52 protein-coding genes, 1 tRNA gene and 1 pseudogene (1 of these 54 running past the window's edge) are annotated in these 56051 nt (G+C 66.4%); 20 read left to right on the plus strand and 34 right to left on the minus strand.

The genetic code is table 11. The features are described 5' to 3' along the window. Positions 1–141: 141 nt before the first annotated feature. The 4 genes from HWX62_RS29230 to HWX62_RS29245 all read right to left on the minus strand — a co-directional run bounded on the left by HWX62_RS29230 (position 142) and on the right by HWX62_RS29245 (position 3466). Positions 142–765 (minus strand): HAD-IA family hydrolase, encoded by a 624-nt coding sequence (locus HWX62_RS29230; protein WP_175931967.1) that lies wholly within the window; start codon positions 763–765, stop codon positions 142–144. Further along, positions 762–1313, minus strand: coding sequence for a cysteine hydrolase family protein (locus tag HWX62_RS29235; protein WP_175931968.1), 552 nt, complete (start codon positions 1311–1313; stop codon positions 762–764). Before HWX62_RS29235 ends, HWX62_RS29230 begins: the two co-directional genes overlap by 4 nt. Before the next feature lie 65 nt (positions 1314–1378). Continuing rightward, on the minus strand, positions 1379–3193 hold the full coding sequence (locus tag HWX62_RS29240) for an aminopeptidase P family protein (RefSeq protein ID WP_175931969.1): 1815 nt from the start codon (positions 3191–3193) through the stop codon (positions 1379–1381). An 18-nt stretch (positions 3194–3211) separates the two neighbouring features. Then, positions 3212–3466 (minus strand): hypothetical protein, encoded by a 255-nt coding sequence (locus HWX62_RS29245; protein WP_175931970.1) that lies wholly within the window; start codon positions 3464–3466, stop codon positions 3212–3214. Positions 3467–3637: 171 nt separating this feature from the next. On the opposite strand from HWX62_RS29245, the gene HWX62_RS29250 reads away from it, so the two are divergent. The 7 genes from HWX62_RS29250 to HWX62_RS29280 all read left to right on the plus strand — a co-directional run bounded on the left by HWX62_RS29250 (position 3638) and on the right by HWX62_RS29280 (position 9746). After that, the gene (locus HWX62_RS29250; protein WP_175931971.1) at positions 3638–4402 is read left to right on the plus strand and encodes a response regulator transcription factor; all 765 of its coding nucleotides are present in this window, start codon (positions 3638–3640) and stop codon (positions 4400–4402) included. Positions 4403–4428: 26 nt separating this feature from the next. After that, positions 4429–5727 (plus strand): glutamyl-tRNA reductase, encoded by a 1299-nt coding sequence (gene hemA / locus HWX62_RS29255; protein WP_175931972.1) that lies wholly within the window; start codon positions 4429–4431, stop codon positions 5725–5727. Between the two features lie 92 nt (positions 5728–5819). Then, complete coding sequence (prfA, locus tag HWX62_RS29260) at positions 5820–6902, plus strand: peptide chain release factor 1 (RefSeq protein WP_059577095.1); 1083 nt, start codon at positions 5820–5822, stop codon at positions 6900–6902. A gap of 7 nt (positions 6903–6909) precedes the next feature. Beyond that, complete coding sequence (gene prmC, locus HWX62_RS29265) at positions 6910–7752, plus strand: peptide chain release factor N(5)-glutamine methyltransferase (protein WP_175931973.1); 843 nt, start codon at positions 6910–6912, stop codon at positions 7750–7752. Between the two features lie 67 nt (positions 7753–7819). Further along, a complete protein-coding gene (grxD, locus tag HWX62_RS29270; RefSeq protein ID WP_060965513.1) occupies positions 7820–8131 on the plus strand; it encodes a Grx4 family monothiol glutaredoxin in 312 nt (103 codons plus the stop codon). 24 nt (positions 8132–8155) lie between these two features. Next, on the plus strand, positions 8156–8752 hold the full coding sequence (locus HWX62_RS29275; RefSeq protein ID WP_034183704.1) for a UbiX family flavin prenyltransferase: 597 nt from the start codon (positions 8156–8158) through the stop codon (positions 8750–8752). 202 nt (positions 8753–8954) lie between these two features. Beyond that, positions 8955–9746, plus strand: coding sequence for a class III extradiol ring-cleavage dioxygenase (locus HWX62_RS29280; protein ID WP_175931974.1), 792 nt, complete (start codon positions 8955–8957; stop codon positions 9744–9746). Between the two features lie 111 nt (positions 9747–9857). Here the strand turns inward: HWX62_RS29280 and HWX62_RS29285 are convergent, their stop codons facing one another. Then, a complete protein-coding gene (locus HWX62_RS29285) occupies positions 9858–11456 on the minus strand; it encodes an APC family permease (RefSeq protein ID WP_175931975.1) in 1599 nt (532 codons plus the stop codon). Positions 11457–11875: 419 nt separating this feature from the next. Here HWX62_RS29285 and HWX62_RS29290 point away from each other — a divergent pair, with 419 nt between their 5' ends. Continuing rightward, positions 11876–12079: a cold-shock protein gene (locus HWX62_RS29290; RefSeq protein WP_006477070.1), complete on the plus strand. Its 204-nt coding sequence runs from the start codon at positions 11876–11878 to the stop codon at positions 12077–12079. Positions 12080–12179: 100 nt separating this feature from the next. Here the strand turns inward: HWX62_RS29290 and HWX62_RS29295 are convergent, their stop codons facing one another. From HWX62_RS29295 to HWX62_RS29305, 3 genes are all read right to left on the minus strand, one after another. Next, the gene (locus tag HWX62_RS29295; protein WP_175931976.1) at positions 12180–13430 is read right to left on the minus strand and encodes an Hsp70 family protein; all 1251 of its coding nucleotides are present in this window, start codon (positions 13428–13430) and stop codon (positions 12180–12182) included. A 187-nt stretch (positions 13431–13617) separates the two neighbouring features. Next, positions 13618–14223 (minus strand): nitroreductase family protein, encoded by a 606-nt coding sequence (locus HWX62_RS29300; protein ID WP_175931977.1) that lies wholly within the window; start codon positions 14221–14223, stop codon positions 13618–13620. Between the two features lie 157 nt (positions 14224–14380). After that, a complete protein-coding gene (locus HWX62_RS29305) occupies positions 14381–15664 on the minus strand; it encodes an MFS transporter (protein ID WP_175931978.1) in 1284 nt (427 codons plus the stop codon). 215 nt (positions 15665–15879) lie between these two features. Between HWX62_RS29305 and HWX62_RS29310 the strand changes: the two genes are divergently transcribed. Together HWX62_RS29310 and HWX62_RS29315 are read left to right on the plus strand one after the other, a co-directional pair. Next, positions 15880–16500 (plus strand): TetR/AcrR family transcriptional regulator, encoded by a 621-nt coding sequence (locus HWX62_RS29310; RefSeq protein WP_175931979.1) that lies wholly within the window; start codon positions 15880–15882, stop codon positions 16498–16500. 76 nt (positions 16501–16576) lie between these two features. Then, on the plus strand, positions 16577–17149 hold the full coding sequence (locus tag HWX62_RS29315) for a DUF1415 domain-containing protein (protein ID WP_175931980.1): 573 nt from the start codon (positions 16577–16579) through the stop codon (positions 17147–17149). Positions 17150–17238: 89 nt separating this feature from the next. Here the strand turns inward: HWX62_RS29315 and HWX62_RS29320 are convergent, their stop codons facing one another. From HWX62_RS29320 to HWX62_RS29335, 4 genes are all read right to left on the minus strand, one after another. Beyond that, positions 17239–18117: an SAM-dependent methyltransferase gene (locus HWX62_RS29320; protein ID WP_175931981.1), complete on the minus strand. Its 879-nt coding sequence runs from the start codon at positions 18115–18117 to the stop codon at positions 17239–17241. Positions 18118–18206: 89 nt separating this feature from the next. Then, a complete protein-coding gene (locus HWX62_RS29325; protein ID WP_175931982.1) occupies positions 18207–19340 on the minus strand; it encodes a class I SAM-dependent methyltransferase in 1134 nt (377 codons plus the stop codon). A 137-nt stretch (positions 19341–19477) separates the two neighbouring features. After that, positions 19478–19810 carry a YegP family protein gene (locus HWX62_RS29330; RefSeq protein WP_175931983.1) on the minus strand — a complete coding sequence of 111 codons (333 nt, stop codon included), beginning with the start codon at positions 19808–19810 and terminating at the stop codon, positions 19478–19480. 154 nt (positions 19811–19964) lie between these two features. Then, positions 19965–20459: an LEA type 2 family protein gene (locus HWX62_RS29335; RefSeq protein WP_175931984.1), complete on the minus strand. Its 495-nt coding sequence runs from the start codon at positions 20457–20459 to the stop codon at positions 19965–19967. A 642-nt stretch (positions 20460–21101) separates the two neighbouring features. Between HWX62_RS29335 and HWX62_RS29340 the strand changes: the two genes are divergently transcribed. After that, the gene (locus HWX62_RS29340; protein ID WP_175931985.1) at positions 21102–23270 is read left to right on the plus strand and encodes a M1 family metallopeptidase; all 2169 of its coding nucleotides are present in this window, start codon (positions 21102–21104) and stop codon (positions 23268–23270) included. Positions 23271–23377: 107 nt separating this feature from the next. Here HWX62_RS29340 and HWX62_RS29345 read toward each other — a convergent pair whose 3' ends face one another. Together HWX62_RS29345 and HWX62_RS29350 are read right to left on the minus strand one after the other, a co-directional pair. Further along, complete coding sequence (locus HWX62_RS29345) at positions 23378–24406, minus strand: transporter (protein WP_175931986.1); 1029 nt, start codon at positions 24404–24406, stop codon at positions 23378–23380. A gap of 211 nt (positions 24407–24617) precedes the next feature. After that, the gene (locus tag HWX62_RS29350) at positions 24618–25601 is read right to left on the minus strand and encodes a phage tail protein (RefSeq protein ID WP_175931987.1); all 984 of its coding nucleotides are present in this window, start codon (positions 25599–25601) and stop codon (positions 24618–24620) included. Positions 25602–25722: 121 nt separating this feature from the next. On the opposite strand from HWX62_RS29350, the gene HWX62_RS29355 reads away from it, so the two are divergent. The 4 genes from HWX62_RS29355 to HWX62_RS29370 all read left to right on the plus strand — a co-directional run bounded on the left by HWX62_RS29355 (position 25723) and on the right by HWX62_RS29370 (position 32755). Then, positions 25723–26568: a M15 family metallopeptidase gene (locus tag HWX62_RS29355; protein WP_175931988.1), complete on the plus strand. Its 846-nt coding sequence runs from the start codon at positions 25723–25725 to the stop codon at positions 26566–26568. A gap of 301 nt (positions 26569–26869) precedes the next feature. Then, positions 26870–30814, plus strand: a complete 3945-nt coding sequence (tssM, locus tag HWX62_RS29360; RefSeq protein WP_175985304.1) for a type VI secretion system membrane subunit TssM — start codon at positions 26870–26872, stop codon at positions 30812–30814. Beyond that, positions 30811–31800 carry a type VI secretion system-associated protein TagF gene (tagF, locus tag HWX62_RS29365; protein WP_175931990.1) on the plus strand — a complete coding sequence of 330 codons (990 nt, stop codon included), beginning with the start codon at positions 30811–30813 and terminating at the stop codon, positions 31798–31800. Before tssM ends, tagF begins: the two co-directional genes overlap by 4 nt. A 4-nt stretch (positions 31801–31804) precedes the next feature. Beyond that, complete coding sequence (locus HWX62_RS29370; protein WP_175931991.1) at positions 31805–32755, plus strand: OmpA family protein; 951 nt, start codon at positions 31805–31807, stop codon at positions 32753–32755. Positions 32756–32839: 84 nt separating this feature from the next. Here the strand turns inward: HWX62_RS29370 and tssA are convergent, their stop codons facing one another. The 9 genes and pseudogenes from tssA to HWX62_RS29415 all read right to left on the minus strand — a co-directional run bounded on the left by tssA (position 32840) and on the right by HWX62_RS29415 (position 43510). Further along, on the minus strand, positions 32840–33961 hold the full coding sequence (tssA, locus tag HWX62_RS29375) for a type VI secretion system protein TssA (protein WP_175931992.1): 1122 nt from the start codon (positions 33959–33961) through the stop codon (positions 32840–32842). A 42-nt stretch (positions 33962–34003) separates the two neighbouring features. Next, positions 34004–36673, minus strand: a complete 2670-nt coding sequence (gene tssH, locus HWX62_RS29380) for a type VI secretion system ATPase TssH (RefSeq protein WP_175931993.1) — start codon at positions 36671–36673, stop codon at positions 34004–34006. Positions 36674–36712: 39 nt separating this feature from the next. Next, positions 36713–37813, minus strand: coding sequence for a type VI secretion system baseplate subunit TssG (gene tssG / locus HWX62_RS29385; RefSeq protein WP_175931994.1), 1101 nt, complete (start codon positions 37811–37813; stop codon positions 36713–36715). Next, complete coding sequence (tssF, locus tag HWX62_RS29390) at positions 37777–39612, minus strand: type VI secretion system baseplate subunit TssF (protein ID WP_175931995.1); 1836 nt, start codon at positions 39610–39612, stop codon at positions 37777–37779. Before tssF ends, tssG begins: the two co-directional genes overlap by 37 nt. A 76-nt stretch (positions 39613–39688) precedes the next feature. Beyond that, a complete protein-coding gene (gene tssE, locus HWX62_RS29395) occupies positions 39689–40174 on the minus strand; it encodes a type VI secretion system baseplate subunit TssE (RefSeq protein ID WP_175931996.1) in 486 nt (161 codons plus the stop codon). Positions 40175–40236: 62 nt separating this feature from the next. Then, the gene (locus HWX62_RS29400; RefSeq protein ID WP_059449787.1) at positions 40237–40740 is read right to left on the minus strand and encodes a type VI secretion system tube protein Hcp; all 504 of its coding nucleotides are present in this window, start codon (positions 40738–40740) and stop codon (positions 40237–40239) included. 70 nt (positions 40741–40810) lie between these two features. Next, a pseudogene (gene tssC, locus HWX62_RS29405) lies at positions 40811–42300 on the minus strand (type VI secretion system contractile sheath large subunit). A gap of 15 nt (positions 42301–42315) precedes the next feature. Continuing rightward, the gene (tssB, locus tag HWX62_RS29410; RefSeq protein ID WP_027783377.1) at positions 42316–42831 is read right to left on the minus strand and encodes a type VI secretion system contractile sheath small subunit; all 516 of its coding nucleotides are present in this window, start codon (positions 42829–42831) and stop codon (positions 42316–42318) included. 46 nt (positions 42832–42877) lie between these two features. Continuing rightward, the gene (locus HWX62_RS29415; protein WP_175931997.1) at positions 42878–43510 is read right to left on the minus strand and encodes a tetratricopeptide repeat protein; all 633 of its coding nucleotides are present in this window, start codon (positions 43508–43510) and stop codon (positions 42878–42880) included. Positions 43511–43882: 372 nt separating this feature from the next. Between HWX62_RS29415 and tssJ the strand changes: the two genes are divergently transcribed. From tssJ to icmH, 3 genes are all read left to right on the plus strand, one after another. Beyond that, a complete protein-coding gene (tssJ, locus tag HWX62_RS29420; protein WP_175931998.1) occupies positions 43883–44494 on the plus strand; it encodes a type VI secretion system lipoprotein TssJ in 612 nt (203 codons plus the stop codon). Positions 44495–44596: 102 nt separating this feature from the next. Then, a complete protein-coding gene (gene tssK / locus HWX62_RS29425) occupies positions 44597–45943 on the plus strand; it encodes a type VI secretion system baseplate subunit TssK (protein ID WP_175931999.1) in 1347 nt (448 codons plus the stop codon). After that, the gene (gene icmH, locus HWX62_RS29430; RefSeq protein WP_175932000.1) at positions 45940–46722 is read left to right on the plus strand and encodes a type IVB secretion system protein IcmH/DotU; all 783 of its coding nucleotides are present in this window, start codon (positions 45940–45942) and stop codon (positions 46720–46722) included. The genes tssK and icmH overlap by 4 nt, the downstream gene beginning before the upstream one ends. A gap of 115 nt (positions 46723–46837) precedes the next feature. Here icmH and HWX62_RS29435 read toward each other — a convergent pair whose 3' ends face one another. Both HWX62_RS29435 and HWX62_RS29440 read right to left on the minus strand, forming a co-directional pair. After that, positions 46838–47173, minus strand: coding sequence for a hypothetical protein (locus HWX62_RS29435; RefSeq protein ID WP_175932001.1), 336 nt, complete (start codon positions 47171–47173; stop codon positions 46838–46840). Between the two features lie 81 nt (positions 47174–47254). Then, positions 47255–47572 (minus strand): hypothetical protein, encoded by a 318-nt coding sequence (locus HWX62_RS29440; protein WP_175932002.1) that lies wholly within the window; start codon positions 47570–47572, stop codon positions 47255–47257. 281 nt (positions 47573–47853) lie between these two features. Between HWX62_RS29440 and HWX62_RS29445 the strand changes: the two genes are divergently transcribed. Then, entirely contained in the window at positions 47854–48654 is an 801-nt protein-coding gene (locus tag HWX62_RS29445; RefSeq protein ID WP_175932003.1) for a transporter substrate-binding domain-containing protein, read from the plus strand. A gap of 59 nt (positions 48655–48713) precedes the next feature. On the opposite strand, the gene HWX62_RS29450 is transcribed toward HWX62_RS29445, so the two are convergent. The 8 genes from HWX62_RS29450 to HWX62_RS29485 all read right to left on the minus strand — a co-directional run bounded on the left by HWX62_RS29450 (position 48714) and on the right by HWX62_RS29485 (position 54443). Further along, positions 48714–48917: a hypothetical protein gene (locus HWX62_RS29450; RefSeq protein WP_175932061.1), complete on the minus strand. Its 204-nt coding sequence runs from the start codon at positions 48915–48917 to the stop codon at positions 48714–48716. A 385-nt stretch (positions 48918–49302) separates the two neighbouring features. Further along, positions 49303–49378: transfer RNA gene (locus HWX62_RS29455), tRNA-Thr, on the minus strand. An 18-nt stretch (positions 49379–49396) separates the two neighbouring features. Beyond that, positions 49397–49918 (minus strand): ClpXP protease specificity-enhancing factor, encoded by a 522-nt coding sequence (locus HWX62_RS29460; RefSeq protein ID WP_175932004.1) that lies wholly within the window; start codon positions 49916–49918, stop codon positions 49397–49399. 71 nt (positions 49919–49989) lie between these two features. Beyond that, positions 49990–50601: a glutathione S-transferase N-terminal domain-containing protein gene (locus HWX62_RS29465; protein WP_006400565.1), complete on the minus strand. Its 612-nt coding sequence runs from the start codon at positions 50599–50601 to the stop codon at positions 49990–49992. Between the two features lie 94 nt (positions 50602–50695). Further along, entirely contained in the window at positions 50696–51454 is a 759-nt protein-coding gene (locus tag HWX62_RS29470; RefSeq protein WP_060009428.1) for a cytochrome c1, read from the minus strand. Positions 51455–51475: 21 nt separating this feature from the next. Then, positions 51476–52858: a cytochrome bc complex cytochrome b subunit gene (locus HWX62_RS29475; RefSeq protein WP_175932005.1), complete on the minus strand. Its 1383-nt coding sequence runs from the start codon at positions 52856–52858 to the stop codon at positions 51476–51478. Then, positions 52858–53478 (minus strand): ubiquinol-cytochrome c reductase iron-sulfur subunit, encoded by a 621-nt coding sequence (gene petA / locus HWX62_RS29480; RefSeq protein ID WP_006491868.1) that lies wholly within the window; start codon positions 53476–53478, stop codon positions 52858–52860. The genes HWX62_RS29475 and petA overlap by 1 nt, the downstream gene beginning before the upstream one ends. 218 nt (positions 53479–53696) lie before the next feature. Beyond that, entirely contained in the window at positions 53697–54443 is a 747-nt protein-coding gene (locus tag HWX62_RS29485) for a Nif3-like dinuclear metal center hexameric protein (protein WP_175932006.1), read from the minus strand. Between the two features lie 21 nt (positions 54444–54464). Between HWX62_RS29485 and HWX62_RS29490 the strand changes: the two genes are divergently transcribed. Beyond that, positions 54465–55670, plus strand: a complete 1206-nt coding sequence (locus HWX62_RS29490) for a Do family serine endopeptidase (RefSeq protein ID WP_175932007.1) — start codon at positions 54465–54467, stop codon at positions 55668–55670. Positions 55671–55827: 157 nt separating this feature from the next. On the opposite strand, the gene tatC is transcribed toward HWX62_RS29490, so the two are convergent. Further along, positions 55828–56051, minus strand: the end of a protein-coding gene (gene tatC, locus HWX62_RS29495; protein WP_175932008.1) for a twin-arginine translocase subunit TatC. It continues 565 nt past the right edge of the window; only the last 224 of its 789 coding nucleotides appear in the window; its start codon lies off the right edge, out of view; it ends in the stop codon at positions 55828–55830.

Raw genomic sequence — 56051 nt, forward strand, 5'->3', positions numbered from 1 at the left:
GTCATCAAGCATGGCGACGCAGGTTAACAGCCCCCATCATCGTTTACAACACCCAAAACAAAAATGCCGTTCAGTTCTTAACTGAACGGCATTAGGGCCGATGGCCCGCTTTTTTCATCCGCCTGGCGCTCGCCCCGCCGCTTACGCGAGCGCGCCCAGCTCGCGCAGCCGCGCCTCGGTCGCCGCCGCGCTCGTATGATGAATGCCGTGCCAGCCGAGCGCCGTCGCAGCCGCGGCGTTGTTCGCGTTGTCGTCGATGAACACGAGCTCGTGCGGCGCGATGCCGGGCAGGTGCGGATCGATCCGCGCATGCATCTCGCGATAGATCGCCGGATCGGGTTTGACGAGCTTCACGCGGCCCGACACGACGATGTCCTTGAACCGGCGCAGCACCGGGAAGTTGTCCCACGCGTACGGAAACGTCTGGGCGGACCAGTTCGTCAGCCCGAACAGCGGCATTCCCTGTGCGTCCAGCCGGTCGACGAGCGCCGCGCCTTCTTCGAGCACGCCGCCGATCATCTCGTGCCAGCGCGCGTAGAACGCGCGGATCAGCGCTTCGTGCTCCGGAAACTTCGCGACGAGTTCGGCCGTGCCTTCCTCGATCGTCTGCCCGCCGTCCTGGCGGACCACCCAGTCCATCGCGCACACGTGCGTGAGGAACCAGCGGCGCTCGGCGGCGTCGGGAATCAGTTCGCGGTAAAGGTACTCGGGGCTCCAGTCGATCAGCACGCCGCCGAAATCGAACACCACGGCCTTGATCGTCATGCGAACTCCGTCGCGAGCACGTCCGCGAGCGGACGCGGCGTCACCGCGTTGCCCGACAGCGAATTGTTGTTCCAGATGAAGTGATGGTGCGCGACGATCTGCGCCGCCGACAGGTGGGCGCGCTCGTTCGTCGTGTGCAGGTCGGACACGACGGTCGTCCGGTAGCCGAGCAGCGCAGCACGGCGCGCGGCGGAATCGACGCAGAACTCGGTCGCATAGCCGCAGATCAGTACCGAACGGATGCCATGGCGCTCGAGCTGCGCCGCGAGCGGCGTGTCGTGAAACGCGTCGCTCGCCTCTTTGCGCACGCGCCAGTCGTCGCGACCGACGACCAGCCCCGCATGCAGTTCCCAGCCCGGCGTGCCGGGCACGATGTCGTCGCTCGCGTCGCCGTCGTGCTGCACGAAGCACACCGGCGCGTTCGCCGCGCGCGCCGCCGCCGTCAGCCGGTTGATGCCCGACACGACCTCGTCGAGCCGGTACGCGGGCTGAGCCCGCTCCACCAGCCCGCGCTGCATGTCGACCACGATCACCGCAGTGTCCGCCATTGCTTGCCCTCGCTGTTTTGTTCGGCCGTCGCTGGATCGCGATCCGGCCGTTACCGCGCGTTGCGTCAGATCGGCTGCGTGCGCGCGTCGAGCCACGCCTTCGCGTCGCCGCTCAGGTGTCGGCCGACGCGCTCGCGCACCGTCGCGTGATACGTGTTCAGCCACGCGCGCTCTTCGTCGTGCAGCATCTCGATCAGTACGCAGCGCGTGTCGATCGGGCACAGCGTCAGCGTCTCGAACGCGAGGAAATCGCCGAATTCCGTCTGTCCGGCCGCACGGTTCACGACCAGGTTCTCGATCCGGACGCCCCACTGGCCCGGGCGGTACACACCCGGCTCGATCGACGTGATCATCCCCTCTTCCATCGCCGTGTACGGCTCGGCCGGCGCGTAGTGCGAGATCACCTGCGGGCCTTCGTGCACGTTCAGGAAGTAGCCGACGCCGTGCCCGGTGCCGTGGCCGTAGTCGAGCCCGGCCGCCCACATCGGCGCGCGCGCGATCGCGTCGAGCATCGGCGAGCGGATGCCGCGCGGGAAGCGGGCGCGCGACAGCGCCATCATCGACTTCAGCACGATCGTGAAATCGCGCCGCTGCAGGTCGCTGACGGTGCCGACCGGCACGACGCGCGTGATGTCGGTCGTGCCCGTCATGTACTGGCCGCCCGAATCGATCAGCAGCAGGCCGTCGCCGGCGATCGTCGCGTGCGACTCGCGCGTCGCGTGATAGTGCGGCATCGCGCCGTTCGCGTTGAAGCCGGCGATCGTCGCGAAGCTCGCCGACACGTAGCCGGGGCGCCGGGCGCGCGCGGCCGTGAGCTTTTCCTCGATCGTCAGCTCGGTGATCGTCTCGCGATTGACGGCCTGTTCGAACCACGCGAAGAATTCGGCGAGCGCGGCGCCGTCGTGTTCCATCGTCACGCGCACGTGCTCGATCTCGGCGGCCGTCTTGCGCGACTTCGCGAACGTCGACGGATTCACGGCCTCGACGAGCTTCACGCCGGCCGGCACGGCCTCGAGCGTGCCGAACGTCACGCGGCGCGGGTCGATCAGCAGCGTCGCGCCGTCAGGCAGCGCCGCGAGCGATGCACGCGCGGCGTCGTACGCGCGGACGTCGACGCCATCCTGCGCGAGCGACGCGGCCAGCGCCGGCGGCACCTTGCCGTCGGCGACGAACAGCGTCGCGCGATCGGCGCCGATCATTGCGTGCGCAACGAACACCGGATTGAAGTTGACGTCCGCGCCGCGCAGGTTGAACAGCCATGCGAGATCGTCGAGCGTCGACACGAAATGCCACTGCGCGCCCTGCGCATGCATCGCGCGGCGCACCTCGGCGAGCTTGCTCGCGCGCGTCGTGTCGGCCTGCGGCGCCGCGTGCTCGAACACCGCGTCGCCGGGCAACCCCGGCCGCTCCGGCCAGATCGCGTCGAGCAGGTCGACGTCGGTACGCAGTGCGATGCCGCGCGCGCTCAGCGCGGCCGTCAGCCCGCGCGCGGCCGCGACGCCGAGCACCGCGCCGTCGACCCCGACCGTCGCGCCCGCCGCCACGTTCTGCGCGAGCCAGTCGACGTGCGGTGCGCTCTGCTGCCCGCCCGTCATCTTCATCAATTGCACGCCCGTGCCCGCCAGTTCGGCGTCGGCCTGCACCCAGTAGCGGCTGTCGACCCACAACCCCGCGAACTCCGCGGTCACGACCAGCGTGCCGACCGAGCCCGTGAAGCCGGACAGCCAGCGGCGCGCCTGCCAGCGTTCGGGCAGGTATTCGGACAGATGGGGATCGGCGGACGGCACGAGATAGGCGGCCAGGTTCTCGCGCGCCATGGCGTCGCGCAGCAGCGCGAGACGGGCCGGCACCGGCGAGACTTCGGGGAGACGGGCATTCATGATTTCACCTGAGAGCATTCAGCGACGGGCCGACAGCGCGACCGTCACGGCTACGGCGAGGAACGCGACGCCGGTGCAGACCGGCCATTCGAGCGTCTCGCCATCGTAAAACAGTCCCGAGAGATTGCCGACCATGCGGGCGGCGGCCGCGCCCACGATGCCGACGAGCACCGCGATCCACCACGCCGGCCGGCCCGTGCGCCGCATCGGGTGCAGCCAGCGGCCGAACCACCCGACGGCCGCTCCCAGGACAAGGATTCCAAACCAGTTCATTCGACGCCTTCTATAAATTCAGATTCGTCCCATAGGCGTGAACGTTGCCAGCGGCTAGCATCGATTCATCCATCGAACCCGAGACCAGCCGGGCGCCGCGAACATTCGAGTGTAGGGGCCGACTCGACGTTATGGCAAGCGCACACCGGCTGCCGTATTGAAGAAATTCTCATGCGAATCGCTCTGATCGATCCGGAGTCGCGTCATGCCGCACTCCTGAACCACCTGCTCTTCGCGGGCGGTCATGTATGCCACGCGTTTCCATCCAGCGCCGCATTCTTCGAGTGGCTCGCCGCCGACAATACCTGCGACATGCTGGTCATCGGCCACTGGGCGGGCGACCAGCCGGCGCAGGAAGTCATTCCGCGTGCGCAGGCGGTCCTGCCCGGGTTGCCGGCCATTGCCGTGATGCAGTCGGCGCGCGAGAGCGAAATCGTGTCGTGCCTGCACGCGGGCGCCGACGATTGCGTCGTGCGCCCCGTGAGCGGGCCCGAGCTGCTCGCGCGCGTCACCGCGCTGAGCCGGCGCGCCGGCGTGCGCCGGGCGCCCACCCGCTCGCGCGAAATGTATGGCGAATACGCATTCGACGCCACGCATTGCCTCGTGCGTTTCGGCGACGCAATCGTTTCACTCACGCCGAAGGAGTTCCGTTTCGCGCAGTTGCTGTTCACGAACGTGTCGCGGCCCGTATCGCGCGCCCATATCCTCGAAACGGTATGGGGCCGCCGCCGCGACATGAAGTCGCGCACGCTCGACACGCACGCGTCTCGGCTGCGCAGCAAATTGCATCTGCTTCCGGAGCGCGGCTACCGGCTGTTGCCGCTCTACGGCTTCGGCTATCAGCTCGACCGCGTTCCGATCGAGCCCCCAAATTCGCGCCCCCGCCACGCCGATGCCCGGTATGCAGCGAGTGAGGAAATCGCCGAAACGCTATAATATGGGGCTAAACGATAGCCCTCGATATGCAACTCCTCACGATCGGAATCAACCACCACACTGCGCCTGTCGCCCTGCGCGAACGCGTGGCGTTTCCGCTCGAGCAAATCAAGCCGGCTCTCGTCACGTTCAAGAACGTGTTTCTCGGCCCTCAGGCGCCCAATACGCCCGAGGCGGCGATCCTCTCCACCTGCAACCGTACCGAGCTGTATTGCGCGACAGACGATCGCGCGGCCCGTGAAGGCGCGCTCCGCTGGCTGTCGGAATATCACCGGATTCCGGTCGACGAACTGGCGCCGCACGTCTATGCGCTGCCGCAGTCGGAGGCGGTCCGGCACGCGTTTCGCGTCGCCTCCGGCCTCGATTCGATGGTGCTCGGCGAAACCCAGATTCTGGGCCAGATGAAGGACGCGGTTCGCACCGCGACGGAAGCCGGCGCGCTCGGCACCTATCTGAACCAGCTGTTCCAGCGCACGTTCGCGGTGGCGAAGGAAGTGCGCGGCACGACCGAAATCGGCACGCAGTCGGTGTCGATGGCCGCGGCCGCGGTTCGCCTCGCGCAGCGGATCTTCGAAAAGGTGTCCGATCAGCGCGTGCTGTTCATCGGCGCGGGCGAAATGATCGAGCTGTGCGCGACCCACTTCGCCGCGCAGGGCCCGCGCGAACTCGTCGTCGCGAACCGCACGGCCGAACGCGGCCAGCGGCTCGCCGAACGCTTCAACGGCCGCGCGATGCCGCTGGCCGACCTGCCCGCGCGCATGCACGAATTCGACATCATCGTGTCGTGCACCGCATCGACGCTGCCGATCATCGGCCTCGGCGCGGTCGAGCGCGCGGTGAAGGCGCGCCGCCACCGGCCGATCTTCATGGTCGACCTCGCGGTGCCGCGCGACATCGAGCCCGAAGTCGGCAAGCTGAAGGACGTGTTCCTGTACACCGTCGACGATCTCGGCGCGATCGTGCGCGAAGGCAACGCGTCGCGCCAGGCCGCGGTCGCCCAGGCCGAAGCGATCATCGAGACGCGCGTGCAGAATTTCATGCAATGGCTCGACACGCGCAGCGTCGTGCCGGTGATCCGTCACATGCATACGCAGGCCGACGCGCTGCGCCGGGCCGAAGTCGAAAAGGCACAGAAGCTGCTCGCGCGCGGTGAAGATCCGGCCGCCGTGCTCGAAGCCCTGTCGCAGGCGCTGACCAACAAGCTGATCCACGGCCCGACGAGCGCGCTCAACCGCGTCAACGGCGCCGATCGCGATTCGCTGATCGACCTGATGCGCGGCTTCTACCAGCACGCGCCGCGCTCGAACGACCAGTCCGGCCACTAGCGCCGCTCGGTCGCCCTGCCGCCGGCCGGTCGTCGTGCTGCCGCCGGCCTATCCTTTCCGAATACCCTTGCCCGGGAGCGCCGCTCCACACCATGAAGACGAGCATGCAACGCAAGCTCGACCAGCTTTCCACACGGCTGGCCGAACTGAACGACCTGCTGAGCCGCGAAAACGTCACGGCCGACCTCGACCAGTACCGCAAGCTGACGCGCGAACATGCGGAACTCGGCCCGGTCGTCGAGCAATACGCGCTATGGCGCCAGTCGCGCAGCGACGAAACGGCCGCGCAGGAGCTGCTCGCCGACCCGTCGATGCGCGATTTCGCGGAAGACGAAATCCGCAGCGCGCGCGAGGGCATGGCGCGCCTCGAGACCGAGCTGCAGAAGATGCTGCTGCCGAAGGACCCGAACGACGACCGCAACATCTTCCTCGAAATCCGCGCGGGTACGGGCGGCGACGAATCGGCGCTGTTCGCGGGCGACCTGCTGCGCATGTACCTGCGCTTCGCGGAGCGCCAGCGCTGGCAGGTCGAGATGATGTCGGAAAGCCCGTCGGATCTCGGCGGCTACAAGGAAGTGATCGTGCGGATCGCGGGCCAGGGCGCGTATTCGCGCCTGAAATTCGAATCGGGCGGGCATCGCGTGCAGCGCGTGCCGGCCACCGAGACGCAGGGGCGCATCCATACGTCCGCGTGCACGGTCGCGGTCATGCCCGAAGCCGACGAGATCGGCGAGGTCGAGATCAATCCGGCCGACCTGCGCATCGACACGTTCCGCGCGTCCGGCGCGGGCGGCCAGCACATCAACAAGACCGATTCGGCGGTGCGCGTCACGCACATCCCGACCGGGATCGTCGTCGAGTGCCAGGACGACCGCTCGCAGCACAAGAACAAGGATCGCGCGCTGAAGGTGCTCGCCGCGCGCATCAAGGACAAGCAGTACCACGAGCAGCATGCGAAGGAAGCCGCGACGCGCAAGAGCCTGATCGGCTCCGGCGACCGCTCGGAGCGAATCCGCACGTACAACTTCCCGCAGGGCCGCATGACCGACCACCGGATCAACCTGACGCTGTACCGGCTCGAGGCGATCATGGACGGCGATCTCGACGAACTGATCGGCGCGCTCGTCACCGAGCACCAGGCCGAGCTGCTCGCGTCGCTCGGCGACGCCGACTGAGGCCGCGATGCCCGACACCACCGCCGACGCCCTGCTGCGCGCCTCGCCGCTCGACCCGGTCGATGCGCGCGTGCTGCTCGCGCACGCGCTCGGCTGGACCCGCACGCAACTGATCACGCGCGGCGACGCGCCGCTCGACGCCGCCGCGGTCGAACGCTACCGCGCGCTCGAAGCGCGTCGCGTCGCCGGCGAGCCGGTCGCGCAGCTGGTCGGCATGCGCGAGTTCTTCGGCCGCCCGTTCGACGTGACGCCCGACGTGCTGATCCCGCGCCCCGAAACCGAGTTGCTCGTCGAAGCGGCGCTCGATGCGATCGACGGGCTGCCGCATGCGGCCGTGCTCGACCTCGGCACCGGCAGCGGCGCGATCGCGGTGTCGATCGCGGCCGAGCGTCCCGATACGCGCGTGTGGGCGCTCGACCGCTCGCCGGCCGCGCTCGCGGTCGCACAACGCAACGCGGACAAGCTGCTCGACGCGCACCGCCCCGGCGGCCCGCTGCACTGGCTGCAGAGCGACTGGTACGCGGCGCTCGATCCGGCGCTCGCGTTCGATACGATCGTCAGCAACCCGCCGTACATCGCGCAGCACGATCCGCACCTCGCGCAAGGCGACCTGCGTTTCGAGCCGCGCGGCGCGCTCACCGACGACGCCGACGGCCTCAGCGCGATCCGCACGATCGTCGCGGGCGCCGGCGCCCGTCTGAAACCGGGCGGCACGCTGTGGATCGAGCACGGCTACGACCAGGCCGAAGCCGTGCGCGCGATCCTGGTGTCGCACGGCTTCGTCGCGGTCGAATCGCTCGCCGATCTCGCCGCCATCGAGCGCACGACCGGCGGCCGCCTGCCGGCCTGACGCCCGGCCCGCCCGGTTGAAATCCGCTATCATTTCGATCTAACGCCCCGCAAACGCAAGGTCAGTCATGGACACCCAACAACGTATCAAGCAAATCGTCGACGAAAACCAGGTCGTGCTCTTCATGAAGGGCAACGCGCAATTTCCGATGTGCGGCTTCTCGGGCCGCGCCGTGCAGGTGCTGAAGGCCTGCGGCGTCGACCAGTTCAAGACGGTCAACGTGCTCGAGGACGATGAAATCCGCCAGGGCATCAAGACATTCTCGAACTGGCCGACCATCCCGCAGCTCTACGTGAAGGGCGAATTCATCGGCGGCTCGGACATCATGATGGAGATGTACCAGTCGGGCGAACTGCAGCAACTGTTCGCCGCCGCGTAATACGCGGCGCCCGTCCCCTTTTCGATGGCATCTCCCAGCGCGCCGCCACGCCGGCTGATCGTCGCGATCACCGGCGCCACCGGCGCGATCTACGGTGTGCGGCTGCTCGACCTGCTGCGCGCCGCCGGCGGCGTCGAAACGCACCTGCTGATTTCGAACGCCGGCTGGCTCAACATCCAGCATGAACTGAAGCTGCCGAAGGCCGATGTCGAAAGCCGTGCGGACGTCGTGCATTCGGTGCGCGACGTCGGCGCGACGATCGCGTCGGGCTCGTTCGCGACCGACGGCATGGTGATCGCGCCCTGCTCGATGAAGACGCTCGCAAGCGTCGCGCACGGGCTGTCGGACAACCTGATCACGCGCGCGGCCGACGTCACGCTGAAGGAACGCCGCCGTCTCGTGCTGATGGTGCGCGAAACGCCGTTCAACCTCGCGCATCTGCGCAACATGACCGCCGTCACCGAAATGGGCGGCATCGTCTTTCCGCCGCTGCCGGCGTTCTATGCGATGCCGAAGACGATCGAGGAACTCGTCGACCAGACCGTCACGCGCGTCCTGGACCTGTTCGCGCTCAGCGCGCCGCTCACGACGCCGTGGGCCGGCATCCGGCACGCGCAGTAGTCCGCGTCGCTTCTGCGCGCATCTTCGCCGGTTCACGCAGCAACTTCGCCTATTTTCTGCCTTTAGATGCGAAGCTGCATCCGAAAGCCTGTCGTCGCCCGGATTATCAACATACAGGCGTCAATCAAATTCCGGTTCGCCGATTTATCAATGCACGGTACGCGCCTATAGTCACAGGCAAACCCTTTCGCAGGTCACCACCATGAACCGCTTGCCTTCGCTGTACCTGTCCCACGGCGCCCCGACGCTGCCGATCGACCCGACGCTGCCGTCCGGCGCGTTCACCCACCTCGGCGCCGAATTGCCGCGCCCGCGCGCGGTGCTGATGCTGTCCGCGCACTGGGGCACGCAACGGCCGGTCGCGAGCGTCGCCGCGCATCCGGACACGATCCACGACTTCTACGGTTTCCCGCAGGCGCTGTACGACATCCGCTATCCGGCGCCGGGCGCACCCGACGTCGCCGAGCGCGCGGCCGCGCTGCTGAACGCGGCCGGCATCGCGACCGCGACGACCGAACACGGCCTCGATCACGGCGCGTGGGTACCGATGCTGCTGATGTTCCCGGAAGCCGACGTGCCGGTCGCGCAGTTGTCGATCCAGCCGCGCGCGGACGCCGCGCATCACTTCGCGCTCGGCCGCGCGCTGCGGCCGTTGCGCGACGAAGGCGTGATGGTGATCGGCTCGGGCCAGATCACGCACAACCTGCGCGCCGCCGATTTCGGCGCGGCGCCCGAGGATGCGGACCCGCGCGTCGCGGAATTCACCGACTGGTTCGAGGCGAAGCTTGCCGCGCGCGACGTCGACGCGCTGCTCGACTACCGCCGGCAGGCGCCGCACGCGGCGCTGATGCATCCGACCGACGAGCACCTGCTGCCGGTCTTCGCGGCGCTCGGCGCGGCGGACGACGACTACCGGCTCGGCATCCAGTCGCTCGGCACCTACCAGCGCGTGCTCGCGATGACGAACTACGTGTTCACGAGCGCCGACGCCTGAACCCGGACGGCGGCGCAACCGCCGGGCCAGCAAAAAGCCCGCCCGAGCATCGCTCGGGCGGGCTTTTTTCACCGCATCCTGCCGCCGCCGAATCCGGCGGCAGGCCAGGCGTCAGGCACCGATCCCTTCGAGGATCTCGTCGTGCGACTCGCGCTCGTCGAGATACTGGGTCCGGTAACCGGTATTCACGCCCCAGAAGTAGAACACCAGCGAGATCGCCGCGACGACCAGCATGTCCCAGCCGTACGGCAGGTAGCCGTAACCGCCGAATTCCTTGCTGCCGATCAGCGACAGCACGGCCATCGTCGGCAGGTACGCGACCAGCCACCATGCGGCCTTCAGGTCGGCGCCCCAGCCGGTCCAGCCCGACTTCGCCTGGAAGTAGAAATACACCGGCAGCGCGACGATCATCAGCAGGATGATTTCGCCCGTCAGCGGCCACTTCGCCCAGTACAGGATCAACGACGCGCACACGAACGCGAACGGTGCGATCAGTTTCATCAGCGGAATCGACAGCGGGCGCTCGATGTCGGTCGCCGAGCGGCGCAGCGCCATCAGGCTGATCGGGCCGGTCAGGTACGAGATCACCGTCGCCACCGAGATCACCGCCGCGAGCGAGCTCCAGCCGCGGAAGAAGAACAGGAACACGAACGACACGAGCAGGTTGAACCACATCGCCTGGCGCGGTACACCGTAGATCGGATGCACGTTGCCGAACATCTTCGGCATCGTGTTGTTGCGCTCCATCGCGTAGATCATGCGGGTGGTCGTGGCCATGTAGGTCGTGCCGGTGCCGCTCGGGCTGATGAACGCGTCGACGTACAGCAGGATCGCGAGCCAGTTCAGGTTCAGCGCGATCGCGAGTTCCGCGAACGGCGACGAGAAGTTGAAGTGCGCCCAGCCCTTCGCGACGTCGGCCGGGTTCACCGAGCCGATGTAGGCCATCTGCAACAGCACGTAGATCACGAGTGCGAGCAGGATCGACGTGATCACCGCGAACGGCACGCTGCGCGACGGGTTACGCGCTTCGCCCGCGAGGTTCACCGGGCTCTGGAAGCCGTTGAACGCGAACACGATGCCGCTCGTCGCAACCGCGGTCAGCACGGCCGACCAGCCGTACGGCGCGAAGCTCGCGTTGGACGCGGTGCCGAGGTTCTCCGAATGGAAGCTCGTCAGCATCAGGCCGAGGATCGTGAGGCCGGGGATCAGGAACTTGAAGATCGTGATCGCGGTGTTCGCGCGCGCGAAAGCCTTGACGCCCCAGTAGTTCAGCATGAAATAGATGACGACCAGCACGGCCGACAGCAGCAGGCCGGGTGTCGTCAGCTCACCGTTCACGAACAGCGCGTGCGCCCACGGATACGGCCACGTGCTCATGTACTGGATCGACGCTTCGGCCTCGATCGGAATCACGGATACGATCGCGATCCAGTTGGCCCATGCGCTGATGAAGCCCACCAGCGAACCGTGCGAGTAGCGTGCGTAACGCACCATGCCGCCCGATTCGGGGAACATCGCGCCCAGTTCCGCATACGTCAGCGCAATCGCCAGAATCACGACAGCGCCGATGATCCATGCGCAGATCGCCGCCGGACCGGCGATCTTCGCGGCCTTCCAGGCACCGAACAGCCAGCCCGAGCCGATAATCGAACCCAGCCCCGTCAGCATCAATGCAAACGGGCCGATGTTCCGTTGAATAGAACTCTTCACATCCTCTCCTGTGTCTCAAAAAGCATGGTCGGCCTGCGGTCCGGGATCGGCTCGGACAGCACCGCGCACGCATTCTTGGGGGGACGGTTACCCGATCGGGGCAACCCGTCCGCGCGGCGCGTAGTTTAACGGTTGCACCTCGAACGTGGCGCCAAAATCGATCGGCCCCTACAAAAAATTCGCATCGCTTGCAAGCTTTGTAAACCTGATCTCCGCAATAACCCTGATAGCATGGGAATACGGTTGACCGTCGGACCGATTAGCCGTATAAAGGACTTCGCAGGATTTCAAGCGGCGAGTGAATTGGTTCTTTCGTAGTTCGCCCATCAACGGTACTCCGGTTGGTCCTATTACCCCCTTCCTTGATTTTCCGCACCCATGGGCTTCGGCCCCGTTTTATCTTTTTAGGAACAAGTAACATGGCAACCGGTACCGTCAAGTGGTTCAATGACGCAAAGGGCTTCGGCTTCATCACCCCGGAAGGCGGCGGCGACGATCTGTTCGCGCACTTCTCGGAAATCCGCGTCGAAGGCTTCAAGACGCTGCAAGAAAACCAGAAGGTTGAATTCGAAGTGAAGACGGGCCCGAAGGGTCTGCAAGCTGCGAACATCCGTCCGGTCTAAGCTTGGCGCGATCATTCGTGTAAAAAAGCCCCGCTTCGGCGGGGCTTTTTGTTTTGGGCGCCGGTCGCCGCCCGGCCTCGCCCTTCGAGCCGCCCGCCGTTCAGCCGAACAGTCGCTGCGCGTGAATGCCGAGCCCCGTCGCGACACTCGCGAGACGGTCGCCGAACACCGGCTGCGCATCCGGGAATGCGGCGGCGAGCGCGCCCGACAGGAATGCGAGCCCCGTCGACCCCCCGGTGAAATACAGCGCACCGACATCGCGCGGCGCCACGCCCGCGAGCCGCACCGTTTCGCGCGCGGCGTCGACGATGCGCGCGGTATCGTCGCGGCTCGCGTCGACGAGGCGATCCGCGTCGAACGCGATCTGCAGGTCTTCCTCCACGTCGTTCAGGTCAATCACAGTCTCCCCGCCCGCCGCGACGCCGATCTTCGCCTCTTCCGCGCGCGCCATCAGCGCATGCCCGAGCCGCTGCTCGACCACGCGCGTGAGCCGGTCGTACTGTCGCACGTCCTGGTACAGGTGCTTCATCAGCTTCAGCTCGCCGATCCGCTTCGGCGTGTAGACGGTGTTGATCAGGTGCCAGGTCGCGAGATCGAAGTAGATCTTGTTCGGCAGCTCGCGCCCTTCCGGGTCGAGCGAACGGTAGCCGAATGCCGGCAGGATCGCGGCCAGCTCGACACGCCGGTCGTAGTCGGTACCGGCGACGTGCACGCCGTGGTGCGCCAGCACGTCGTCCTTGCGCTCGAGGCGCGTCATCCGGTCCGGGCCGACGCGCACGAGCGAGAAGTCGGACGTGCCGCCGCCGATGTCGGCGACGAGCACGAGGCGCTCGGCCTGCTGACGCGACTCGTAGTCGAATGCGGCGGCGATCGGTTCGTACTGGAAGTGAACGTCCGCGAAGCCGACCGATTGCGCCGCCGCCGCGAGCTGAGCTTGGGCGAGGCGGTCGGCGCGCGGATCGTCGTCGACGAAGAACACCGGCCGGCCGAGCACCGCGCGGCCGATCGGCGCACCCGCGCACGCTTCGGCCTTGCGCTTCAGGTGCGTCAGGAAGCGCGCGATGATTTCGGTGTACGCGATCGCGCTGCCGTCGCCGAGATCGGTCGTCGTTTCCGCGAGCGGCGAGCCGAGGATGCTCTTCATCGAGCGCATCAGGCGGCCGTCGAAGCCGTCGATATAGGAGGTCAGCGCCGCCCGGCCGTATTCGACCGTCTCTTCGTCGTTGTTGAAAAAGATCGCGGTGGGCAGCGTCAGGTGGTCGCCCTCGACGGGCGCGAGGCGCATGCCGTCGCCGTCGGGCAGCGCCACGGCGGAATTGGACGTGCCGAAATCGATCGCGCAGTAAGTCATGGGAAATTGCCGCAGCAGGCCGGCGCGAAAACGGAAAGGACGGGCTTTTTAACATGAAGCCCGCGGGATCACAACCGGGGCCGGCCAGCGGTGCCGCGCAACGGGCGCCGGTGGCGACGGCGCGCGGCGTGGCGCGCCGGAAACCTGCGCGGACAGGATGCGCGACGCAGCCTGCCCGCCTGCGGCGTCAGGCTGCCGCGTCGAAGCTCTTTTTCCACGCGCCGGCGTAGACGACTTCGCCGATCGCGTGGCGCGTGCGCGGCGCCTTCTCGCGATCGCGCAGCACGGGATCGAGCTTGTCGACGTTGCCGTAATGGCCGAGCGAGATGATCGCCGGGATCGCGACGTCCGCCGGAATCGCGAATGCGTCGCGGAAGGCCTTCGCGTCGAACCCGCTCATCTGGTGCGCGGCGAGGCCCAGTGCGTGCGCCTGCAGCACCAGCGACATCGCGGCGGCGCCGGCGTCGTAGAGCGCGGTCGGCGCCGGCTCGCCCTTCGGCGTGAGCGTGTGCGCGGTCACCGCGATCAGCACCGGCGCGGGCGCATTCCAGCCCTGGTTGAACGGCACCAGCGTCGCGAATGCGCGCTTGAACGCGTCTTCGTCCCGGGTGCGATCGAATACGATGAAACGCCACGGTTGCGCGTTGTACGCGGACGGCGCCCAGCGTGCCGCTTCGAGCACCGCGTGGAGATCGCCGGCGCTGACGGGTTCGTCCGAATACGCGCGCGGGCTCCAGCGGCCCGCGATCAGATCGTGAATCGAAACAGTGGTGGGAGCAGGTTTGACGGACATGCGGTTCCTCGCTGACATCGATGAAGGGGCGCGAACGCCCGGCGAAACGCAAGCATACCCGCTTGAGCGATTGCGCGCCCGGTCCTGCCGCGCTATGCAAATCGCCGTACGTCCAATGGCCGGCCGCGGCCCGCGCAGCCGGCCGGAGCCGCCGCGATCAGGCTGCCTGCGCGGCCGCGCGCGACGGGCCGCGGTTGATCCGCAGCACGATCAGCGCCCCGACGATGCACAGCCCGCCGGAAATCATCGACGCGATCGTATAGGTGCCGAGGCTCGCGCGCAGCAGCCCGGCACCGAGCGCCGCGAATGCCGCGCCGAGCTGGTGGCCGGCGACGATCCAGCCGAACACGACCGGCGCCGCGGCCTTGCCGAACACGTCGGTCGCAAGCCGCACGGTGGGCGGCACGGTCGCGATCCAGTCGAGCCCGTAGAACATCGCGAACAGCGGCAGCCCGAAGAAATCGATCCCGAACGCATGCGGCAGGTAGATCAGCGACAGCCCGCGCAGCCCGTAGTACCAGAACAGCAGCACGCGGTTGTCGTAACGGTCGGACAACCATCCCGACAGCGTCGTGCCGAACAGGTCGAACACGCCCATCGCCGCGAGCAGCGACGCGCCCTGCACTTCGGTCATCCCGTAATCGCTGCACATCGCGATCAGGTGCGTGCCGACGTAGCCGTTGGTACTCGCGCCGCAAATGAAGAAGCTGAAGAACAGCAGCCAGAAGTCGCGCGAGCGGCTCGCCATCAGCAGCGTGCGGAACGCGACCGCGAGCGGGTTCTCCTTCGTCGCGTCGGGCGCGGGCGGCGCATCGGCCGGTTCGCCGTACGGGCGCAGTTGCACGTCGGCCGGCCGCTCGGGCAGCAGGAACGCGACGAGCGGAATCACGATCGCGGCCGCCAGCGCGACGACCAGCACGACCGGCCGCCAGCCGTGGCGCTGCGCGATCGCCGCGAGCATCGGCAGGAACACGAGCTGGCCGGTGGCGGTGCTCGCGGTCAGGATCCCCATCACGAGGCCGCGCCGCGCATGGAACCAGCGCGTGACGAAGGTCGCGGACAGCGTCAGCGCGACGACGCCCGTCGAGCAGCCGACCATCAGCCCCCAGATCACCACCATCTGCCAGCTCTGCGTCATCATCGACGATAGCGCGACGCCCGCGCCCATCGTCGCGAGTGCGGTGAGGATCGTCGGGCGCAGCCCGAAGCGCTGCATCGCGGCGGCTGCGAACGGCCCCGTGAGGCCGTACAGCGCGATGTTCACCGAAATCGCCAGCGAAATCGCCGCGCGGCTCCAGCCGAGCTCGCGTTCGAGCGGCACCATCAGCACGCTCGGCGTCGCGCGCGTGCCGGCCGCCGCCAGCAGGATCAGGAATACCACCGCCGCCGCGAGCCATCCGTAATGGAAGCGCCCGCCGATTCGTGTCACCGCCCAGTTCATCTTCGCGTTCTCCAGTTGGCGGCTCCGGTGCCATCGCACCTTCCGCCCCGACCAGGCCACCTCCGCCGCGCATTTCAACGTCGGCTGACCCGGGCCGACGCTTGGCATTCGTCTGTCGATCCGGACGATTGTTACCGACCGGTCACAACTGTGTTGCGATCGTAGTGACCAGTCGGTAACATGTCAAGCAAGTCATTACGTAGTCGAGGGTCATCATGTCGGGCATCGAGGTCGCCAAACCGCTCGCGCGACGCACGCGCCGGCCGATCGACGGCGCCACCGCGCAGGAGCATCTGCTGCGTGCCGCCGAGGAGCTGTTCTACAAGGAAGGCGTGCGAACGGTCGGCGTCGAGGCGGTGGTGGAGCGCGCAGGCGTCAACAAGATGAGCCTGTACCGCCAGTTCTCGTCGAAGGACGAGCTGATCCTCGCGTATCTGGAACGGATGGACGCGTGCTTTTTCGAGCGGTTCGACGCGAGCGTCGCGAAGCATCCGGGCCAGCCGAAGGCGCAGTTGATCCAGTATTTCGTCGACCTCGCCGAGCGCGCGACGCAGAAGGACTATCGCGGCTGCCCGTTCGTCAACGTGGCCGCCGAATTCCCGGACGCATCGCACCCGGCGCGCGAACGCGTCGCGCAGAACAAGGAACAACTGATGAAACGGCTCGTCGCGCTGTGCGAAGGCGCCGGCGCGCGACAGCCGAAGGCGCTCGCCGATGCGCTCGCGCTGGTGGTCGAAGGCATCTACGCGGCGAGCCAGACCTACCGGCACGGCGAAACGCCGATCGGCATCGCGCCCGCGCTCGTCACGCAGTTGATCGAAGCGGCCTGCGCGTGACGGGCCGCGCGCGTTCGCTGCGCACGCGCCCGCTACAATGCGGCCCTCGCCGCCCTTCCGCCCGACTGGTATCACGATGACCGACACCCGCCCCGACTCGCACGACGACATTCTCGCCGCCACGCGGCACTGGCTCGCGCGCGCGGTGATCGGGCTCAACCTGTGCCCGTTCGCGAAAAGCGTCTACGTGAAGGAACAGGTGCGCTACGCGATCAGCGAAGCGACGACACTCGAGGACGCGCTCGCCGACCTCGAAACCGAACTGCGCGCGCTCGACGCGGCGGACCCGCAGCAGGTCGACACGACGCTCGTGATCTATCCGCACGCGTTCGCCGATTTCGTCGACTACAACGACGCGCTGTTCTTCGCCGAGCGGCTCGTGCAGCAATTGCGACTCGACGGCGTGCTGCAGATCGCGAGCTTCCATCCGCAATACCGGTTCGACGGCACCGAACCGGACGACATCGAAAACTACACGAACCGCGCGCCCTATCCGATCCTGCACCTGCTGCGCGAGGACAGCATCGCGCGCGCGGTCGACGCGTTCCCGGACGCGTCCGCGATCTACGAAAAGAATCAGGAAACGCTGCGCCGCCTCGGCCACGAAGGCTGGCGCGAATGGATGCGCCGGCCAGGCGACGACGTCTGACGCATCGGGTAGCATCCGGGTGGCGCGCGGCAGGCGCGTCGCCCGTTCGGCCGCGTGCCGCGCCGGGTGCAGCCGGTTCCTCGCTCCGCTCAGTCCGCCGCCGGCTCGACAGCCGCCGCGGGCGCCGGTACGAAGAAGCGCTCGTTCAGCTCGGCAAGCCCGAACATCGCGAGGATCTCGTTCAACCGCTCGCCGGGCTTGCGACGCGGCAGGTTCTTGTACTGCGCGATGATCAGCTCGTTCTTCATCGAATGCTCCCAGCCCACAAGCTCGGTCACGCTGACCTGATAGCCGTGCGCTTCGAGCTGCAGGCAGCGCAGCACGTTGGTGATCTGGCTGCCGAATTCGCGCGTATGCAGCGGATGGCGCCACACCTCGGTCAGCGCGTTCGCGAGCGACTTGCCCTTGTTCCTGCGCAGCACGCCCGCGACTTCCGCCTGGCAGCACGGCACCAGCACGATGTGCTGCGCGCGCTTCGCGAGCGCGAAGCGGATCGCGTCGTCGGTCGCCGTGTCGCACGCGTGCAGCGCGGTGACGACGTCGACCGTATCGGGCAGTCGCGGCGACGTGATCGAATCGGCGACCGACAGGTTCAGGAACGACATCCCGCCGAAGCCGAGCCGCGCGGCGAGCTCGGTCGAGCGCGTGACGAGCTCCTCGCGCGTCTCGATGCCGTACACGTGCGACGCGAACGCCGGCGTGCCGTGCCCCGGCTGCTGCTTGAAGAACAGGTCGTACAGGATGAAGCCGAGATACGACTTGCCGGCGCCGTGATCGACGAGCGTCACGTGGCTTTTGTCGGCCTGCACGCCGGCGAGCAGCGGCTCGATGAACTGGAACAGGTGATAGACCTGCTTCAGCTTGCGGCGGCTGTCCTGGTTCAGCTTCCCGTCGCGGGTGAGGATGTGCAGTTCCTTCAGCAGCTCGACGGACTGCTCCGGGCGGATTTCGTGGGTCTTGTTCGACATCGTGAAGCGGCGCCGGGCCACGGTCGGTCGACCACGGCCCGGCGGCGGAAATTCGTGAGGAATGGCGACAGTTTACCGAAAATGCGCGGTCAGGCCCGGGCGCCGATCCGCCACAGCGACGTGACCTCGGCGCGACGCGCCGCATGCAGCGGATCGTCGGCGTCCGTCGACTTCGGGTGCGCGGGCCGGATGTCGTCGCGGCCGAGCACGACGAGGCCGGCTTCGTCGATCCATTGCAGCAAGGTGTCGCGCGGCCGCAGGCCGAGATGCTCGGCGAAATCGGACAGGATCAGCCAGCCTTCGCCGCCGGGCTCCAGATGCGCGGCCAGCCCCGCGAGGAAACCGCGCAGCATGCGGCTTTCCGGGTCGTAGACCGCGTATTCGATCGGCGCGCTCGGCCGGGCCGGCACCCACGGCGGGTTGCAGACCACGAGCGGCGCACGGCCGGCCGGAAACAGGTCGGCCTCGACGATATCGACGTGGCCCGCGTAGCCGAGCCGCGCGACGTTCTCGCGCGCGCAGGCGAGCGCACGCGGATCCTGGTCGGTCGCGACGATGCGCTCGACGCCGCGCGAGGCGAGCACCGCCGCCAGCACGCCGGTGCCCGTGCCGATATCGAACGCGAGCGACGTCGCCGGCAGCGGCGCGCGCGCGACGAGCTCGACGTATTCGCCGCGCACCGGCGAGAACACGCCGTAGTGCGGATGGATCGGCGCGCCGCCGAGCGCCGGGATCGGCACGCCCTTCTTGCGCCATTCGTGCGCACCGACGAGGCCGAGCAGCTCGCGCAGCGACACGACCGACGGCGCGCCGCCGGGGCCGTACGCTTCCTCGCAGGCCGCGCGCACGTCGGGCGCGCGGCGCAGCGGAATCGTGTAATCGGCGTCGAGCGGGATCAGCAGCATGCCGAGCGTGCGGGCGCGCTGCGATTGCGCGAGACGATGCAGGTTGAATGCTTCGACGCCGGCCGCGGCTTTCGCCTTCTTCGGCTTGCGTTCGACACGGCGCGCCATCGCCTGCACGAGCTGGCGCGCATTCTGGAAGTCGCCCTGCCAGACGAGCGCGGTGCCCTCGCATGCGAGGCGGTAGGCCGCGTCGGCGGTGAAGCGGTCGTCGGCGGGTACCGCGCGCTTCGGCGGTTGCACACCGGCTTCGGAGCGCCAGCGCACGGCATGATCGACGCCGTCGGCGTCGGTCCAGTGGAAAACGGGGGAATCGGTCACGCGAACTCGGTTACGGTTGGCTTCAGCGGCGGCGAGAATTCGCCGCGCGGACCACACCATACCGCGCTTTGCCCGCCCCGGCAAAAACAGGCGCCGCGACGCCCGCCCGCGAGCGTTCGTCGCGGCGCACCCGTCAATCAGGCGAGATCGACGGTTTCCGCACCGGGGGCATCGCGCTTGACGGCCGCGATGCCGTCCTCGCGTGCCTGCGCGCTGCTGTACGTTTCGCTCGTGCCGATGACCTGGTGGTTGGCGGCCCGCAGATTGAACATCGGCTGGCCGTTGTGGGCGAGCTTGCGCTCGTAACGCGCGTCGAGCGGCGCATTCTCCTGCACGGACGCGATCCCGTTTTTCGCGCCGCCTTTCTGCTCGTACCGTTCGCTCGCGAGAATGATCTCGCCGTTCGCCGACTTCAGGTGGAAATAGTACTCACCGTTCGTGGCTTTCTTGATCTCGAATTTTGCCGCCATGGAGTTCCCCTAAAAGTATGTCCGACCCTCGGACATCGGCCAGTGTAAGGGGTTGCACCGACAAAAATCGACATTTTGCGAAGATAAGCATTAAAGACTGTCAAATGGCGAGTCTTCGACACATTTGACCGATGTTGAATTCCGGGCGGACGACCTACCCGCCCCACCCCGGCATGGTCGGCAGACGCAGCGTGCACGCATCGTTGAAGTGCACGGTGCCGAGCACACTGCCGGCAAGCCGGCCGCGCAGCGCATACGGCAACTCGCCGTTCGCGGCCGCGCCCGGCAGGTTCCACGCCTGCCGCGCGGCGGCAAAGGCCGACACCGAAACGGGCACGTCGAGCACGGCCTCGCCGAACCGCGGCACGGTGCCCGCCCGATCGCTGACACCGCTCGCGAACGGCGTGCCGTTCAGGTCGAGCGCGACCGAGATGCCGTCGTAGTCGATCGGCGCATCGTTCGGATTCTGCACACGCAACTTCAGGCTGAACCGCATCTCGAGGCCCTGCCCGACCAGCGGGTCGAGCCCGGCGACCGACACGCGCACCGGCTCGCGCGTGAGCCCCGCGCAACCGCCCAGCAGGAACACGGCCGCGAACAGCAGCAGCACGGCGCACAGCGGCGCGATTCGGAACGGGACGCGTGACATGGGAAGACCTCCTCGTGGCGATCGGTGAACGGGTCGTCGATGCATTGTACCGACCGTGCCGCCGCTCGCCGGGTTTCGTAGTTTGGGCCGCCACGCGAGATCGTTAATAGATTAAAACTACGAAATTACCAGCGAAACGGAAAGCGCATTAACGACTTTCAGCATTCAATGAAGCGTCTGGAATTCAATAGATGCTCTTTCTAATTTTTTCGTTTCCTTTACCCAAAACCATCAAGTATATTTACGCATCCTTGGAGCAAGCCGACAAACCTTGAAGCCGCATGACGGCGAATTTACGGGATGGCGACACGCTGTCCTTCCGTCCTGCGGACTGGCCCGGCCAGCCCCGTAGGTCGTCGGTTCAAAGGGATTGCGCGCCCGCGCCGGGCGTGCGGCCCCGTGTCGTGCGCGCGAAATCAATTCAGTACAACACGCGCCCGGCCATTTTGAACCGGCCAGTTAACCGACATCCGGAAATTCAGAGGGGGCAGTAAACCATGATTACCTTCACGTAGTCGGCCGACATCTTTTCGAATAATCCGTCATTGGCATTTTTTCGCTGTTGATTAAACGGCGAGGGGATTGCTTTTGCCGGCGTTTTCGCAGCACTGAACGATTCTTTCAACAATCGAGGTTTCAGTCATGTCGATCCATATTCGCAAGATGCGTTATCTGCCGCTCGTCGCCGCACTCGCGCTCGCCGGGTGCGGCGGCGACGACGGCGGTGCAGGCTCCGCTTCCGCGCTCAGCTCCGCCGGCGCGCCGCATGCGGGCTCGTCGCCCGCCGTCACCGCGCCGCCGAGCGCCTCCAACGTCGACAAGAGCGTCTCGCCCGTCGAACTGCCGGACACCGTGGTGCCCGTGAACTACCGGCTGTGGTTCCGCCCCAACGACGCGCTGAACGCGTTCGACGGCCGCGCCGACGTCGAGATCAAGGTGCTCAAGCCGGTCAACAACATCGTGATCGCCGGTCACCGGATCAAGTTCACCAACGGCCGCATCACGCTGCAGCCGGGCAACATCCAGCTGATCGCGACGCCGCAGGACAAGGGCGACTTCTATCAGCTGCGCCCCGTCGCCGGCACGATCGCGCCGGGCAACTATTCGCTCCACATGGAGTGGTCGGGCATCATCAACTTCAAGTCGTACGACGATCCGGTCAACCACACGGGCGGCAGTTGCGGCGACGATCCGTATCCGGGCTGCTCGGCCGCGGAGGGCGTGTTCCGCGTCGACCTGAAGGGCACCGACGGCAAGACGAGCGGCGCGATCCTGACGCAGGGCGAAACCAACCTGGCGCGCCAGTGGTTCCCCGGCTGGGACGAGCCGGCGTTCCGCCCGACCTATGAAGTGACGGCCGAAGTGCCGCAAAGCTGGCGCGTCGTGTCGAACGCGGCCGAGAAGCCGTCGACCAACGTCGGCGGCGGCTACAAGCTCGTGCAGTTCGAGAAGACCCCGCCGATGCCGTCGTACCTGCTGTTCTTCGGCGGCGGCATGTTCGACACCTACGAGGACGACTTCACGAGCCCGCTGCCGGGCGGCAAGGGCGGCCTGCACCTGCGCGTGTTCACGCCGCCGGGCATGAGCGAGTGGGCGAAGCCGGCGATGGACCGCACCAAGCAGGCGCTCGACTTCTACTACCGCTACACGGGCATCGCGCTGCCGCTGACGAAGTTCGACACGGTCGCCGCGAACGACGCGTTCAAGGAGCAGAAGGACCTGAACTTCGGCGGGATGGAGAACTGGGGTTCGATCCTCGAGTTCGCCGACGATATCCTGCCGCAGCCGGGCCAGCCGATGTCGCGCTACGGCAACGAAGTGCTGACGCATGAAGTGGCGCACCAGTGGTTCGGCGATCTCGTCACGACGGACTGGTGGGACAACGTGTGGCTCAACGAATCGTTCGCGACGTTCTTCGAGACGAAGACGACGATCCAGTTCTTCCCCGACGAGTTCAGCTGGCTCGACCAGGTGAAGAACAAGTATCGCGTGATCAATCGCGACATCGGCCCGAACGCGTTCCCGGTCGCGCCGAACTTCAACGGCTGGGCGTCGAACGACTTCGTGCTGAGCGCCAGCGCGTTCACGTACGACAAGGGCGGTCACGTGCTGAAGACGCTCGAGAACTATCTCGGCGAGCAGACGCTGCGCCGCGGCCTGCAGCAGTACCTGGTCGACTACTCGTTCGGCAACGGGACGCCGAAGCGTCTGTGGGATGCGCTGTCGAAGGAAAGCGGCCAGGCGATCGGCCCGATCGGCGACAGCTACGTGCGCCAGACCGGCGTGCCGCTGATCTCGCTCGACACGCAGTGCGACCTGACGAAGAACCAGACGGTCGTCACGCTGAAACAGCAGCCGTTCCCGAACAAGAACGCGTATCCGGGCCTGCAATGGACGGTGCCGATCACGCTCGCGTACGGCCAGGGTCTCGCGAAACGCACGACGCTCGCGCTGAAGGATACGCAGGCGCAAACGCGGATCGACGGCTGCACGGGCGTGGTCGCCGACCCGAGCGGTCTCGACTACTACGTCGTGAACTACAGCGACGCGGCCTGGAGCGGGCTGCTCACGCAGGTCAACAGCTCGACCGATCCGGTGCTGCTGGCGAACCTGAAGAGCGAAGCGGCGCTGCTCGTCGCGAACAACCTCGCGCCGGCTTCGCGCTCGACGTCGATCGGTTCGGTCGCTTCGCCGGCCGCGATGAAGCTGCGCCAGACGCCGACCTTCGGCGGCATCGAGCCGGTGACGAAGGAACGCCCGGCACGGCAATACCAGGGCATCTTCAAGCCGCGCAAGGTAGTGACGCAGTAACGGTGCGTATCCGGCCGGTGCCGCGCAACGCGTGGCGCCGGCCGGCGTACCGGTTTCTCCGACCTGTTGACGGGCCTCGCATGCGAGGCCCTTTTTTTCGTGCCGCGCTAGCGATCGTCGCGGCGGCGGAACGCCCACCACGCGGCCAGCGCGGTGAAGCCCGCGACGAGCAGCACCATCAGCCAGAAGCCGTGCTTGTTCTCCGCGAACGGCACGCCGCCGACGTTCATCCCGAAGAAGCCGGCGACGATGTTGATCGGCAGCGCGATCACCGTGACGAGCGTCAGCGTGAAGAGCGTCCGGTTGTTCTGCTCGTCGAGGCGCGAGCCGATTTCTTCCTGCAGCAGCTTGATACGCTCGTTGAGTCCCGCCAGATCGGCGAGCACCAGCGAGAACTCCTCGGTCGACTCGCGCAGCTCCTGCACGTCTTCCGTGTGCAGCCACGCGGGCGGCTTCGCGAGCAGCCGGAAGATCGAGCCGGGCTCCGGCGCGAGCATCCGCTGCAGGCGGGTCAGCGTGCGGCGCATCGTGCCGAGTTCGACGCGGTTCGACGTGAGCCGCTGCGACAGGAAGCGATCCTCGATGCGGTCGACGTCGACGCTCGTGCGCCGCATGATCTGGATCAGCAGGTCGGCCTGGTCGCGCAGCAGGTGCACCAGCAGTTCCGCGGGCGAGCGGAACCGCTCGCCGTCGCGCACGCACGCGCGCAGCGTGTCGACCGAGCGCAGCGGCTTGAGCCGCGCGGTCACCATGATGCGCCGCTCGACGTGGACGAACAGCGTCGCGATCTCCGACGGCGTGAGCTCGAGGTTGAACATCACGTCGTTGACGATCGCGCGCAACGCGCCGTCCTCCTGCTCGATGCGCGTCGAGCGCGAGCCTTCGTGCAGGAATTCGAAGAAACTGTCGGGCAGCCCGAGATGCGTGCGCATCCAGCGCTCGCTCGCGCCGTGCGCGAGATTGAAATGCAGCCAGACGAAATCGTCCGATGCGGCCGCGCCATGTTCGCGGCACGTGCGCAGCCACGCGGCGGCCGCATCGGCGTCGAGCATCGCGCCGGCGCCGCCCGGAACGAAGCGGAATCCGCACACCATGCCGGACGTATCGGCGCCGTAAGTCTGTACGATCAGGTCCATCGTGTCGAAGGGGTGCGGCGCGCGGCGAGCCGCACATCGCGGGTCGCGGGCCCGCGCCGGGAAATGAAAGGAGACGTATGCCCGACGGGCATGACGCGCGCGTGACAGTGTCACACGGCATCATACCGGCCGCTTTTCCGTGCCCCGAAAACAACGCGCCGCCCCGTGGGCGGCGCTGACGGGCAAGCCATCGTGGCGTGCGCGGGACGCGTTACTGCCGCGTCTCCGACTGCACGGCGCTCGGGCATGCGGGGTCCTTGCCCCAGTGGCCGTCGCACACGCGCCAGCGGCACAGCTGATCCTGGAAGAACCCGCGCTCCGAACACTCCTTCACGCGTGACGCCAGCGAGCCGCCGGTCGTCGCCGCCGCCTTGGTCGGCACGGCCTGCGCCTTCTGCGCGGCGAGCTTCTTGTCGGCCGGCTTCGTGCGCGCGACGAGTGCGGCAAGCAGATCGGCATCCGGATCGTCCTTCGCGCCCGCCTTCGCGGTTCGGGTCGGCGTCGCTTCGCGGCGCTTCTTCGCCTGCGCGAGCTCGGCCTGCTGTTCCTTGCGATGCTTGCGAGCGTCGGCCTTCGTCTCGGCTTTCGTGTCGGTCTTGCCGTGCGCCGCCACCTTCGTGCTCTTCGACGCGTCGGCCTTCGCCGTCTTGGCCGTCGCCGCCGCGGCGGCCGCGGTAGCGGCTGCGCCGGCCGTGGCCGCGCCCGATGCGTCCTCGGCGCCGTTGGCGAGCGCGCGCGACAGGCGGCTGGTGTCCGCCGCGGAAGCCGATGCGGCCGACGTGGATGCGGATGCAACGGTCTGGGACGCCGAATCGTCGTTGACGATCGTGGCCGGTTGCGCGGCCGACGCGGCGGATGCGCCGTTCTGCGCGACCTGTGCGGCGGCGGCGCTGGCCGGTGCGGCCTTGTCCGGCGCAGCCGCCGCGGGTGCCGTTGCGGCCACGACCGCGGCGGGCCGTTCGCCCGACGACTGCTGCATGCGCCACGCGCCCCAGCCGCCGACGGCCACGACCAGCGCCACGACGGCGGCAATCGGCGCCTTCAGCGAACGGCGCGGCGGCTCGGCGGGCGGCGTGACACGCCCTTCCAGATCCGCGAGAATGCGCGACTGCCGAGGTCCTCCCTCGCCTGCCGGTTTAGTATCGGACAGCAGGCTGGGCGGAGTTTTCGAATTTGAATTTTCCGGCGCACTCATTCAGCGTCTCATTGAATCCTGGTTTAATTCACCGCGATAATATAGCCCGGCCTCTCGAAGCAGCCTGATTCTAAGAGCAAGCATTGCAAAACACAATCAATTCCAATTTCCGGGGATTTCGTTGATTGCCGTCGCACTCGTCGCCTATTTCGCCCTTGCCGTCGCCGTTGCGGCACTGTTGCTTTTACCGGGTGTCCGCGCGACCGTTTTCGAATCCGTGGCCCAGTTTCACGGCCGTCTCACGCGCCGTGCGAACGATCGCGCCGCGCGCGCGCGGAGTCAGATTGTTAAATCGGCAAGCGTGACGCGCGGTGCATTAAGCGACGTGCAAAATTTACTGGTTCGGCGGCGCTTGATGATTATGGTGTCGGCAGGTATTCTTGCGACGCCGCCATTGGTGGCCATTGCGTTACGCGGTCGGCAATTATTTCAGTACGACGACACCGCGCGCGTGCCCGACGAGAAGATCGCCGCGCTGCTGCAGGGCGAACAACTCGTGCCGCCGCCGCCGTTGCCGCCGGAAGTCTTTGCCACGAAGGAAGTCGAACAGGTCCGCCCGGCGCTGAAGGATGCAAGCCGCGACTGGAACCTGCTGGACCCGGATTTCCGGACGCGTTTGCTGCTGGTCTACAAGATCATGCACGAACAATATGGTTATGAAATGGCGCTGCTGGAAGGCTACCGGAGCCCGGAACGACAGAACCGGCTCGCGCAGATGGGCACGAACGTGACCAATGCGGCGGCCTTCCAGAGTTATCACCAGTTCGGGCTGGCGGCCGATAACGCATTCCTGCGCGACGGCAAGCTGGTCATTTCCGAGAAAGATCCATGGGCGATGCGTGGCTATCAGTTGTACGGCCAGGTCGCCGAACAAGTCGGCCTGACCTGGGGCGGCCGATGGAAAATGATGGATCTCGGGCACGTGGAATACCATAAACCCGGTTTTAAACTGGGACGCGGCAGCTAGTCAGGGCTGCCGGACAAGAAATAATGAGGGCGGCATGGGGCTTTTTAATCACCCGGCAGGAAACGATTTGGGCGACGCAAACAATCGGGCATTCCGGTGCGCGATTTTTTCCGGCCGCCGCTTCCGTTTTAAATCTCACAGCGTCCTTTCGTTAATGCGCGCGCCTTCTCCGATGCCGCGAGCGCATTGATGCCAGCCTCCTTCACCCCGTTTGACAGCATGGCGACACATCGCGGCGCCACCCTTGCCGCTCGACGCGTCTGCGTCGCCTCACCGAATCGCACCGGAACCTGAACGTCCTATGCAACGCATCCTCAACGTGCTGACTCATCCGCGTACGCTCTCGATCGTCGGGATCGTCGCGCTAGCGGCCATTCTGTTCATCGTCGCCGACATGCTGCAGTTGCCGCTCCTGTGGGCGGCGATCGCGTTCGCGGCGGTCCTCGCGCTGTGGCTCGTCGTCGCGCTGTGGCGGCGCTGGCGCGTGAAGCGCGCGAACCAGCAGCTCGGCCAGGTGCTCGAAGAGCAGGCGGAAACCGGCAAGATCGCGGCGCCGGCCGCCGCCGCGCTCGCGTCGGACGCGAAGACGGCCGACCTCGACGTGCTGCGCACGCGCCTGTCGGATGCGGTGAAGACGATCAAGACGTCGAAGATCGGCCAGGTGTCGGGCGGCTCCGCGCTGTACGAGCTGCCGTGGTACATCGTGATCGGCAACCCGGCCGCGGGCAAGAGCAGCGCCGTGCTCAATTCCGGCCTGCAGTTCCCGTTCGCGGACAAGAACAGCGCCGTGATCCACGGCATCGGCGGCACGCGCAACTGCGACTGGTTCTTCACGACCGAAGGGATCCTGCTCGACACGGCCGGCCGCTATTCGGTGCACGAGGAAGACCGCAGCGAGTGGCTCGGCTTCCTCGGGCTGCTCAAGCGCTACCGCCCGAAGGCGCCGATCAACGGGATCATCGTCACGGCCAGCATCGCGGAGCTCACCGGCAACCGCCCCGAATTCGCGATCAACCTCGCGAAGAACCTTCGTCAGCGCGTTCAGGAGCTGACGGAAAAGCTCGAAGTGTTCGCGCCCGTCTACGTGATGTTCACGAAGGCCGACCTGATCACCGGCTTCACCGAATTCTTCAGCAGCAGCGACAAGCACGAGTACGACCGCGTGTGGGGCGCCACCCTGCCCTACGAGCCGGACGAGAAGCGCGACGTCGTCGCGCTGTTCGACACGCACTTCGAGGAACTCTACGAAGGGCTCAAGGAAATCAGCGTCGCGCAGCTGTCGCTGTCGCGCGGCAACCAGCTGTCGCCGGGCCAGTTGAGCTTCCCGCTCGAATTCTCGACGATCAAGCCGTCGCTGCGCGCGTTCCTCGCGACGCTGTTCGAGAACAACCCGTTCCAGTACAAGCCGATCTTCCGCGGCTTCTACTTCACCAGCGCGCTGCAGGAAGGCGAGACCAACAGCGCGGCCGCGCAGCGCATCGCGCACCGCTTCGGCCTCGACGGCAGCGCGCTGCCGAAACCGCACAGCGCGTTCTCGAAGAACGGCTTCTTCCTGCGCGACCTGTTCTCGAAGGTGATCTTCGCGGATCGCCAGACGGTGCGCCAGTTCGCGAGCCCGACCAAGACGCGGCTGCGCTACGCGACCTTCTTCGGCTTCGTCGCGGCGCTCGCGCTCGCGCTGAGCGGCTGGACGTGGTCGACGATCGGCAACCAGCAGCTCGTCGCGAACGTGCAGGCCGACCTCGACAACGTCACGCGCCTGCAGCAGGGCCGCAACGACCTGCAGTCGCGCCTGCAGGCGATGGACATCCTCGAGGACCGGATCGAGCAGCTCGAGCAGTTCCGCCGCGACAAGCCGCTGTCGGTGTCGCTCGGCCTGTACCAGGGCGACCGGCTCGAGCAGCACCTGCTGACCGAGTACTACAACGGCGTGCGCCAGATCCTGCTGGCGCCCGTGTCGCAGAACCTCGCATCGTTCATGAAGGACGTGAACGCGCACCCCGAGCAGCTCGTGCCGATGACGCGCCCGCCCGAATCGGGCGCCGTGCAGGGCGGCACGATTCCGGTCTCGACCAATGCGGCAGGCGCCGCGCCGCAGGCCGGCGCCGCGCTGGCCGCATCGGGCGCCGCGCCGGCCGCCGCCCCGCAACAGCCCGCCGCGCCGCAAGGCGGCCTGTACAGCGACGCGTCGCCGACCAACGTGCAGGATGCGTACAACGCGCTCAAGACGTACCTGATGCTGTCCGACAAGCGTCACGTCGAACAGGCGCACCTGACCGACCAGCTCGCCCGCTTCTGGCGCGGCTGGCTCGAGACGAATCGCGGCAACATGCCGCGCGACGAGATGATCCGGAGCGCCGAGCGCATGATCTCGTTCTACCTGTCGCGCGTGAATGACAACGACTGGCCGATGATCGACGCGAACCTCGCGCTCGTCGACCAGACCCGCGAGAACCTGCGTCGCGTGGTGCGCGGCATGCCGGCCCGCCAGCGCGTCTACGAGGAAATCAAGGCGCGCGCGTCGACCCGCTTTGCGCCGATGACCGTCGCGCGCATCGTCGGCGACGGCAACCAGGGGCTCGTGGCAGGCAGCTACGCGATTCCGGGCACGTTCACGCGCGAAGCGTGGTTCGACTACGTGCAGCCGGCGATCCGCGACGCGGCGACCAAGGAGCTGCAGGCGAAGGACTGGGTGCTCAACACGTCGACGCAGGACGACCTGACGCTCGAGGGCAGCCCCGAGCAGATCCAGAAGACGCTCGTCGGCATGTACAAGACCGAGTACGCGCAGCACTGGCAGAAGTTCATGCAGGGCATCGCGGTACAGGGCTTCACCAGCTTCGGCCAGGCCGTCGACGGGATGAACCGCCTCGGCGATCCGCAGGATTCGCCGATCCGCAAGATCCTCGAGACCGCGTACGACCAGACGTCGTGGGACAACCCGTCGCTCGCGAACGTGACGATCAAGAAGGCGCAGACGGGCGTCGTGAACTGGGTCAAGCAACTGTTCTCGCGCTCGCAGGCCGGCCAGGTGGCGGCAGCCAACATCGACATCAACGGCAATCCGGCCGAGGTGCCGATGGGGCCGATCGGCCAGGAGTTCGTCGGACTCGCGCGGATCGTCGCGACGCATGACGGCACGTCGATGCTGAAGAGCTACATGGAGTCGCTGTCGAAGGTCCGCACGCGCTTCAACGTGATCAAGAACCAGGGCGATCCGGGGCCGGGCGCGCGTCAGCTGATGCAGCAGACGCTCGACGGCAGCGGTTCGGAACTCGCCGATTCGCTGAAGCTCGTCGACGAGCAGATGCTGACGGGCCTGACCGATTCGCAACGCAAGTCGCTGCGCCCGCTGCTGGTGCGGCCGCTGATGCAGGCGTTCGCGGTCGTGATCCAGCCGGCCAGCGCCGAAGTCAACAAGGTGTGGAACGCGCAGGTCTACCAGCCGTTCCAGAACTCGCTCGCGACGAAGTATCCGTTCGCGGCGAACGCGAAGGTCGAGGCAGGCGCCGGCGAGATCGCGCAGGTGTTCGGTCCGGACGGCTCGATCGCGAAATTCGTCGGCACGACGCTCGGGCCGCTCGCGGTGCGCCGCGGCGACACGCTCGCCGCCCGCACGTGGGGCGACATGGGCATCGGGCTCACGCCGGACTTCACGAACGGCTTCGCCCGCTGGGTCGCGCCGCTCGCGGGCGGCGCCGCCGGCAGCGCGGCCGCGTCGTCCGAGCCGCAGACCGTGTTCCAGATCCTGCCGCAGCCGAGCACGGGCACGACGGAATACACGATCGCGATCGACGGCCAGCAGCTGCGCTACCGCAACACGCCGCCGCAGTGGACCAACTTCGTGTGGCCGAACCCGCAGGGCTCGCCGGGCGCGACGCTGTCCGCGACGACCTTCGACGGCCGCACGGTGCAGCTCGTCAACGAGCCGGGCCGCTACGGTCTCGAGAAGCTGATCAACTCGGCGCAGCGCAAGCGCCGTCCGGACGGCACGTTCGACCTGACCTGGGCACAGGGCAGCGTGAACGTGTCGGTGACGATGCGCATCATCAGCACGTCGCAACCGTCGGCCGGGGGCGGCGACCAGCCGCAGCAGCAAAGCCTGCGCGGCCTGCAGCTGCCGTCGTCGGTCGCCGACGCGAGCGCGGGCGCCGCGCAGAACGCGACGCAAGCCGGCACCGGCACGCCGGGCGCCGCGCCGGCCGTCGCGGCCGCCAACGCAACGAATGCACAGAGGGCGCAATGACGCAAACCGTACAGGCGCAAATCGCCTACTTCGGCAAGATTCCGTCGCGCGGCGACTTCGTGAAGAGCGCGCACAATCCGCAGCTGCTGCAGACGCTCGATCGCTGGATCGCGCAGGCGCTGGAGCTGCTCGCGGAAGATCCGCGCTGGAAGATCGTCTACGAGGACGCGAAGCCGATGCATTTCGCGTTCCTCGGCTCGCGCAGCAAGCTCGCGATCGCGGGCCACATGGTCGCGAGCCACGACGTGTCGATGCGCCGCTTCCCGTTCCTCGGCGCCACTGCGCTCGAGGTCGACCGGCCGCTCGCGTTCCTCGCGCGCAGCCCGCTCGCGTTCGCGCGGCTGTGGTCGCGCGTCGCCGCGCAGATCCCGCCGCTGCTCGGCAAGGACGAGCCGCCGGGCGCGCTGCAGGCGCTGGGCGACACGCAGGTGCCGATCGACATCGGCGGCCCCGGCACGTCGCATGACGGCACCTTCAACGATTTCGTCGAACACCAGTCGCTGTACGGCCTGCAGGAGATGCTGCTCGAAAGCGGTCATCCGGTGCGGCTGCGCGGCGCGATGCTCGCGCTCGGCTCGCTGCTGCGCCCGGTGATGCAGAGCGGCTCGTCGCACATCGAACGCGGCCTCACGCTGCCGCTGCCGGTCGATCCGTTCTACCGCAGCCTCGTCGCCGCGTTCTGGCTCGAGCTGATCGCGCCGTTCGTCGCGCAGGCCGACTTCGAGCTCGCGATCTTCATCGGCACGATCGCCGAACGCGAACGGCTGATCATCGGCTTCAACGGCGCGTCGGCGAAGACGCTGCTGAGCGTCGTCGACCCGCAGACCTACGCCGCCCACAACATCGACATCGACGATCCCGAGTGGATCGACGCCCATGCGCAAAACGATCCGCAGATCAGCAAGCTCGTCAGCTACCTCGACCAACCGCAACTCTCGCTGCGCGTCGCCATCGACGCGTTCCGCGAAGCGTTCATCGGAGGCTGACGGCATGCATCGCACGATTCAGGTCCGGCGCGCGCGCCTGTCGGCCGCCGTCTCGCCCGCCCTCGCCGCGCTGTTCGCCGCCGGCCTCGTCGCGAGCGGCGCGGCCTTCGCGCAGAACACGGGCGCGACCGTCACGCCGGTCGGCAACGGCACGGTCGCGACGACCGCGCTGCCGCAGGCGAATCCGAGCGCCGGCGGCGCATCCGGCACGGTGGTGCACGGCACGGCCGGCACGATCGCCCCGCCGCCCGCGAACGCCACGCCCGGCCAGGTGGTGGTCGGCGGCAAGGTGCCCGACGAGGCGACCAAGGCCGCCGTGCTGCAGAAGCTGCGCGACACCTACGGCGCGACGAACGTCGTCGACCAGATCGAGGTGGGCGACGTCGCGACGCCGCCGAACTGGAGCGCGAACGTGCAGAAGCTGCTCGGCGCGCAGCTCAAGCAGATCAGCAAGGGCCAGTTGAAGATCAACGGCACGCAGATCGAGATGAAGGGCGAGGTGCACAACGAGGCGCAGCGCCAGCAGCTCGCGAGCGACATGGCGAACACGCTGAACCCGACGTATACGATCAAGAACGGGCTGCGCGTGTCGGCCTCCGAACAGGGCGTGCTCGACCAGACGCTCGCGAACCGGACGATCGAGTTCGAGACCGGCAGCGCGACGCTGACGCCGCAGGGCAAGCTGATCCTCGACCAGATGGCGGCCGCGCTCGCGAAGATGCCGAACCGCACGGTCGACATCATCGGCCACACCGACAACTCGGGGAACCGCACGTCGAACATCGCGCTGAGCCAGGCGCGCGCGGATGCGGTGAAGGGCTACCTGATCACGAAGAGCATTCCGCCGCAGCAGATGACGACGACGGGCGTCGGGCCGGATCAGCCGATCGCGCCGAACGATACGGCGGATGGCAGGGCGAGGAATCGGCGGATCGAGTTCCGCGTCGGGCAGTAACGGGACGTCGGCCGGCCGCCTCGCCATGGCGAAGCGGCACGGCACACGACGGGCGGCGGCAGCGATGCGCCGCCCGTCTTGCGTTTACGACTGCTCGTCGGGCCGCACGCCCAGCAGTTCGCGAATGTGCGACAGCGAGCCGTCGTCCTTCACGACGCTCTCGAGCCACTTGTGCAGCGGCATGTCGGCCCATTCGGCGGCCTTGTCGGCGAGATACGCGACCGGGCTGTGCGGCTCGGTCTGACGGAAATAGCGCGCCACCGCACGCAACTGGTCGACGGCCTGCGCACGGTTCTGGATGCCGGCGATCATCTGCGTCACCGGAGGACGCGAAGCGGTCTGCTGCTGCACGTGAGTCTCCTCGGTCTGGATCGGCTGGCCGAACACCGGCTCGATGCGTTCGGGCTGGGCCTGCGGCGCCGCCTGCGTGTGCGGCGCGCTGCCCGTATACCCTTGTTCGCGCGCGAAGCGCTCGGCGAGCCGGTAGACGGTCTCGAACGCGTCGCGCGTCTGCCGGAAACTCGGCGCCGCATCGCCCGCGCGCTCGACGAGCCGCTCCTCGAACGCATCGAGCGCGAATTCGAACGCCTTCAGGTTCGCCAGCAGCGCCGTGTAGAACGCGATCGACGTCACGCGCCGCGACGCATCGATCTGCTCGATCGACGGCTTGCCGCGTGCGATCTCGTCCGCGTGCTCGGGGTCGCGCTTGATCGACTGCGCGACGTGCTGCGCGACTTCCCAGTCGAGCGTGCTGAACGCGTTCGATGCGCCGTCCGTCAGCGGCACCGCGCGCAGCAGCTCGGCCGTGCGGCCGGCAAGCCACGCGACGTTGCCGAGCCGGTGCTCGATGTCGTCGTCCTCGGGCAGCGGATGGAAGGTGTCCCAGAAGTCGCGGCACAGGCCCTCGAGCAACGCATAGCCTTCGGTGAGGCCCGTGATGCCGTCCTCGAGCGCGAGCGCCTCGGTCAGCCACACGGCGAGCCGCAGGTCCTTCGTGCGCGTGCGCAGCAGCTCGCCCGCATGGTCGACCACGAAGCCCCAGTCGGCCTCCTTGATCTCGGTCACCCATTCGCCCTGGTCGAGCGTCGGGTCGTCGTAGCGCCGCGCGTCCTGGATCGCGTCGAATTCGTTCGAGAACAGCAGGTCGTCGCCGCTGGGCGACGCGTCGCTGATCGGCGTCAGCAGCTCGGGGAGATTGATCGGCATGGTTCGGTCAGTTCGTCATTGCTGGGCTTCGCGCGGCCGCGCTCATTCGACGGTGTACGCGAATTCGCCGGCCTCGTCCGCACGCACCGCGATGCGCGCGATGGACGCGCCGTCGGCGATCCGGCCGAGCACGTGGCCCGCGATCTCCGGCAGCAGCGTGCCGTTCAGGATGTGGTCGACGTTGCGGGCGCCCGAGTCGACCTCGGTGCAGCGCGCGAGCACCGCATCGACGAGCGACTCGTCCCATTCGAACGCGGCCTTGTGGTTCGCGTCGATCCGGCGGCGGATGCGTTCGAGCTTCAGCTCGATGATCTCGGCCAGCACGTCGTCGGAAATCGGATAGTACGGCACGACCTTCATCCGGCCGAGGAACGCCGGCTTGAAGGTCTTGTACAGCTGCGGACGCAGCGTCTCGGCCAGCGCGTCCGGATCGGGCAGTTCCTCGGCCGGCTTGTTCAGGCAGGCCTGCATCACCGCGGCCGAACCGACGTTCGACGTCAGGATGATCAGCGTATTGCGGAAGTCGATCTCGCGCCCTTCGGCGTCGTCCATCGTGCCCTTGTCGAACACCTGGAAGAACATCTCGAGCACGTCCGGGTGCGCCTTCTCGACCTCGTCGAGCAGCACGACGGAATACGGGTTGCGGCGCACGGCCTCGGTCAGCACGCCGCCTTCGCCGTAGCCCACGTAGCCGGGCGGCGAGCCCTTCAGGCCCGACACGCTGTGCGCTTCCTGGTACTCGCTCATGTTGATCGTGACCATCTTGCGCTCGCCGCCGTACAGGATGTCGGCCAGCGCGAGCGCCGTCTCGGTCTTGCCGACGCCCGACGGCCCGACGAACATGAACACGCCGCGCGGCTTGTTCGGATCCTCGAGGTTCGCGGTGGCCGTGCGCACGCGCTGCGCGATCGCCTCCAGCGCATGGTCCTGGCCGATCACGCGCGCGGCGAGCAGCGGCTGCAGGTTCAGCACGGTGTCGATCTCGTCCTTCACCATCCGGCCGAGCGGAATGCCCGTCCACGCGGCGACGATCTCGGCGACGACGTGGCCGTCCACCTGCAGCGGCACCATCGGCTCGCCACCCTGCAGCGCGTGCAGCGCCGCGACGCGCTCCGCGAGCTTGTCGCGGGTGGCCTGCACGTCGACCGGCTGGCCGTCTTCGGACGGGCCGCGAGCCTTGTCGAGCGTGTCGCGCAACGCGGCGATCTCGGCGACGATCGTGCGCTCGGCTTCGTAGCGCTCTTCGTCCTTCGCCAGTTGTTCGAGCGCCGTGCCGCGCGCGCCGCGCAGCTCGCCGAGCCGCTCGTCGTGCGCCGCGCCGCCTGCCGCCTCGCGCTCCAGCGATGCGATTTCCGCGTCGATCCGCTCGATGCGCTTCTTCGTATCGTCGATCGCCGCCGGCGTCGCGCTGTGCGCGAGCGCGACCTTCGCGCAGGCGGTGTCGAGCACGCTGATCGCCTTGTCCGGCAACTGGCGGCCGCTGATGTAGCGATGCGACAGGCGCACGGCCTCGGTGATCGCATCGTCGAGGATCCGCACGTTGAAATGCTTCTCCATCAGGCCCGACATCCCGCGCAGCATCGCGGCCGCGAGCGGCTCGCTCGGCTCCTCGACCTTCACGACCTGGAAGCGCCGCGCGAGCGCCGCATCCTTCTCGAAGTACTTCTTGTATTCGCTCCACGTCGTCGCGGCGATCGTGCGCAGCTCGCCGCGCGCGAGCGCCGGCTTCAGCAGGTTCGCCGCGTCGTTCTGGCCGGCCTGGCCGCCCGCGCCGATGATCGTGTGCGCCTCGTCGATGAACAGGATGATCGGATGCGCGCTCTTCTTCACCTCGTCGATCACGCTCTTCAGACGGTTCTCGAACTCGCCCTTCACGCTCGCGCCGGCCTGCAGCAGCCCCATGTCGAGCACGTGCAGCGCGACGCCGCGCAACGGCGGCGGCACGTCGTCGGCCGCGATACGCAGCGCGAGACCCTCGACGACCGCCGTTTTGCCGACGCCGGCCTCGCCGGTCATGATCGGGTTGTTCTGGCGGCGGCGCATCAGGATGTCGATCGCCTGGCGGATCTCCGCTTCGCGGCCGATCACCGGATCGATCTTGCCGTCGCGCGCGCGCTGCGTGAGGTTGGTCGTGTACGTGTCGAGCGCGGGCGTCTTCGACGGGCCCGCCGCGGGCGCGCTGCCGTCGCCGGCCGGCGCGACGTCGCTGCCGTCGTCGTCCGGCTGGCGCGGCTCGGCTTCGCTCGAGCCGGCCATGATGTCGTCGAACTTGTGCTTCAGGTCCGTCACGTTCATTTCCGCGAAGCGCGACGACATCCGCTGCGCGAACTGCGCGAGATCCGGCGCGGTCAGCAGCGCGAGCAACAGGTGCCCGGAACGGATGCGGCCGAGCTGCGAATCGAGCGACGCGATCAGCCACGCCTGCTCGAACAGCGCGATCAGATGCACGGAGAACACCGGTGTGCGCGTGTTGCCGGTCTTCAGGCGCGTGAGCTCGCGTTCGAGATCGGCGTGCAGCGCATGCGGATCGACACGGCTTGCGCGCAATGCGAGCGGCAGGTCGCCCGTCGCTTCGTCGAGCAACGCGAGGAACAGGTGTTCGAGATCGACCTCGTAGTGGCCGCGCGCCAGACATGCGCTCGCCGCACGCTCGGTCGCATGGCGGCACAGCGGGTTCAGTTTCGTGATCAGGGTCTTCAGAGGCGTGCTCATGGCGTCGATCTCAGGTTCGATTGCGTGTTGTTGTTAGGGTCAGTGAATCACGTGCAGTTCGTAGCGGGCGTCCGAGCGGTCCTCGTCCGCGTCGCGCGTGCAGAGGAACGCGTCCCAGCCGAGCCGCGAGCCCGCGCCGAGCACGCTCGCGCCGACCTCGGTGCGCTTCAGCACGAGCTTCACCTCGTACTCGAGCGTGACACCGGCGAGCAGCGTCAGCATCCGCTCGAGCGCGACGGCCTGTGCGCCGCCGGGCAGGAACGCCTCGTAGTCGCGCTTGGACAGCGGGCCGACGACGATCCGCGCGCGCATGTCGCGCTGCCACACGCGTTCGCCGACGAGCGCCGTCGCGCCGAGCACCGCGTTGACCTCGCCGAGCACGCTCAGCTGATCGGGCGGCACGTCGTACCACTTGCCGACGAACTGGTCGATCTTCACCGGCACGCGGAAGTAATCGGACAGCGTGCGCTGCAGGTAGGCTGCCGACATCGGCCGGTGCCGCGCGGCGAGCGCGTAGCCGGCCACGGCCTCGTCGAGCACGCCGCCCGCGCCGGCCGCGAGGCTGTCGCGCACCTCGTCGCTCGGCACGCCCGCGATCGCGAGCAACAGCGGCAGGTAGCGCTCGTCGCGGTCGAGTTCGTAGTGGAACGGCAGCCGGTACTTCTTCCACGCCGCATAGAACAGCGCGGTCGCGCGGTTCGAGAACACGTCGAAGAACGCGCGCGCCGCGTGGTCGCGCCGCAGGTGTTCGCGCGCGACGATCTGCTCGGTGTAGTGCAGCGGCAGCGCACCCTGGCCGCCCAGCAGCCCGAAGAACGCGGGCGTCAGCTCGACGCGGCCGAGCTCGCCGGCGGCCAGCGCGGCGGCGCGCTGCTCGCCCGAGTGCAGCGGCGCGCCGTCGTCGTCGAACGAGCGCGCGCCTTCGATCTCGCTCGGCGGGAAGCCCAGCGACAGCGTGTTGCGGAATTCGATGCGCTGCGCGACCACGTCGCCCTGCCGCCACGCGCCGGGCGCATCCGACGCCTGCCGCGCGAACAGCCCTTCGAGCACGCGCACCGCCTGGAAGAACTCGAAGCGGTGCGGCTCGTCGAGCAGCGCGTCGACTACGCCAGGATCGATTCGCCGGTTCGGGGCTTGCATCGAATGATCTCCTCGCCGGTGCGCTTCGACACGACGACCAATTGAACGAAACTGTTGAGGTGGACGTACAGCCCGAAGAAGCTGTCGAGCACGCGCACGAACGACGCGAGGCTCGCGCCGACGAAGTGTTCCTCGTCGATCGTCAGCCGGATCTCGATGCCGCGCACGAAGGTCGCGAACGGTTTGCCGGGCAGCCACTGCACGGCGCCGCGCTGCTCGACGCCGGCGAGCCCGTCGATCTGGCGCATCGACACGGCCGTGCGCCGCAGGTCGTACAGCGTCAGCATTTCCTTCAGCGGCGCGAGGCCGTGCGCGACGAGCGACACGTGGTTGAGCGCGAGGTGCGACACGAGCCGCCAGTGCGCGGCGCGGCCGCGCTCGAAGCGCACGCTCTGCGTCGGGCGGCGCAGCAGCGAGATCCCGCTCGTCTGCGCGCCGCCTTCCTGGAACAGGTCGCCGCCTTCGAGGCCGAATGCGAGCATCGCCGGCAGGTCGCGGTTCGTGCAGGTGAGGTCGAGGCTCAGCGTGTCGGTCTGCGGCGACGTCGGCTCGAAGTCGATGTCGACGATCGAAATCTCGGTTTCGTAGCCGGGGCTCTTCTGCGCGACCCAGTCGTTGCGGCGCGCGAACCAGTAGTGACCGATGCGCGCCGCTTCGCCGTGATGCAGCGAATAGAACGGGCGGAACTCGATCACCGATTCCTCATGCGCCTGCTGGCGGACGAGCTTCACCGAGTCGATCGAATACACCTCGTACGCGAACGCGCGCCGCGCCTCGGCGATCACCGGATACGACACCGCGCGGTGCGTGATGCGGATCGGCTCGCCGTGCTGGCGGAACAGGTTGACGATCGGCGTGCAGAACAGCCGGAAATGGCTCGCCGTCAGCAGTTCGAGCAGGCGCGCGACGTGCGAATCGCTGCGCACGTCCTGCAGCACGAGATGCAGCGTCGCGCGCTGGCAGCGGCCCGACGCGCGCGCGATCGCCGCGAGGTCGAAATCGACGAAATCGAACTTGTCGGGAAACGCGAAGTATTCGGTGAGCAGGCGGTACGCGGGGTGCGATTTCGCCGGATAGTCGATCAGCGCGTCGTCCTCGGCGAAGCCGGCCTGCGCGATCGGCAGCTTGCGCAGCGCGGTCCAGCGGCCGTTGCGTTCGGGCTCGACGTACGCGCCGAGCACGTTGACGAACAGGCAGTCGGTCAGCGCGGCGACGAACGACTGCTCGCCGTGCAGGTGCGCGCGCAGCGTCGGCAGCTTCAGCGCGCCGAGATCGAGCTGCGCGGCGAGCGATTCGAACGTGATCGAGATCACGCCCGTCGCGTTCGACGGCAGCACCGTCGCGCTCGGCGCGAGCGCGACCGGCGTATAGCGCGCTTCCGAGATGCGGATCGGCGCGAGCGTCACGTCGTAGGCGGTGCGGAACCGGCATTGCACGCCGCGGATCGGGCGGCTCTTCAGCTCGGTGCCGCGATCGATCACGACGGGCTCCGTCTGCTGGCCGGGCGACGCCGGCGTGAACTGCGCGATCGAGCACGACGGGAACGGCCGCAGGTAGTGCGGATACAGCACTTCCAGCAGCGCTTCGGTGAATTCGGGGTAGTCGTCGTCGAGCTTCTTGTTGATGCGCGCGCCGAGCAGCGCGAACGATTCGATCATCCGCTCGACGTGCGGATCCTCGCAATGCTCGCCGGACAGCGCGAGGCGCGCGGCGATCTTCGGATAGCGTTCGGCGAAATCTCGCGAATAGCGCCGCAAAAACGATAATTCGCGTTCGTAATACGGCAGCAATTCTTCCATCGACGACCCCGAACCTCAATATTTCCTGCCGGACCTGATTGACCACCGGGCGGTCCGGCCCGCTCGGCGGCTTGATTTACTGCATTCTTGCCGCGCGTGCGCGCGTGACCGAATACTGCAGCGTCGACGGTTGCAGCATCGCGTCGAAACTCACCGGCTCCTCGGCCGGGTGCACGACGAGCAGCGCCTGGATCGCGAAATAGAGCGCGTTGGTGGCCTGCTCGTTCAGCTCGAACGTCACCTGCACCTGTTGCAGGCGCGGCTCGTGGCGCGCGATGGCCTGCTGGATCGACTTGCAGATGAACGCGCGGTCGTAGTGACTCGCGAGGCTCAACCCCGCGAAATCGTTCAGCCCGTAAGTCAGCACCGATTTCTGGCATTCCGGCAGCGCGGCCAGCTCGTTCTCGGTGTGCGCGATACGGGTGTTGAGGATCGCCTCGACGTCGCGGGCGACCGTGTTCTTCAGCTCGTCCAGCGACAATTGCCGCATCGCCGCCGCGGCCGGCAGATGCGGTTCGTCGTCGAACAGCTTGTCGAGAAAACTGGGTTCGAATCGTTTCATCGGCCGGCCTGCACAGCGAAAACGGCAACGGGACGCCGAGCGCCCCGTTGCCGCAACCGACCTTAGACCGCGTAGGTCTTGTCGTTCTTCGTCAGGCTCCAGGCGCCTTGCGTGTTGCCGCCCTGGTTGCCTCCGATCTTCTGCTGGGTTTGCTTCCACTGCACGGCTGCGTACTTCAGCGAGAACGTCTCGATCGGCAGACCTTCCTCGCGAACGCTCGGCGCGATGCTCGAGATGATCACGTACTTGAGCTTGACTTCCAGATACTGCACGCGCTTGCCTTCACCGTCCGCGCGCGAGAAATGGACCGTCACCTCGTCGAACGTGGTACCGCCCGAAGCGTGCTGGTACAGCAGCGGGCTCGACGAATCGATTTCCTTCGTGAAGATCATGTCGCCGTGCTCGCAACGCGTCATCGTGTGACCGCCGGCGGTCGATGCGGTTGCCGAACGCGGCTGAACGATCGAGTGATCCCACGATTTCAGTTCGATCCAGCCCTGATGGTCCTTGTCCGCGGACTCGCCCTTCACCGCGGGACTACCAAACTGCAAGTGCATATGTAACATGGCCCTTCGACTCCCCAAAGAGGTGGTTTTAACGTCCTACCCAGGCGGCCCGCCCGGGCGATTTACTCGCTTATGAATTTGCCGGTTTGGGCAGATCAGCGACAAGTCGCAGAGAAATCGAGAGTTCGTCGAGCTGAAAGTGCGGGCGCAGGAACGCGACCGAACGATACGAGCCCGGCTTGCCCGGAATCTCCGACACTTGTATGGATGCCTCGCGCAGCGGAAATTGCGCCTTCTGTTCCTGCGAGGCGTTGTCGTCGAGCAGGACGTACTGCGAAATCCACCGGTTGAGGAAAGTCTCCACGTTCTGCGCCGATGCGAAGCTGCCGATCTTGTCCCGCATCATCGCCTTCAGGTAGTGCGCGACGCGCGATACCGAGAAGATGTACTGAAGCTGGGCGGACAGGACGGCGTTCGCATTCGCGCTGTCGGTGCTGTATTTTTTCGGCTTCTGCACCGATTGCGCAGCGAAGAACGCGGCGTAATCTGAGTTCTTGCAATGAACGAGCGGGATGAAGCCGAGATCGCTCAGCTCCTTCTCGCGGCGATCGGTGATCGCGATTTCGGTCGGGCACTTCAGCGCGACTTCACCGTCGTCGGTCTTGAACGTGTGGGTCGGCAGGTCTTCGACCAGGCCGCCGCCTTCGACGCCGCGGATCGCCGCGCACCAGCCGAAGTCGTCGAACGCGGCCGTCAGGCGCGCCGCGAAGGCCCACGCCGCGTTGCACCACAGGTACTTGTCGTGATCGGTGCCGTCGACTTCCTCGACGAAGTTGAAGTTCTCCGCGGTCTGGCCGTCCTTCGGATTGAACGGCAGGCGGCCGAGGAAGCGCGGCAGCGTCAGGCCGACGTAGCGCGAATCCTCCGCGTCGCGGAACGACTTCCACTTTGCGTATTCGACGGTGTCGACACCTTGCCGAGGTCGCGCGGCTTGCCGAGGTCGGAGAACGACTCGAGGCCGAGCAGCTCCGGCGACGCCGACGCGATGAACGGCGCATGCGCGGCCGCCGCGACGTGCGACATCTGCTCGATGAAGTACATGTCTTCCGGCTGGCGCGAGATCTCGTAATCGCCGATCAGCGCACCGAACGGCGAGCCGCCGAACGTGCCGAATTCCTCTTCGTAGACCTTCTTGAACAGCGCGCTCTGGTCGAACTCGCTCGCGCCCTTGAAGTCGCGCACGAGGTCGCGCTTCGGGGCGTGCAGCGCCTTGATCTTGATCGTCTGGCCCGTGTTGCTTTCCTTGACCAGATAGTCCAGCCCGCGCCACGTGCTTTCGAGGCGCTGGAATTCCGGTGCGTGCATCACGGCGGAAAGCTGCGTGGAAATCAGGCGGTCGAGTTCCGCGACGCGCGCGTCGATCGTGGCCGACAGGTTGTCCGACACGATCACCGTGCCGTCGAGCACCTGGTGCACGAGTTCGCCGATCAGGTCCTTCGCACGCGCATGCTCGGAATCGGATTTCGCGACCTTGCTCTTCTCGACGATGTCGTCGAGCAGCGAAGTCCCGGCGGCGTATTCCGCGCCGCTCGCTTGGGCCGCAGCCGTTTGCTGGTTCATCTCAACACTCCGTCGTCATTCGCCGTCTTTGTCGCTGCCCGTGCCCTTCGCGAGCTCCTGCAGCTGCTGCGTGTTCTTCAGCACCTCGGACAGCAGATCCTCGAGCTTGTCGTTGCCGGCGAGCTTGTTGCGCAGGTCGGCGAGCTTCGAGCGCGCCTCGAGCAGGCGGCGCAGCGGCTCGACCTGTTCGACGACTTCGTCCGGGCTGAAATCCGACAGCGAGCGGAACTTCAGGTCGACCGCGAACTTGCCGCCTTCCGGGCTCAGGCGGTTTTCCACCTGGAACGCGGCGCGCGGCTCGATCGCCTTCATCACGTCGTCGAAATTGTCGCGGTCGATATTGACGAACTTGCGGTCGCGCAGCTTCGGCTGCTCGATTTCGGACTGGCCCGCCAGATCGCCGACGACCCCGACGACGAACGGCAGTTCCTTCACCTCGATCGCATCGCCCTTCTCGACCTCGTAGGTCAGCTGGACGCGCGGCGGCCGTATCTTCTGCAAGCTTTTCTGAATGCTTTCTTTCTTGGCCATCTCGACGGCTCCCAGGTTAGTTGTGGTTATCGCGTCAGTTGCGGTTTCAGTTGCGCAGTGCGCCGAACGGATCCGCGCTGCCCTTTTGCGACGCGGGCGGCGTCGGCGCGGTCGACACCGCCGCTTCGGCGGCCGGTGCGGCGCCGGCCCCGCCCTTCGGGCGATGGACGACACGGCGCGGCGGGCGCGGCTTCACGACCTTGGTTTCCGGCGGAAACAGCGCGGATTCGCCGAGCGTGTCGCGCAGCTGCTTCGCGAGCGCCTGCGCGTCGGACTTCGCGTCGCCCGCGAGCGACGCATCCTGGCGCAGCTCGCCGAGCGACTGCGTCGCGATCCGCAGGCCGGCCACGGCCAGCACGCTCTTCGCCTGACGATCGGTCGCGTCGCGCTGCAGCGCTTCCTGGGCGGCGACGATCGCCTGCCCGTAATGATTTTGGGCGAACTGGATTTGCGCGATGCGCGACCACGGTTCCTCGCGCGTCGGATCCGACTTCGCGAGCTGCTGGTACAGGCCGAGCGCCTTGTCCTGGTCCCCCGCCTTCGCGACGGCGTCCGCATCGGCCAGCGACTTGTTGAACACTTCCGCAGTCGGCGGCGCGGGAGGCTGGCTCGCACAACCGGCGATCACGCCGCAAGCCACCACTACCCCAGACAGTTTTGCGAACAGACGGTCTTTCATCGTTATATCCACCGGCGCGTGAGTTTTAAATCGTTGAGAATCTGGTTCTTTTGCTTTGCAAGAAGCGCGCGGGTATAGTACCGATCAATTTTTCATAATTCAATCGTCGTGTGAAGAGTAATTCCTTTTAAAACCGGGCGCTACCCCCTCGAATGGCCGCTCGCTGCGGGCTCGCAGCGGTTTTTCCGCGGGCCGGAATGCGCAAGTTTTACTGGTCGCACGACGCGCCGTCCGGACGGCGGAAAAAATTTCCGGGCGCTTGCCTGACGCAAGCGTGCTTAATAGTTGAACGGTGCAATGTCGGGGATCCGCAGCGAACGTGGTAATACCCGGCAGTTTTGACAGGGATAAAGGCGGCACGCCGGAAAAACGATGAGATCGTCCATGATTCGCTACGCGCTGCCGCTGGTTGCGTGCGCCCTCCTGGCCGGATGCGCGGCCGCCCCGCTGCTCGGCTCGGCCGCGAGCGCCGTGATGTCCGCGGCCGGCATCGGCAAGCCCGAGGTGCCCGACGCGCAGAAGCCGCCGCGCAACATCGGGCTCACGCTGGCCGCCGCGCCGAACCTGAATGCCGCGACCGACAACAAGCCGCTCGCGCTCGTCGTCCGGCTCTATGCGCTGAAGGACCCGACCTCGTTCCAGCAGGCGCCGTTCGACGCATTTACCGATCCGACCAAGGAAAAAGCCGCACTCGGCGCCGATCTGCTGAATGTGCGCGAAATCACGCTGATTCCGGGCCAGCGCTATACGGCGACCGAGAAGGTATCGCGCGAAGCGCAGGCATTCGGCATTGTCGCGCTGTTCCGAGATCCCGCACTCCAGCGATGGAAACTGACGTTCGATCCGGCGAAGTCGGAGAAATCCGGCATAATCATCGGCCTGCATAATTGCGCGATGACGGTCACCGACGGCACGGTCATCGCACCGCAACAGGGTGCACCGTCGCAACCGCTGAATATGCTTTCTTCGGTCTCCTGCGGTTAAACATGACGCACGAATGTCAATTAACAAGAGTTAACAATTGGCGATTTATTTCGGGCACGAACAAATCGATTACATCGCAACGCCACATTAACCGGATTTGACATGAGTTATTCGGCCAAGGTGCTGTGGGGGGAAGGGCTGTTCCTCCGGCCTCAACACTTTCAGCGGCAGGACGCGTACCACGAGGCGCGCCTGTTCGAGTCCATCCAGGCGATCCAGCCGTACAACTGGGGCGTGCGCTCGGTGCGCATCGACCGCGACGCGCTCGGCAGCAACGTGCTGCGGGTGGCCGAGCTCGCGCTCGTGTTCCCGGACGGCGCGCTGTATGCCGCGCCGCAGGCCGACGACCTGCCGCCGCCGATCGCGCTGGATACGTTGCCCGACGGCATCAACGAATTCGTGTTCTATCTCGCGCTGCACCCGCTGCGCGAGAACGGCACCAACTACAGCGACGATCCGGCCGCCGGCTTCACGACGCGGTTCGTCAGCGAGCAGACGAGCGTCGCCGACAACTTCACCGACGCCGCCGAAGCCGACATCACGTTCCTGAAGACGCAGGTCAAGCTGATCGCGCACAGCGAGCCGCGCGACCAGCTGCTGTCGGTGCCGCTCGTGCGCGTACGTCGCACCGCGACGTCCGGGTTCGAGATCGACGACAGCTTCGTGCCGCCGTGCCTCGCGATCGACGCGTCGCCGATCCTGCACCAGCGGCTGCGCCAGCTGGTCGACGCGCTGCAGGCGAAGGTGAACGCACTGTACGGCTTTCACCGCGAGCCGTCGAAGAACATCATCGAGTTCCGTTCGGGTGACATCGCGTCGTTCTGGCTGCTGCACACGGCGAACGCCGCATTCGCGACGCTCGCGCACCTGCACCAGCACGCGGCGCTGCATCCGGAGCGGCTGTTCCAGGAACTGCTGCGCCTCGCGGGCCAGCTGATGACGTTCTCGAAGGGCTATACGCTCGCCGACCTGCCCGTGTACCGCCACGACGATCCGGGCCCGAGCTTCGCGCGGCTCGACCTGATGCTGCGCGAACTGCTCGACACCGTGATCTCGACGCGCTACTTCGCGATCACGCTCGACGAGGTGCGTCCGTCGTTCCACCTCGGCCGCCTCGATTCCGGCAAGATCGACGACAAGACCGAGTTCTACCTCGCGGTGTCCGCGGACATGCCGAGCGTCGAACTCGTCGATGCGGTGCCGGCCCGCTTCAAGGTCGGCGCACCCGACGACGTCGACAAGCTCGTGCTGTCGGCGATGCCCGGCGTGCGGCTGTCGTACACGCCGCAGGTGCCGCCCGCGATTCCGGTGCGCCCCGGCGCATGCTACTTCGCGCTCGATTCGCGCAGCCCGCTGTACGAGCGCATGCTGCAGGCCCAGTCCGCGATGATCTACGCGCCGACTGGCATCAATGACCTGAAATTCGAACTGATCGCGGTCACATCATGAGCTACGCGCCTTCCTTGTTCGGCGACAACGCGCCGACACCGCTGCATACCCCGGCGTCGACGGACTCCGCGTTCCAGGCCCGCTCGCTGCTCGATTTGCTGTACGACGGGTTCTTCATGCTGTTTCTGCTCAAGAACGGGCGGGAGCCGGACAGCGCCAGCGAGTTCAGCACGCGGATCCAGGAGTTCCTGTCGGATTTCGAGCGCGGCGCGAAGAAGCTGAATATCGCCGCCGAGGACGTGTACGGCGCGAAGTTCGCGTTCTGCGCGGCCATCGACGAAATGGTGCTGTCGTCGCAGTTCAAGATCCGCGCGGATTGGGAACGCCGGCCGCTGCAGCTCGTGCTGTTCGGCGAGCAGCTCGCGGGCGAGAAGTTCTTCCAGTATCTCGAGGAAGGGCGCGCGCAGGGTGCCGCGCGGCTGCAGTCGCTCGAGGTGTTCCATATGTGCCTGCTGCTCGGCTTCCAGGGCAAGTACCTGCTCGAAGGGCCGGAGAAGCTCGCGTATCTGACCGCGCGGCTCGGCGACGAGATCGCGCACATGAAGGGCAAGCGCGCGCCGTTCGCGCCGCATTGGCCGCTGCCGGACCAGATCGCGCACCGCTTGAAGCGCGAGGTGCCGGTGTGGGCGATCGGGACCGTGTTCGCGCTCGTTGCGCTGCTCGGATATCTCGGGCTCAACACGTACCTGAAGGACAAGACGCTGCAGGCGTTGGCGCCGTATTCGCAGGTGATCAAGGTCGGGCCGGAGTCGGCCAATTTGACGATTTCGTTGCCGTAACCGGCACGCGTTTTTCGAACGACCGCTTCATGAGAAAAGGACCGCCTGGCGGTCCTTTTCTGCTTTTGCGCACTTCCTCCGGACAACTGAAAAAGATCGATGGCGGGTCGATGCGTCACGCCATCCAGATGTCTTCATAGCCGGCGTCGTCGATGATGAAGCGTGCGCCGGGAGGCAACCGCAGATAAGGCAGAACCGACGGCAAATAGGTCGACAGGTGCGCCGCATGCAGCGGCTGATAGAAATCGTCGGCGTCCGAGTATTCGCCGCAGTGGAAGAACCAGCCGACGTTGTCGCCTTCGGACAGCGCGATACGCGTGCCATAAACGGGCATCCGTCCGAGCGTCGACATCGCGACGGCAACCATCTCTTCGGGTTCGACGGCCTGCAGGCCGTAGCGTGCGCAAAGCGCTTCCTGTTGCGTGCGCAATGCTGCCGGATCGTCGGCCATGTTCATTTCCTTTCTGCCGTGCAGCGAGTCAGCCAGGTTGCCAGCATAACCGTGGATCGGCGCCGTGCCGGCGGCGCAGCATCAGAACAGGATGAATGCGTCGTTCTCGACGTAGAAGACAAACGCGTCCAGCAATTGTGCGACGCTCGGCTCGTCGACCTGATCGTGTGCGTTGATCACGATGTCCTCGATCGTCGCGCTGTCGAGCGTGACTTTCCAGCCGGGTTGAGCCGCGATGGCGGGCGCAACGTCGGCTTCCGCGTCATCGGCGTCTTCGAGGAACTCCCCGTCGGTGTCGAGCGTCCACGGCATCGGCGGCAGGTAAAGCCACCCGGAGAAATCGCCGGGACGTTCGAGAATATGGTGGAGCGACGCTGCGGTCGGGGAGTCGGTCGACATGAGTATTGCGGTGGTATCCGGATTGATGATTGCGTTGCATCGGCCGCGAGCCACCCGCGGCAGGGCGTGATTATGCCAATTCCTCGCCCGCCCGCCTCCCGGCGCGCGTCAGATGACGCATCGCGTCACTCGTTCGCGGTGAAATCGATTGCAATCAGGGCCAATTCGACTTCCGGCGCGGCGCGGTTGCGAGTAGTGTCTACGTGCCCGCATTCCGGCCGGCCCCGGGTCCGACCGATACCCGGCGCTCACCCCACGATACTGAACCCTGGAGATCTGCGATGAAACGTTCGAAGTTCCTGCTGTCGGGCCTGCTGCTCGCGTCGGCCCTCGGCTTCACGGCCGTCGCCGCCCATGCGGAAGACCTGCTCGATTCCGTGAAGAAAGCCGGCGTGCTGCGCGTCGGCCTCGAAGGCACGTATCCGCCGTTCAACTCGCGCGGCACGTCCGGCCAGCTCGAGGGTTTCGACGTCGACATCGCGAACGCGGTCGCCGGCAAGCTCGGCGTGAAGACGCAGTTCATCCCGACCGAATGGAGCGGCATCATCGCCGGCCTGCAGGCCGGCAAGTTCGACGTGATCGTCAACCAGGTCACGATCACGCCGCAACGCAAGGAAGCACTCGACTTCAGCGAGCCGTACACGTACTCTGCCGCGCAACTGATCCAGCGCAAGGACGACACGCGCAACTTCAAGTCGCTCGACGATTTCAAGGGCAAGAAGCTGGGCGTGACGCTCGGCACCAACTACGACCAGATGGCGCGCACCGTGCCCGGCATCGAGGTGCAGACGTATCCGGGCGCGCCGGAGAAATTGCGCGACCTCGCCGCGGGCCGGATCGAGGCGACGCTCGACGACCGCCTGATGCTGCCGTACATGATCAAGACGTCGAACCTGCCGCTGCGCGCGGGCGCGGTGCTGAACGGCGGCAAGCAGGAAATGGCGATCCCGTTCCGCAAGGGCAATCCGAAGTTCGAGAAGGCGATCAACGATGCGCTCGATTCGCTGCGCAAGGACGGCACGCTGAAGAGGATCTCGACACACTGGTTCGGCAGCGACGTGACAGTGCCGGTCGCGCAGTAAGCGGTTCGGCGTTTCGGCGCGTCATGCCTTCCGTATCGATGAGGGCGTGACGCGCTTCCTCAAGCCGCTTCGTCGAAGCGCGCGAGCAGCATTTGGCCGATCGGCGTCAGCGCCGGACGTACGGCCATCGCATTCATGCGCACCTGCGTCGCGTCCACCAGCCGCTTTTCGACCAGCACGGCGAAGGCGGGATTCGATTGATCGACGCTGTCCGGCGCACGTGCAATGCGCAGCAGCATCGAGAATTCATGCGGGCTCAGCATGGTCCCTGTCTCCTGATCGTCCGCGATCCGGTCCGGACCGGCGTCGACCGTGTTTTCGAATGAAATGGTGCGATGCATGACCGCTGCGGCGCCAGGAGCGAGATCCCGGTTGTGTCTGCATGCGACGCGGGCACGTCGTCGCCGGCAGGTTGCGCGCGGCCCCGATCCGGCGATGTCGCCAAGATGGGAACGTGCAACGTTAGGGGTGCACCGTGACGCGGGCGTGACAGCGATTGCCTGACCGCATGGAACGCATTTGCGAAGGGCTGACGCCGTCACGTTCCAGCACGACGGGAAGGTCGATTGCCGCTCTTGAAACGCGAGAAGTGCAGCGCAGAAAAGACGAAGGGCCGGGAGACAAAATCTCCCGGCCCTTCGTTGAATATGGTGCCGGCTGCAGGACTCGAACCCGCCACCTGATGATTACAAATCAACTGCTCTACCAGATGAGCTAAGCCGGCGTAGCGCGAGATTCTACCTCATTTCACGATCTTGAGGCGAGGTCTGCTGCCGCCTTTCGAGCCGTCGCCGTCGGTTTTCGGCGGTTCGTCGGCGCCTTCGGACGGCTCCTCGTTCGCGCCGCTGTCGGCGACCGGCGCCAACGGCGATGCAGGCTCGTCACGCTGCGCATCGTCGGCCGGCACGGCGTCATCGTCGAACGCGCCCGAATCCTCGCCTTCGCCCGCGACCGCATCGACCTGGAACGCCATGCCCTGCCCGTTCTCGCGCGCATAGATCGCGAGCACGTTGGCCACCGGAATCTCGATCTTGTGCGCCTTCCCGGAGAACCGGGCCGTGAACTCGATCCACTCGTTGCCCATCTGCAACTGGCTCGTCGCCTCGAAGCTGATGTTGAGCACGATCTCGCCGTCACGCACGAACTGACGCGGCACGCGCGTCGAGTTGTCGACCCTCACCGCGATATGCGGCGTGTAACCGTTATCGGTGCACCACTCGTACAACGCGCGCAGCAGATAAGGCTTCGTTGAAATCTCTTGCATCACAATCCTCGAACCCGGAGCGGGCGCGCGGCACGCCGCGCCGCCCGCTCCGTCATGCCTTCATTGCAACATTAACGACGCATGACCTTTTCGGACGGCGTCAGTGCTTCGATGTAGGCCGGACGGCTGAAGATCCGTTCGGCATACTTCATCAGCGGCGCGGCGTTCTTCGACAGCTCGATGCCGTAGTGATCCAGGCGCCACAGCAGCGGTGCGATCGCGACGTCGAGCATCGAGAACTCTTCGCCGAGCATGTACTTGTTCTTCACGAAGATCGGCGCGAGCTGCGTCAGGCGATCGCGGATCGCGAGGCGCGCCTTCTCGTGATTCTTCTCCGCCGCCTTGCCCTTCTCGTTCTCGAGCGTGCTGACGTGGACGAACAGTTCCTTCTCGAAGTTGAGCAGGAACAGGCGCGCACGTGCGCGCTGCACCGGGTCGGCCGGCATCAGTTGCGGATGCGGGAAGCGCTCGTCGATGTACTCGTTGATGATGTTCGATTCGTACAGGATCAGGTCGCGCTCGACCAGGATCGGCACCTGACCGTACGGGTTCATCACCGAAATGTCTTCCGGCTTGTTGAACAGGTCGACGTCGCGGATTTCGAAGTCCATGCCCTTCTCGAACAGCACCAGCCGGCAACGCTGGGAGAACGGGCAAGTTGTGCCGGAATACAGAACCATCATATTTGCGTTTCCTCAAAAAAGCCGAGGGCCGGCACGCGGCGAAACCCCTTTCACGGGCTCCGCCTTGCGCCGGCCCCACGCCGGTCAGGCGTGTTTACTTGATATCTTTCCAGTACGCGGCATTCAGCCGCCAGGCCAGGAAAGTCAGGACACCGAGAAAGATCAGCACCCACACGCCGAGGCGCTTGCGGGTCTGCTGGGCCGGCTCGGACATCCACGTCATATAGGCCACCAGGTCGGCCACCGCAGCATCGTAGTCGGGCGACGAGAGCGTGCCCGGCGTGACCTGCTGGAAGCCGACGAGCACGTGAGCCTTCTCGCCCGTCTCCTCGTCCGTCTTGTCTTCGAATTTGGCAACGCGCTGCCCCTGCAGTTGCCACAACACATGGGGCATGCCGACGTTCTCGAACACCGCGTTGTTCCAGCCGGTCGGCCGCGTATCGTCGCGGTAGAAGCTCCGCAGATACGTATACAGCCAGTCGCGGCCGCGCGCGCGCTCCTCGACCGACAGGTCGGGCGGCGTGGTGCCGAGCCAGTTCTTCGCGTCGTCGGGCCGCATCGCGACGGACATCGTGTTCCCGACCTTGTCGGTCGTGAACAGGAGATTCTTTTCGATCTCCTTCTGGGATATGCCCAGATCCGTCAGACGGTTGTAGCGCATCAGGTTCGCGCTGTGGCAGTTCAGGCAATAGTTTACAAACAATTGCGCGCCGTGCTGAAGCGAAACGAGATTTTCCGTGTTATCGGGCGCCCGGTCGAGCGGAAAATTACCCTCCGCCCGCACGGCCGGCGCCGCCAGCAGCGCACAGGCCGTCGCCCCGATCAGCGCGAGTGTCGAAAGCAGTTTCTTCATGTCGTTCTCTCCTCGCTCACGTTAATGGGGCTTGAAGCGCACCCGTTCCGGCGGCTGCTTGAACGTGCCAAGCGGCGTCCAGACGGGCATGCCGAGGAAGAACGCGAAGTAGATCAACGCGCAGCACTGCGCGATCAGCGTCGCCGCCGGCGACGGCGGCCGCGTGCCGAGGAACGCGAGGGTCAGAAACGCCGCGACGAAGATCCCGAGGAACACCTTGTGGAACAGCGGCCGGTAGCGGATCGACTTCACCGGGCTGCGGTCGAGCCACGGCAGGAAGAACAGCGTGATCACCGCCGAGCCCATCACGACGACGCCCCAGAACTTCGACTCCGTCAGGTACATGAACACGACGATCGCGGCAGCCAGCACCGGCAGCCCGACCTTCCACTTGCCGCGCGCGCGGATCAGCGCGAGCACGCCGAGCAGCGCGATCACGATCATCAGCACGATCTTGAACGGATCGGTGGTCGCGCGCAGCATCGCGTAGAACGCGGTGAAGTACCAGACCGGCGCGATCTCCGGCGGCGTCTGCAGCGGGTTCGCCGGGACGAAGTTGTTCGCCTCGAGGAAGTAGCCGCCCATCTCCGGCGAGAAGAACACGATCAGCGCGAACACCATCAGGAACACGCACACGCCGAGGAAATCGTGCACCGAGTAGTACGGGTGGAACGGGATGCCGTCGAGCGGAATGCCGTTCTCGTCCTTCTTCGCCTTGATTTCGATGCCGTCCGGATTGTTCGACCCCACTTCGTGCAGTGCGACCAGGTGCGCGACGACGAGGCCGACCAGCACGAGCGGAATCGCGATCACGTGGAACGCGAAGAAGCGGTTCAGCGTGACGTCGGACACGACGTAGTCGCCGCGGATCCACAGCGACAGGTCCGGACCGACGAACGGGATCGCCGAGAACAGGTTCACGATCACCTGCGCGCCCCAGAACGACATCTGGCCCCACGGCAGCAGGTAGCCGAAGAACGCCTCGGCCATCAGGCACAGGAAGATCGCGCAGCCGAAGATCCACACGAGTTCGCGCGGCTTGCGGTACGACCCGTACAGCAGCCCGCGGAACATGTGCAGGTAGACGACCACGAAGAACATCGATGCACCGGTCGAGTGCATGTAGCGGATCAGCCAGCCCCACGGCACCTCGCGCATGATGTACTCGACCGACGCGAACGCGAGCATCGAGTCGGGCTTGTAGTTCATCGTCAGGAAGATGCCCGTGACGATCTGGTTGACGAGCACCAGCAGCGCAAGGGAGCCGAAGAAGTACCAGAAGTTGAAGTTCTTCGGCGCGTAGTACTCGGATACGTGCTTCTTCCAGGTGGACGTGAGCGGGAAGCGCTGGTCGATCCAGCCGGTGAAACCTGTCGTGGAGACTTCCTTGTTGTCGGCGGCCATCACGCTTCTCCTTTCTCGTCCTTGCCGATCACGAGGGTCGTCGCCGACGTGAACATGTAGGGCGGGATGTCGAGATTCTGAGGCGCCGGCTTGTTCTTGAACACACGGCCGGCGAGGTCGTAGGTCGAACCGTGGCACGGGCACAGGAAGCCGCCCGGCCAGTCGTCCGGCAGGTTCGGCTGCGGACCCGGCGTGAAGCGTTGACTAGGCGTGCAGCCGAGGTGCGTACACACGGCCATCACGACGAGAATGTTCTTGCGATCGGCCCGCGACCGATATTCGTTCGCGCAATACGCGGGCAACGGCATCGAATACGGGGATTTCGTGGCCGGATCGGCCACTTCCTTGTCGGCCTTGACCACGTCGGCCAGCATCGAATCGGTGCGATTCAGGATCCAGACGGGTTTGCCGCGCCACGGCACGGTGACCATTTCGCCGGGCTTCAGGCCGCTGATATCGACCTCGACCGGCGCACCGGCCGCTTTCGCTTTCGCGGACGGCGCAAGCGACGCCGCGAAAGGTATGACGGTGGCGACGCCTCCTACGCCACCTGCTACGGATGTCGCAATCAGCCAGGTACGGCGGCCGCTGTCGACGCGTTTCTCTTCCTTGTCTCGCATCACACGCCCCACTTCTGAGTTGGATTTTCCGTCACGACTTTCCATTCCGCCGCTAGTTTGCTCGAATGGAGTCGCCATTTACAAGGCCCGGAGATGAAAATCCCTTCGAAGTGTTTGATAGTTAAGGGTTATCCCCCACTATCGGAGCGATTAAATCATTTCGCTTTTAAGCGAATGCTACATTGCGAAATTTCGATGCACCGCCGCAAATCCGTTGCTCAGACCGGATTATGAATATCGATAAAAAGGTGCTCGAGATCGAATTCTTCCGATAGGTGGCGCCCCAGCGCCTGGATTCCGTAGCGCTCGGTCGCATGGTGCCCCGCCGCAACGAACGCGACGCCGCTCTCCGCCGCCGCGTGCGTGGTCGACTCGGATACCTCGCCGGTCAGGAACACGTCGGCGCCGGCGTCGATCGCCGCGTCGAAATAGCTCTGCGCGGCGCCCGTGCACCACGCGATGCGGCGCAACTGCGTGTCCGGATCGCCGAGCACGAGCGGCGTGCGGCCGAGCGTGTGCTCGACCTTCGCGACGAAGTGCTCGAGCGTGACGGGCATCGGCAGCGTGGCCATCCAGCCGAGATCGCCGTCGCCGAACCGCTGCTCGCCGATCAGCCCGAGTTTCTCGCCGAGCTGCGCGTTGTTGCCGAATTCGGGATGCGCGTCGAGCGGCAGGTGGAACGCGAACAGGTTCAGGTCGTTCGCGAGCAGCAGCTTCAGGCGCTGATATTTGCGGCCGGTGATCTGCGGCGCCTCGTTGCGCCAGAAATAGCCGTGATGGACGAGCACGGCATCCGCCCCCCATTCGAGCGCGGCTTCGAGGAGCGCGACCGACGCCGTCACGCCGGTGGCGATCTTCTCGATCTTGCGGCGCCCTTCGACCTGCAGGCCGTTCGGGCAATAGTCCTTGAAGCGCGCGGTTTCAAGGGTATTGTTCAAGTACAATTCAAGTTCGATCCGATCCATATAAACCTCTAATCCATTCAGATGCTTAGACGCTTCTGGCTGTTCTTCGCGCAGGCGGTGACCGTGCTGCTCGCGCTGATGTTCATCGTCGTGACGCTCAAGCCGCAATGGCTGCAACGGCAAGGACAGCTCGGCAAGCAGCTCGCCACGCCGATCGTCGCGCTGCGGGAGGTCGCGCCGGGCATCGGCGGCGCACCGGCGACCACGTCGTATGCCGAAGCCGCGCAGAAGGCGATGCCGGCCGTCGTCAACGTGTTCTCCAGCAAGGACGGGTCGCTGCCGCCCGACCCGCGCGCGAAGGATCCGCTGTTCCGTTACTTCTTCGGCGACCGCAACGCCCGCAAGCAGCAGGACGAGCCTGCCGCCAACCTCGGCTCGGGCGTTATCGTGAGCCCTGAAGGTTACATTCTAACGAACCAGCACGTCGTGGACGGCGCCGACCAGATCGAGGTCGCGCTCGCCGACGGCCGCACGGCCACCGCGAAGGTGATCGGCAGCGATCCCGAAACCGATCTCGCCGTGCTGAAGATCAACATGACGAACCTGCCGACGATCACGCTCGGCCGCTCCGACCAGTCGCGCGTCGGCGACGTCGTGCTCGCGATCGGCAACCCGTTCGGCGTCGGCCAGACGGTCACGATGGGGATCATCAGCGCGCTCGGCCGCAATCACCTCGGCATCAACACGTTCGAGAACTTCATCCAGACCGACGCGCCGATCAACCCCGGCAACTCCGGCGGCGCGCTGGTCGACGTGAACGGCAACCTGCTCGGCATCAACACCGCGATCTACTCGCGCTCGGGCGGCTCGCTCGGCATCGGTTTCGCGATTCCCGTCTCGACCGCCCGCACGGTGCTCGAAAGCATCATCACGACGGGCTCGGTCACGCGCGGCTGGATCGGCGTCGAGCCGCAGGACGTCACGCCGGAGATCGCCGAGTCGTTCGGGCTTCAGCAGAAATCGGGCGCGATCGTCGCGGGCGTGCTGCAGGGCGGGCCGGCCGACAAGGCGGGCATCAAGCCGGGCGACATCCTCGTGAGCGTCAACGGCGAGGACATCACCGACACGACGAAGCTGCTGAACACCGTCGCGCAGATCAAGCCGGGCACGCCGACCAAGGTGCACGTCGTCCGCAAGGGCAAGCAGCTCGACGTGAACGTCGTGATCGGCAAGCGCCCGCCGCCGCCGAAGCAGACGCTCGACGAGCAGGACAGCGATAGCGAATGAGGATTGGGCAGGCGGCGCGCCGCCTGCCGGTCGCGATGCGTTGTGATGCACCGCGGAAATGGAAAAGGGCAGCCGGCTGGCTGCCCTTTTGCTTTGCCTCAAACGATGAACCGGACCGGACATCCTGCCCGAAAACCGCCCGACACCCCGCCCGCCGTCAACCCGCGGCTTCGCCGTTCCCCGCCTCGCCCTCTTCTATCGGCTTCTTCGGCACGAAGAATCGCGCGGCCAGCAGCCCGATCTCGAACAGCACGACGAGCGGCAGCGCGAGCATCAGCTGCGAGAACACGTCCGGCGGCGTGACGACCGCCGCGACCACGAACGCGCCGACGATCACGTAGGGCCGCATCTCCTTCAGCTTCTTCAGCGACAGCACGCCCA

The sequence above is a fragment of the Burkholderia sp. BCC0506 genome, assembly GCF_902833145.1.
Lineage (GTDB): Bacteria > Pseudomonadota > Gammaproteobacteria > Burkholderiales > Burkholderiaceae > Burkholderia.

Excerpts from the sequence above, each read along its gene's own strand:
- tssF (WP_175931995.1), bottom strand. The coding sequence starts at position 39,612 with ATGGAAGAATTGCTGCCGTATTACGAACGCGAATTATCGTTTTTGCGG.
- HWX62_RS29300 (WP_175931977.1), bottom strand. The coding sequence starts at position 14,223 with ATGTCCGTCAAACCTGCTCCCACCACTGTTTCGATTCACGATCTGATC.
- HWX62_RS29305 (WP_175931978.1), bottom strand. The coding sequence starts at position 15,664 with ATGAACTGGGCGGTGACACGAATCGGCGGGCGCTTCCATTACGGATGG.
- hemA (WP_175931972.1), top strand. The coding sequence starts at position 4,429 with ATGCAACTCCTCACGATCGGAATCAACCACCACACTGCGCCTGTCGCC.
- HWX62_RS29340 (WP_175931985.1), top strand. The coding sequence starts at position 21,102 with ATGTCGATCCATATTCGCAAGATGCGTTATCTGCCGCTCGTCGCCGCA.
- HWX62_RS29250 (WP_175931971.1), top strand. The coding sequence starts at position 3,638 with ATGCGAATCGCTCTGATCGATCCGGAGTCGCGTCATGCCGCACTCCTG.
- HWX62_RS29315 (WP_175931980.1), top strand. The coding sequence starts at position 16,577 with ATGACCGACACCCGCCCCGACTCGCACGACGACATTCTCGCCGCCACG.
- HWX62_RS29435 (WP_175932001.1), bottom strand. The coding sequence starts at position 47,173 with ATGGCCGACGATCCGGCAGCATTGCGCACGCAACAGGAAGCGCTTTGC.
- HWX62_RS29310 (WP_175931979.1), top strand. The coding sequence starts at position 15,880 with ATGTCGGGCATCGAGGTCGCCAAACCGCTCGCGCGACGCACGCGCCGG.
- HWX62_RS29475 (WP_175932005.1), bottom strand. The coding sequence starts at position 52,858 with ATGGCCGCCGACAACAAGGAAGTCTCCACGACAGGTTTCACCGGCTGG.
- grxD (WP_060965513.1), top strand. The coding sequence starts at position 7,820 with ATGGACACCCAACAACGTATCAAGCAAATCGTCGACGAAAACCAGGTC.
- tssA (WP_175931992.1), bottom strand. The coding sequence starts at position 33,961 with ATGCCGATCAATCTCCCCGAGCTGCTGACGCCGATCAGCGACGCGTCG.
- HWX62_RS29370 (WP_175931991.1), top strand. The coding sequence starts at position 31,805 with ATGCATCGCACGATTCAGGTCCGGCGCGCGCGCCTGTCGGCCGCCGTC.
- tssJ (WP_175931998.1), top strand. The coding sequence starts at position 43,883 with ATGAGATCGTCCATGATTCGCTACGCGCTGCCGCTGGTTGCGTGCGCC.
- HWX62_RS29465 (WP_006400565.1), bottom strand. The coding sequence starts at position 50,601 with ATGATGGTTCTGTATTCCGGCACAACTTGCCCGTTCTCCCAGCGTTGC.
- tssK (WP_175931999.1), top strand. The coding sequence starts at position 44,597 with ATGAGTTATTCGGCCAAGGTGCTGTGGGGGGAAGGGCTGTTCCTCCGG.
- tssE (WP_175931996.1), bottom strand. The coding sequence starts at position 40,174 with ATGAAACGATTCGAACCCAGTTTTCTCGACAAGCTGTTCGACGACGAA.
- HWX62_RS29445 (WP_175932003.1), top strand. The coding sequence starts at position 47,854 with ATGAAACGTTCGAAGTTCCTGCTGTCGGGCCTGCTGCTCGCGTCGGCC.
- HWX62_RS29490 (WP_175932007.1), top strand. The coding sequence starts at position 54,465 with ATGCTTAGACGCTTCTGGCTGTTCTTCGCGCAGGCGGTGACCGTGCTG.
- HWX62_RS29350 (WP_175931987.1), bottom strand. The coding sequence starts at position 25,601 with ATGAGTGCGCCGGAAAATTCAAATTCGAAAACTCCGCCCAGCCTGCTG.
- prfA (WP_059577095.1), top strand. The coding sequence starts at position 5,820 with ATGAAGACGAGCATGCAACGCAAGCTCGACCAGCTTTCCACACGGCTG.
- HWX62_RS29460 (WP_175932004.1), bottom strand. The coding sequence starts at position 49,918 with ATGCAAGAGATTTCAACGAAGCCTTATCTGCTGCGCGCGTTGTACGAG.
- HWX62_RS29240 (WP_175931969.1), bottom strand. The coding sequence starts at position 3,193 with ATGAATGCCCGTCTCCCCGAAGTCTCGCCGGTGCCGGCCCGTCTCGCG.
- HWX62_RS29275 (WP_034183704.1), top strand. The coding sequence starts at position 8,156 with ATGGCATCTCCCAGCGCGCCGCCACGCCGGCTGATCGTCGCGATCACC.
- tagF (WP_175931990.1), top strand. The coding sequence starts at position 30,811 with ATGACGCAAACCGTACAGGCGCAAATCGCCTACTTCGGCAAGATTCCG.
- tssM (WP_175985304.1), top strand. The coding sequence starts at position 26,870 with ATGCAACGCATCCTCAACGTGCTGACTCATCCGCGTACGCTCTCGATC.
- HWX62_RS29280 (WP_175931974.1), top strand. The coding sequence starts at position 8,955 with ATGAACCGCTTGCCTTCGCTGTACCTGTCCCACGGCGCCCCGACGCTG.
- tssH (WP_175931993.1), bottom strand. The coding sequence starts at position 36,673 with ATGAGCACGCCTCTGAAGACCCTGATCACGAAACTGAACCCGCTGTGC.
- prmC (WP_175931973.1), top strand. The coding sequence starts at position 6,910 with ATGCCCGACACCACCGCCGACGCCCTGCTGCGCGCCTCGCCGCTCGAC.
- HWX62_RS29485 (WP_175932006.1), bottom strand. The coding sequence starts at position 54,443 with ATGGATCGGATCGAACTTGAATTGTACTTGAACAATACCCTTGAAACC.
- HWX62_RS29295 (WP_175931976.1), bottom strand. The coding sequence starts at position 13,430 with ATGACTTACTGCGCGATCGATTTCGGCACGTCCAATTCCGCCGTGGCG.
- HWX62_RS29415 (WP_175931997.1), bottom strand. The coding sequence starts at position 43,510 with ATGAAAGACCGTCTGTTCGCAAAACTGTCTGGGGTAGTGGTGGCTTGC.
- HWX62_RS29450 (WP_175932061.1), bottom strand. The coding sequence starts at position 48,917 with ATGCTGAGCCCGCATGAATTCTCGATGCTGCTGCGCATTGCACGTGCG.
- HWX62_RS29230 (WP_175931967.1), bottom strand. The coding sequence starts at position 765 with ATGACGATCAAGGCCGTGGTGTTCGATTTCGGCGGCGTGCTGATCGAC.
- HWX62_RS29330 (WP_175931983.1), bottom strand. The coding sequence starts at position 19,810 with ATGGCGGCAAAATTCGAGATCAAGAAAGCCACGAACGGTGAGTACTAT.
- HWX62_RS29335 (WP_175931984.1), bottom strand. The coding sequence starts at position 20,459 with ATGTCACGCGTCCCGTTCCGAATCGCGCCGCTGTGCGCCGTGCTGCTG.
- tssB (WP_027783377.1), bottom strand. The coding sequence starts at position 42,831 with ATGGCCAAGAAAGAAAGCATTCAGAAAAGCTTGCAGAAGATACGGCCG.
- HWX62_RS29290 (WP_006477070.1), top strand. The coding sequence starts at position 11,876 with ATGGCAACCGGTACCGTCAAGTGGTTCAATGACGCAAAGGGCTTCGGC.
- HWX62_RS29235 (WP_175931968.1), bottom strand. The coding sequence starts at position 1,313 with ATGGCGGACACTGCGGTGATCGTGGTCGACATGCAGCGCGGGCTGGTG.
- HWX62_RS29440 (WP_175932002.1), bottom strand. The coding sequence starts at position 47,572 with ATGTCGACCGACTCCCCGACCGCAGCGTCGCTCCACCATATTCTCGAA.
- HWX62_RS29470 (WP_060009428.1), bottom strand. The coding sequence starts at position 51,454 with ATGAAGAAACTGCTTTCGACACTCGCGCTGATCGGGGCGACGGCCTGT.
- HWX62_RS29320 (WP_175931981.1), bottom strand. The coding sequence starts at position 18,117 with ATGTCGAACAAGACCCACGAAATCCGCCCGGAGCAGTCCGTCGAGCTG.
- HWX62_RS29245 (WP_175931970.1), bottom strand. The coding sequence starts at position 3,466 with ATGAACTGGTTTGGAATCCTTGTCCTGGGAGCGGCCGTCGGGTGGTTC.
- tssG (WP_175931994.1), bottom strand. The coding sequence starts at position 37,813 with ATGCAAGCCCCGAACCGGCGAATCGATCCTGGCGTAGTCGACGCGCTG.
- icmH (WP_175932000.1), top strand. The coding sequence starts at position 45,940 with ATGAGCTACGCGCCTTCCTTGTTCGGCGACAACGCGCCGACACCGCTG.
- HWX62_RS29345 (WP_175931986.1), bottom strand. The coding sequence starts at position 24,406 with ATGGACCTGATCGTACAGACTTACGGCGCCGATACGTCCGGCATGGTG.
- HWX62_RS29400 (WP_059449787.1), bottom strand. The coding sequence starts at position 40,740 with ATGTTACATATGCACTTGCAGTTTGGTAGTCCCGCGGTGAAGGGCGAG.
- petA (WP_006491868.1), bottom strand. The coding sequence starts at position 53,478 with ATGCGAGACAAGGAAGAGAAACGCGTCGACAGCGGCCGCCGTACCTGG.